Annotated in this window: 57 protein-coding genes and 1 other RNA gene; 4 read left to right on the top strand and 54 right to left on the bottom strand. The window is 27.9% G+C overall.

The window, feature by feature from the left end:
- Positions 1 to 154: 154 nt before the first annotated feature.
- From QX51_RS10755 to QX51_RS10710, 10 genes are all read right to left on the bottom strand, one after another.
- Entirely contained in the window at positions 155 to 1,168 is a 1,014-nt protein-coding gene (locus QX51_RS10755) for a serine/threonine-protein kinase (protein ID WP_039679918.1), read from the bottom strand.
- Complete coding sequence (locus QX51_RS10750) at positions 1,159 to 1,458, bottom strand: hypothetical protein (protein ID WP_039679917.1); 300 nt, start codon at positions 1,456 to 1,458, stop codon at positions 1,159 to 1,161. Before QX51_RS10750 ends, QX51_RS10755 begins: the two co-directional genes overlap by 10 nt.
- Before the next feature lie 179 nt (positions 1,459 to 1,637).
- A complete protein-coding gene (locus tag QX51_RS10745) occupies positions 1,638 to 2,159 on the bottom strand; it encodes a 3'-5' exonuclease (protein WP_039679916.1) in 522 nt (173 codons plus the stop codon).
- Positions 2,160 to 2,184: 25 nt separating this feature from the next.
- Complete coding sequence (locus QX51_RS10740; RefSeq protein ID WP_039679915.1) at positions 2,185 to 3,276, bottom strand: murein hydrolase activator EnvC family protein; 1,092 nt, start codon at positions 3,274 to 3,276, stop codon at positions 2,185 to 2,187.
- 22 nt (positions 3,277 to 3,298) lie between these two features.
- Complete coding sequence (gene ftsX, locus QX51_RS10735; protein ID WP_039679914.1) at positions 3,299 to 4,195, bottom strand: permease-like cell division protein FtsX; 897 nt, start codon at positions 4,193 to 4,195, stop codon at positions 3,299 to 3,301.
- The gene (ftsE, locus tag QX51_RS10730; protein WP_039679913.1) at positions 4,195 to 4,866 is read right to left on the bottom strand and encodes a cell division ATP-binding protein FtsE; all 672 of its coding nucleotides are present in this window, start codon (positions 4,864 to 4,866) and stop codon (positions 4,195 to 4,197) included. The genes ftsX and ftsE overlap by 1 nt, the downstream gene beginning before the upstream one ends.
- Positions 4,867 to 5,042: 176 nt before the next feature.
- Complete coding sequence (locus tag QX51_RS10725) at positions 5,043 to 5,972, bottom strand: S8 family peptidase (protein ID WP_039679912.1); 930 nt, start codon at positions 5,970 to 5,972, stop codon at positions 5,043 to 5,045.
- A gap of 24 nt (positions 5,973 to 5,996) precedes the next feature.
- Positions 5,997 to 6,695: an MORN repeat-containing protein gene (locus QX51_RS19525; RefSeq protein ID WP_052233001.1), complete on the bottom strand. Its 699-nt coding sequence runs from the start codon at positions 6,693 to 6,695 to the stop codon at positions 5,997 to 5,999.
- Between the two features lie 98 nt (positions 6,696 to 6,793).
- Complete coding sequence (locus QX51_RS10715; protein ID WP_039679911.1) at positions 6,794 to 7,804, bottom strand: 3'-5' exonuclease; 1,011 nt, start codon at positions 7,802 to 7,804, stop codon at positions 6,794 to 6,796.
- A 95-nt stretch (positions 7,805 to 7,899) separates the two neighbouring features.
- On the bottom strand, positions 7,900 to 8,769 hold the full coding sequence (locus QX51_RS10710) for a tRNA 2-thiocytidine biosynthesis TtcA family protein (protein WP_039679910.1): 870 nt from the start codon (positions 8,767 to 8,769) through the stop codon (positions 7,900 to 7,902).
- Between the two features lie 153 nt (positions 8,770 to 8,922).
- Between QX51_RS10710 and QX51_RS10705 the strand changes: the two genes are divergently transcribed.
- From QX51_RS10705 to QX51_RS10695, 3 genes are read left to right on the top strand one after another with little or no spacing between them, the layout of a single operon-like run.
- Complete coding sequence (locus QX51_RS10705) at positions 8,923 to 9,132, top strand: spore coat associated protein CotJA (protein ID WP_039679909.1); 210 nt, start codon at positions 8,923 to 8,925, stop codon at positions 9,130 to 9,132.
- On the top strand, positions 9,132 to 9,398 hold the full coding sequence (locus QX51_RS10700) for a spore coat protein CotJB (RefSeq protein ID WP_039679908.1): 267 nt from the start codon (positions 9,132 to 9,134) through the stop codon (positions 9,396 to 9,398). The genes QX51_RS10705 and QX51_RS10700 overlap by 1 nt, the downstream gene beginning before the upstream one ends.
- Before the next feature lie 26 nt (positions 9,399 to 9,424).
- A complete protein-coding gene (locus QX51_RS10695) occupies positions 9,425 to 9,997 on the top strand; it encodes a manganese catalase family protein (RefSeq protein WP_039679907.1) in 573 nt (190 codons plus the stop codon).
- A gap of 88 nt (positions 9,998 to 10,085) precedes the next feature.
- On the opposite strand, the gene QX51_RS10690 is transcribed toward QX51_RS10695, so the two are convergent.
- The 15 genes from QX51_RS10690 to QX51_RS10625 form a co-directional block, all read right to left on the bottom strand.
- Positions 10,086 to 10,487 (bottom strand): hypothetical protein, encoded by a 402-nt coding sequence (locus QX51_RS10690; protein WP_039679906.1) that lies wholly within the window; start codon positions 10,485 to 10,487, stop codon positions 10,086 to 10,088.
- A gap of 116 nt (positions 10,488 to 10,603) precedes the next feature.
- Positions 10,604 to 11,062, bottom strand: coding sequence for a hypothetical protein (locus QX51_RS10685; protein WP_039679905.1), 459 nt, complete (start codon positions 11,060 to 11,062; stop codon positions 10,604 to 10,606).
- 16 nt (positions 11,063 to 11,078) lie between these two features.
- Positions 11,079 to 11,894 (bottom strand): N-acetylmuramoyl-L-alanine amidase family protein, encoded by an 816-nt coding sequence (locus QX51_RS10680; protein WP_052233000.1) that lies wholly within the window; start codon positions 11,892 to 11,894, stop codon positions 11,079 to 11,081.
- Positions 11,895 to 11,980: 86 nt separating this feature from the next.
- Positions 11,981 to 12,493: an amidase domain-containing protein gene (locus QX51_RS10675; protein ID WP_039679904.1), complete on the bottom strand. Its 513-nt coding sequence runs from the start codon at positions 12,491 to 12,493 to the stop codon at positions 11,981 to 11,983.
- A 15-nt stretch (positions 12,494 to 12,508) separates the two neighbouring features.
- Positions 12,509 to 13,189, bottom strand: coding sequence for a DUF3298 domain-containing protein (locus QX51_RS10670; protein ID WP_039679903.1), 681 nt, complete (start codon positions 13,187 to 13,189; stop codon positions 12,509 to 12,511).
- Between the two features lie 176 nt (positions 13,190 to 13,365).
- Positions 13,366 to 14,361, bottom strand: a complete 996-nt coding sequence (locus QX51_RS10665; RefSeq protein WP_052232999.1) for a C40 family peptidase — start codon at positions 14,359 to 14,361, stop codon at positions 13,366 to 13,368.
- A gap of 128 nt (positions 14,362 to 14,489) precedes the next feature.
- A complete protein-coding gene (locus QX51_RS10660) occupies positions 14,490 to 15,251 on the bottom strand; it encodes a glycosyltransferase family 2 protein (RefSeq protein WP_039679902.1) in 762 nt (253 codons plus the stop codon).
- Between the two features lie 162 nt (positions 15,252 to 15,413).
- Positions 15,414 to 16,088, bottom strand: coding sequence for a sugar transferase (locus QX51_RS10655; protein WP_039679901.1), 675 nt, complete (start codon positions 16,086 to 16,088; stop codon positions 15,414 to 15,416).
- 217 nt (positions 16,089 to 16,305) lie between these two features.
- Positions 16,306 to 18,318, bottom strand: a complete 2,013-nt coding sequence (locus QX51_RS10650; RefSeq protein ID WP_039679900.1) for an LTA synthase family protein — start codon at positions 18,316 to 18,318, stop codon at positions 16,306 to 16,308.
- 162 nt (positions 18,319 to 18,480) lie between these two features.
- Positions 18,481 to 19,842, bottom strand: coding sequence for an N-acetylmuramoyl-L-alanine amidase family protein (locus QX51_RS19995; RefSeq protein WP_082007829.1), 1,362 nt, complete (start codon positions 19,840 to 19,842; stop codon positions 18,481 to 18,483).
- Positions 19,843 to 19,938: 96 nt separating this feature from the next.
- Entirely contained in the window at positions 19,939 to 20,376 is a 438-nt protein-coding gene (locus QX51_RS10640; protein ID WP_039679899.1) for a COG2426 family protein, read from the bottom strand.
- Between the two features lie 20 nt (positions 20,377 to 20,396).
- Positions 20,397 to 21,446, bottom strand: a complete 1,050-nt coding sequence (gene galE / locus QX51_RS10635; protein WP_039679898.1) for a UDP-glucose 4-epimerase GalE — start codon at positions 21,444 to 21,446, stop codon at positions 20,397 to 20,399.
- A 144-nt stretch (positions 21,447 to 21,590) separates the two neighbouring features.
- Entirely contained in the window at positions 21,591 to 22,712 is a 1,122-nt protein-coding gene (locus tag QX51_RS10630; RefSeq protein ID WP_039679897.1) for an SH3 domain-containing protein, read from the bottom strand.
- 177 nt (positions 22,713 to 22,889) lie between these two features.
- An RNA gene (gene rnpB / locus QX51_RS19530) (RNase P RNA component class A) lies at positions 22,890 to 23,234 on the bottom strand.
- Between the two features lie 166 nt (positions 23,235 to 23,400).
- The gene (locus QX51_RS10625) at positions 23,401 to 24,609 is read right to left on the bottom strand and encodes a NupC/NupG family nucleoside CNT transporter (RefSeq protein ID WP_039679896.1); all 1,209 of its coding nucleotides are present in this window, start codon (positions 24,607 to 24,609) and stop codon (positions 23,401 to 23,403) included.
- A 505-nt stretch (positions 24,610 to 25,114) separates the two neighbouring features.
- Between QX51_RS10625 and brnQ the strand changes: the two genes are divergently transcribed.
- The gene (brnQ, locus tag QX51_RS10620) at positions 25,115 to 26,407 is read left to right on the top strand and encodes a branched-chain amino acid transport system II carrier protein (protein WP_039679895.1); all 1,293 of its coding nucleotides are present in this window, start codon (positions 25,115 to 25,117) and stop codon (positions 26,405 to 26,407) included.
- Positions 26,408 to 26,559: 152 nt separating this feature from the next.
- On the opposite strand, the gene QX51_RS19520 is transcribed toward brnQ, so the two are convergent.
- The 29 genes from QX51_RS19520 to QX51_RS10480 all read right to left on the bottom strand — a co-directional run bounded on the left by QX51_RS19520 (position 26,560) and on the right by QX51_RS10480 (position 54,930).
- Positions 26,560 to 27,333, bottom strand: a complete 774-nt coding sequence (locus QX51_RS19520) for an SH3 domain-containing protein (RefSeq protein WP_052232998.1) — start codon at positions 27,331 to 27,333, stop codon at positions 26,560 to 26,562.
- A 584-nt stretch (positions 27,334 to 27,917) separates the two neighbouring features.
- Complete coding sequence (locus QX51_RS10610; RefSeq protein ID WP_039679894.1) at positions 27,918 to 28,211, bottom strand: metal-sensing transcriptional repressor; 294 nt, start codon at positions 28,209 to 28,211, stop codon at positions 27,918 to 27,920.
- Between the two features lie 24 nt (positions 28,212 to 28,235).
- Entirely contained in the window at positions 28,236 to 29,564 is a 1,329-nt protein-coding gene (locus tag QX51_RS10605) for an MATE family efflux transporter (protein ID WP_039679893.1), read from the bottom strand.
- Positions 29,565 to 29,740: 176 nt separating this feature from the next.
- Positions 29,741 to 30,244, bottom strand: coding sequence for a 2-amino-4-hydroxy-6-hydroxymethyldihydropteridine diphosphokinase (folK, locus tag QX51_RS10600; protein ID WP_039679892.1), 504 nt, complete (start codon positions 30,242 to 30,244; stop codon positions 29,741 to 29,743).
- Entirely contained in the window at positions 30,237 to 30,602 is a 366-nt protein-coding gene (gene folB, locus QX51_RS10595; protein WP_039679891.1) for a dihydroneopterin aldolase, read from the bottom strand. The genes folK and folB overlap by 8 nt, the downstream gene beginning before the upstream one ends.
- Positions 30,603 to 30,604: 2 nt before the next feature.
- Entirely contained in the window at positions 30,605 to 31,396 is a 792-nt protein-coding gene (gene folP / locus QX51_RS10590; RefSeq protein WP_039679890.1) for a dihydropteroate synthase, read from the bottom strand.
- A gap of 21 nt (positions 31,397 to 31,417) precedes the next feature.
- On the bottom strand, positions 31,418 to 31,999 hold the full coding sequence (gene folE / locus QX51_RS10585; RefSeq protein ID WP_039679889.1) for a GTP cyclohydrolase I FolE: 582 nt from the start codon (positions 31,997 to 31,999) through the stop codon (positions 31,418 to 31,420).
- 15 nt (positions 32,000 to 32,014) lie between these two features.
- Positions 32,015 to 32,683 (bottom strand): hypothetical protein, encoded by a 669-nt coding sequence (locus QX51_RS10580; protein ID WP_039679888.1) that lies wholly within the window; start codon positions 32,681 to 32,683, stop codon positions 32,015 to 32,017.
- A 64-nt stretch (positions 32,684 to 32,747) separates the two neighbouring features.
- Positions 32,748 to 33,518, bottom strand: coding sequence for a TIM barrel protein (locus QX51_RS10575; protein ID WP_242842726.1), 771 nt, complete (start codon positions 33,516 to 33,518; stop codon positions 32,748 to 32,750).
- Between the two features lie 28 nt (positions 33,519 to 33,546).
- On the bottom strand, positions 33,547 to 34,443 hold the full coding sequence (locus QX51_RS10570) for an HD domain-containing protein (RefSeq protein WP_039679887.1): 897 nt from the start codon (positions 34,441 to 34,443) through the stop codon (positions 33,547 to 33,549).
- 369 nt (positions 34,444 to 34,812) lie between these two features.
- Entirely contained in the window at positions 34,813 to 35,022 is a 210-nt protein-coding gene (locus tag QX51_RS10565; RefSeq protein WP_039679886.1) for a hypothetical protein, read from the bottom strand.
- Positions 35,023 to 35,138: 116 nt separating this feature from the next.
- Entirely contained in the window at positions 35,139 to 35,297 is a 159-nt protein-coding gene (locus QX51_RS21200) for a ParA family protein (protein WP_139045017.1), read from the bottom strand.
- A gap of 217 nt (positions 35,298 to 35,514) precedes the next feature.
- Entirely contained in the window at positions 35,515 to 36,336 is an 822-nt protein-coding gene (locus QX51_RS10560; RefSeq protein ID WP_039679885.1) for a purine-nucleoside phosphorylase, read from the bottom strand.
- Between the two features lie 115 nt (positions 36,337 to 36,451).
- On the bottom strand, positions 36,452 to 37,738 hold the full coding sequence (locus QX51_RS10555; protein WP_039679884.1) for a NupC/NupG family nucleoside CNT transporter: 1,287 nt from the start codon (positions 37,736 to 37,738) through the stop codon (positions 36,452 to 36,454).
- Between the two features lie 18 nt (positions 37,739 to 37,756).
- The gene (locus QX51_RS10550) at positions 37,757 to 38,956 is read right to left on the bottom strand and encodes a phosphopentomutase (RefSeq protein ID WP_039679883.1); all 1,200 of its coding nucleotides are present in this window, start codon (positions 38,954 to 38,956) and stop codon (positions 37,757 to 37,759) included.
- 1 nt (position 38,957) lies between these two features.
- Positions 38,958 to 39,623 (bottom strand): deoxyribose-phosphate aldolase, encoded by a 666-nt coding sequence (deoC, locus tag QX51_RS10545; RefSeq protein ID WP_039679882.1) that lies wholly within the window; start codon positions 39,621 to 39,623, stop codon positions 38,958 to 38,960.
- Positions 39,624 to 39,657: 34 nt separating this feature from the next.
- Positions 39,658 to 40,959 carry a pyrimidine-nucleoside phosphorylase gene (locus QX51_RS10540; protein ID WP_039679881.1) on the bottom strand — a complete coding sequence of 434 codons (1,302 nt, stop codon included), beginning with the start codon at positions 40,957 to 40,959 and terminating at the stop codon, positions 39,658 to 39,660.
- A gap of 107 nt (positions 40,960 to 41,066) precedes the next feature.
- Complete coding sequence (locus QX51_RS10535; RefSeq protein WP_039679880.1) at positions 41,067 to 42,116, bottom strand: BMP family ABC transporter substrate-binding protein; 1,050 nt, start codon at positions 42,114 to 42,116, stop codon at positions 41,067 to 41,069.
- 11 nt (positions 42,117 to 42,127) lie between these two features.
- Complete coding sequence (locus QX51_RS10530) at positions 42,128 to 42,880, bottom strand: response regulator transcription factor (protein ID WP_039679879.1); 753 nt, start codon at positions 42,878 to 42,880, stop codon at positions 42,128 to 42,130.
- Complete coding sequence (locus tag QX51_RS10525) at positions 42,874 to 44,631, bottom strand: sensor histidine kinase (protein ID WP_039679878.1); 1,758 nt, start codon at positions 44,629 to 44,631, stop codon at positions 42,874 to 42,876. Before QX51_RS10525 ends, QX51_RS10530 begins: the two co-directional genes overlap by 7 nt.
- Before the next feature lie 125 nt (positions 44,632 to 44,756).
- Complete coding sequence (locus QX51_RS10520; protein WP_079768053.1) at positions 44,757 to 46,061, bottom strand: NAD(P)/FAD-dependent oxidoreductase; 1,305 nt, start codon at positions 46,059 to 46,061, stop codon at positions 44,757 to 44,759.
- Positions 46,051 to 46,506, bottom strand: a complete 456-nt coding sequence (locus tag QX51_RS10515) for a 4Fe-4S dicluster domain-containing protein (RefSeq protein WP_039679877.1) — start codon at positions 46,504 to 46,506, stop codon at positions 46,051 to 46,053. Before QX51_RS10515 ends, QX51_RS10520 begins: the two co-directional genes overlap by 11 nt.
- Entirely contained in the window at positions 46,499 to 48,400 is a 1,902-nt protein-coding gene (cooS, locus tag QX51_RS10510; RefSeq protein WP_039679876.1) for an anaerobic carbon-monoxide dehydrogenase catalytic subunit, read from the bottom strand. The genes QX51_RS10515 and cooS overlap by 8 nt, the downstream gene beginning before the upstream one ends.
- Positions 48,401 to 48,601: 201 nt before the next feature.
- On the bottom strand, positions 48,602 to 49,192 hold the full coding sequence (rbr, locus tag QX51_RS10505) for a rubrerythrin (RefSeq protein ID WP_039679875.1): 591 nt from the start codon (positions 49,190 to 49,192) through the stop codon (positions 48,602 to 48,604).
- 113 nt (positions 49,193 to 49,305) lie between these two features.
- Positions 49,306 to 49,935, bottom strand: a complete 630-nt coding sequence (locus QX51_RS10500; protein WP_039679874.1) for a hypothetical protein — start codon at positions 49,933 to 49,935, stop codon at positions 49,306 to 49,308.
- A 165-nt stretch (positions 49,936 to 50,100) separates the two neighbouring features.
- A complete protein-coding gene (locus QX51_RS10495; RefSeq protein WP_039679873.1) occupies positions 50,101 to 50,922 on the bottom strand; it encodes a MerR family transcriptional regulator in 822 nt (273 codons plus the stop codon).
- A gap of 84 nt (positions 50,923 to 51,006) precedes the next feature.
- A complete protein-coding gene (locus QX51_RS10490; RefSeq protein WP_039679872.1) occupies positions 51,007 to 52,350 on the bottom strand; it encodes an MATE family efflux transporter in 1,344 nt (447 codons plus the stop codon).
- A 156-nt stretch (positions 52,351 to 52,506) separates the two neighbouring features.
- Entirely contained in the window at positions 52,507 to 53,772 is a 1,266-nt protein-coding gene (locus tag QX51_RS10485; RefSeq protein ID WP_330376067.1) for a SulP family inorganic anion transporter, read from the bottom strand.
- 234 nt (positions 53,773 to 54,006) lie between these two features.
- Positions 54,007 to 54,930: an exonuclease domain-containing protein gene (locus QX51_RS10480; RefSeq protein ID WP_039679871.1), complete on the bottom strand. Its 924-nt coding sequence runs from the start codon at positions 54,928 to 54,930 to the stop codon at positions 54,007 to 54,009.
- Between the last annotated feature and the right edge of the window lie 121 nt (positions 54,931 to 55,051).

Raw genomic sequence — 55,051 nt, 5'->3', positions numbered from 1 at the left:
TAATTCTTTAAAATATAGTTGCAAATTTTGTCGAACTTTGTTATTATAAATATACAGTTATTTCCCCAATAACTGATTACTCCCCAAATAAAATATATTCCCTAATAAACCCCTTTTTATAATATATTTTAAAGAAAAACCCTACTTGAACGGATTAAAGTAGGGTTTTTTCATTTTCTTTTATAACTTTCCTTATTATTCTATATCCCTGCGCCTTACTTTCTAACTCTATATTATTTTTTATAATGTTAGATTCTATAAACCATATTTTATATTCTCGTTTTAATACAATATAGTTATCATCGTTTATCCATGTAAAATAATCCTTATTTCTTTTATCATATCTCCAGTCCAGATTTTCCTTAACTTTTGATAAATCATTTAAAATCTCTAATACATTCCCGTACCTTTCTTCTCTATTTACTTTTAAGCATTTTTCTATAACTTGAATTAAAGATTTAGGTATATGAGGTAAATACTTTTTCCTTACAGGAAATTTTCCATTTGATATGGCTAATTTTAAGTCATTTAAGTTTTTATATCTCTTAAGTTGATTATTATACTCTTCATTCCCATTACACATCCTATACAAAGTAGTTCCAACTTGATAAATATCAATACTACTATCTACAGTAGATGTGAAACACTGTTCTGGAGCTATATGCTTATAGTAAACATTTTTTAACTTTCCACATCCATGAATATCAAGTTGTATAGCGGAACCAAAGTCACCAAGTATGGCTTGATTATTATCATCTATAAGGATATTATTAGGTTTTATATCACAGTGAATCATATTATTATCATGTATATAATAAAGAGCAGATAGAAAATCTATGGCATATTTTATAATTTCCCTTACTGTTAAACTTTTAGAGTCTAAAATATAATTTAAAGATCCATTTCTATAATAAGGCATTGTTATATAAATATACTCATCATCATAAGTTGCATAATTTATTTTTATGATATTAGGATGATTTAATGAAGATATTTTCTTAGACTCTTCAAAATATTTATCATATTCTTTTAATTTCTTCTTGTCTATTTGTTTTAATATCATCTCACAATTGAGCTGCCTATCCTCCACTATATACAAAGCTGAATTTACTCCTTCTGAATTAATCTTTTGCAGTATTTTTAAATTTAATTTTGGACTTATTTCCATAGTATTACTCCTTTACTTGAAAATAATTCTTCTAAAACCCCTTCCATCTTAACTGCATCTACTATTTCTACGCCAATATCGTTGTCTACTTCCAAGTTATAGGTTTCTATATTATATTGATCAATAACAGTACTTATTAGTTTTTTTATATAAAATAATTTATCACCTATACTAAAAGAAATAGGCAATATGATTTCATCATCTTTAATCTTTCTTTTTTCATTTTGCTCATAGTAAACTATGTAAAACTTAACTTTATCTATATAAATATTTACATAAATGTGATTCATATTTAATCCCCCTATTATTTCTACTAATATATCATATGAATCTATACATTTCTTGAACACAAAAACTCGATTAAAAAATTAGCTTTACTTGAGAACGTATCCCACAAAACACTTTAAGACACTGCAGGGATCTACAATAAAAAAGAGCTATAGATTTAATCTATAGCCCTTTGGCTTAATTATATAAGTCCTGGGAAAACTTCATCTTTTATTATTAAAAATAACTCTGCTGTAGCCTTCGTGTCACTATCAGCTCTATGAGCATTTTCATTTTTAATATTATAATAATTACATGCAGTCTCCAGTTTTTTATTTTTTCCTTTATAAGATTTACATTTTTTAAGCATTTCCATAGTACATAAATGATTTTCTATAGGTTCTAAATCATATTTTTGCAAATAATAATTTAAAAACTTTAAATCGAATTTAGCATTATGAGCTATCATTACTCTATCACTTAAAAATTTTCTAAATCTAGGTAAAACTGTTTCTATACCTTCTTCATTTTCTACCATTTCATTTGTTATACCAGTTATTTCTGTTATTAAAGAAGGTATCATTCTATCTGGTTTTACTAATCTTGAATAGTTTCTTACTATTTGATTATCTTTTATTTCTGTTATACCTATTTCTATTATTTCACAACCACTATATGGGTCTAGTCCTGTAGTTTCTAAGTCTACTACCACATATTCTTGCATAAATACTACTCCTTATCCAAAAAGATTATAAGTAATTTAATGGGTTTTGAGGAGTTCCATTTACTCTAATTTCAAAATGTAAATGTGGCCCTGTTGATCTTCCTGTTGATCCTATTTTAGTAACAACTTGTCCTTTTTTAACCCTATCTCCTACTTTAACTACTAAAGAACTATTATGAGCGTAAAGCGATACTAATCCATTGTCATGTCTTATCATTACTGTATTTCCATAACTTCCTTGAACTCCCGAATAAATTACGGTTCCACTGGCAACAGCTACAGCTGGAGTTCCTGTAGGAGCTGGTATATCTATTCCTGTATGTAATTTTTTAGTACCTAACACAGGATGTATTCTATATCCAAAAGGAGAAGATATTCTGCTGTATCCAGGTACTGGCCATGATCCATTTGATATTACAGCATTTGAAGTAGATGAACTACCAGAGTTTGAATTATCAGAAATTGAATTATTTGAAACTGCAGACTCCTTTGCTGCTATTTTTTGTAGCTTTTCTTCTAATGCTTCTTCTTCCTTAAGTAATTCTTCCTTTAGAGCTTTCAGTTCTGATTTATCTTCCTCTAAACCTTCTTTATCTTTCACTAACTCATCTTTAATTACTTTTGCTTCTTCTTTATTTTTATCTAGTGTTTCTTTTTTATCTTCTACTTCACTTTTATCAGCTTCTAAGTCTTTTAACATTTGTTTATCTTGTTCTACAACTTCTTGCACTATATAAATATTATTTAAAAAGTCAGAAATAGAATTACTACTTAGTATAACCTTTAAATAACCTAGTGTATAGTTATTATTTATAACTTTTAATCTTTCACCTAAAATCTCCTCATTAGAATTTATATCTTCTTCTAATTTCTTAATTTCTTCTTTTAATCTTTTAGATTCACTATTAATTTTTTCTATTTTTTCATTTGCTTTATTAATTTTTTCTTTTAATTTTTCTGTTTTCTCATTTAAATTGTTTATTTTTACATCTAGTTCATCTTGTTTTTCTTGATTAGTTTTTAATTTACTCTCTGTACTTTCAGCATTAACATCTATTGCACTAGTAGCTGAAAATAACATAGAGCATATTAAAGCTGTTGAAATTATTTTCTTCATATTTCTTCCCCCAAATTATTATTTAAACTTTTAAATATTTTTTTACAGATAGTCCACTTCCTAATATTCCTACCATTATTCCTGTAACAAATAATACTAAAACTAATAAGTAAGATACACTTGAAAGAGGCAACATCATATCTCCCACAATTGAATTTAGAGATATCTGCACATTTTCTAATACATATTTGTACATTCCAGTACATACTCCAAGAGATATTACGGAACCAAATATACCTATTATACACCCTTCCACTATGAATGGTGCTATAACAAATCTATTGCTTCCACCTATGTATTTTATAACTTGTATTTCTTCTTTTTTACTGTATACTCTAGCTTTTATTGTATTAGATATTAATACTAAACAAATTATTAATAAAAATCCTATTACAATTCCTCCAAATTGTTTTACAGTATTTGATGCTTTTAAAAAGTTTTCCATTATTTCTTCATAATATTGAACTTCTACAACACCTTCTATTTTTTCTATACTTCTTGCTAATGATTTAATTTTTTGCGAATCAGCAATAGTTACTATATAATAATCATCTAAAGGATTTTTCACTCCTTCTAGCAACTCTTTATCCTCGCCAAAACTATCTTTCATGCTATCGAAAGCTTCATCTTTAGTTTGATATTTAACACTTTCAACTCCATTTATTTTTGCTAATTCTTCTTTTATATATAAAGTATCATCTTCGCTTAATTTTGAATCTAGCGCTACTCTAATTTCATTTACTTCATTTTGTGTTTTTTCCATAAATGAATTAATATTTAATACTATACATAATACTATTCCAAGTATAGCCAAAACAGATGTTACTGAAACTACAGAAATAAAACTCATGGTTTTATTACTAAATACACCTTTTAATCCTTGCTTTAAACTATATGTTATCTTTGACATTATTTTCATTATTCGCACCTCTTTGTGTCATAAATTATTTTGCCACCTTCAATTTTAACAATTCTTCTAGGAAATTCTCTTACTAACTCTAAGTTATGAGTAGCCATTATTACTGTAATCCCTTTTTTATTTATTTGATCTAGAAGTTTCATTATAGAAATTGAATTATCCATATCAAGGTTTCCTGTACACTCATCAGCTATAATAATTGACGGATTATTTACTAAAGCTCTTGCTATTCCAACTCTTTGACATTCTCCACCTGATAATTCATCTGGATATTTTTTATATTTATGAGCTATTCCAACTCTTTCTAAAGCTTCCATAACCTTAGGTCTTATATTCTTTGGCTTTTCACCTACTACTCTAAGTGCCAATTCCACGTTTTCATATACAGTTTTTTCTTTGATTAACCTGTAATCTTGAAAGACTATGCCTATATTTCTTCTGTATTTATGTAAAGATCTATTTTTTATATTAGTTATGTTTTCATTGTTAACTACAATTCTTCCATCTGTAAGTTTTTCTTCTCTAGTTATTAATTTTAGAAGACTTGATTTTCCAGCTCCTGAATGTCCTACTAGAAAAACAAACTCGCCTTTATCTATATTAAGATTTATATCTTTTAGACATTTATTTCCGTCAGAGTATTGTTTCTCTACTTTTGTAAATTTAATCATTGTCTCAACTCCATATATTTTAATTTTAATCATCTAATTAGTTACAATTTTGTTACTTTCTTATACATTATACCATTTTTTTGTTAAATTTTAAGAGAAAAAATAAAATTTTATATTTTTTCCAGAAAAAAGGCTTGAAACTTATTATAATTAAGTTTCAAGCCTTTAAAAATTATTTATTTTTTATCTTTTAAATAAACTAATCCATTTCCTTGTACGGTTCTGGGATATCCTAAATTTTTTGTGTATTTTATAAGTTGTGCATAAATTTCCTCTTGAGTTAAATCCCTTTGAAATTCTTCGTGTGACCAGTTTTTCAATAATGCTAAACTTCCAGTAACATGAGGTGCTGCCATACTAGTTCCACTTAAGCTAGCAAATTGATTATTAGGATAAGTAGATACTATATCTACTCCCGGCGCCACTAAATCTACTACTAAGTTTGAATTTGTAAAGCTAGCAGGCACTCCTTTTTTATCTACAGCTCCAACAGATATCACATCTACATAAGATGCTGGATATGAATATTCAAAATCATTTGCATTTCCATCTCCTTCATTACCAGCTGCACATACTACTAATATATTATTATTAATAGCATTCTTTATAGCTTTTTCTAACTTTGGGTCATCATTTGACATACCGAGAGACATTGATATAATATCAACTTTTTTTTCTACTGCATAATTTATAGCATTAATTACCCAGCTTACTTTTCCACTTCCAGTTCTATCAATAGCCTTCAAGATATACAAATTTGCCCATGGAGCAACTCCGAAAATTGTATTATTATCTCCATTGGCGGCTATAATTCCTGCCACATGAGTTCCATGACCAACTCTATCCACAACAATATTAGGATTTTTTTTATCTTCATCCGTAAAATTTCTAACAAGCGCTATATTATCCTTTAAACTTTCATGTTCTATATCACAACCAGAATCTATTACAGCAATATTTATTCCCTCTCCCCTGTTAGATTCACTCCACATATTTTTTGCTTGAATCATAGCTACTCCATAAGGTGTCTTTCCTGCATTCTTCACTCCACGATTCATAACAAATGGTACAAGCTTTACTTTATAATCCTCATTTTGATTTTTCATAATATTCACTCCAATATTATTAAATTATATATTAGAAACATCTCTCACAAAATAAGATCTAATATTTTTAATCACTTCTCTTTCATTACTTAAGTCCACATTATAAATATATTCCTCTTCATGTCCTTCTCTTATATATGTGCCCTCCACAATTGTTCCATTTTCAATAATAACCTTTAAATATGAATTTTCTGGTAGGTGAAAAGTTCCTACTCGACCCTTTCTATCTGCATAGTACTGGCCAATATATTTGTAGTCATCACAAGTATAAACTCCTATACCTTCTTTACATCCATTTTTAAAATCACCACTGTAAAAAGATCTATCCGCAAATACATACTTACCTACACACTCCATCTTATCATCTTTCCACATACCTTCATAAACATCTTTGTTTGCAAAGTAGCAAGTTCCAAGTCCTTCTCTTATGCCACTTTTGATTTGCCCTTTGTAAACATCTCCATTTGCATATCTAATTACATCTTCATCACTATTTATGTTGTACACCTTGGCATCTTCATTCCTATTATGTATATTAAACATATTGTATCTATTTTTAAGTAATGATTTGGTGTTTCTTCTCAACAGATAATTAATAGTTTTTTTACTCCCTACAACAGATGCTTTTATATTTTTTATATACCTTATAATTACTACTACAAGGACAATAAAAAATATTACCTTTAAAACTGTGGACATTTTGATAACTGTAGTTATAAACATACAACCTCCTCCTCTTACATAATTTTCTTTCTTATTTATATTTATATTTATAATATTTATTATTTAAAACAAAAAAAATGATTTCTTTTGAAATCATTTTACGTTATATCAGTTGCTACTTCAGTTATATTTTCAACTTCTAAATCTTCATTAAATAAATCTATTATATTATCTATTTCTTCTTCATATTCTTTTTGGTTTAATTTATATAAAAGAGCATCATCTAACAATTCCTTCATATCTAGATACAAATTATCTAGCACATAAAAATATCCCTCTTTTATATCTTTTAGTTTATCTAATGATTCTAGTTTTTTGCTTATATCTCGAACTATATCTATATCATGGACATTTATTTCTTTTATAGATGTTAAATAAGTTTTTATAGTTTTAATTACTTCTAATGATATACAATAAATATCAAACTCCCCACTTTGGTTATATAAATATTGTCTATATTCTTCAAATCTATTTTCTAAATCTTCATTCAAAGTAATAAAAGGTGGTTTTAAAAAGTCATGTATTATTAGTAAATTTCTTATTTTATCATTTTCTTCTAAAACTTTATCTAGTATATATAAATTATAAGCATCGTATAATGGATCATGAGCATCACCACAAAACTTTACATTTGCATATTCTAAAAGATTTTTTAGAGATACATAGTTCATACATTTAATTCCATAATTTATATACTTATCTTTAATATCCACAAATAGTTCTCTTATATTACTTAGAAATCTAGGATGATTATTTTTTTGAGAACTTAGTCTATCAGTATAATTAAAACACGTTAAATCTAAATTTCCAAATGTGTAAATACCTTCAATATCTGTATATATGCCAAGCCATGATTTAAAATCTCTCATCACACTTTCATAAGTTGGCGCAGTTTGTAAATCTTCTGTTGTTATATGTGTAAGTTCCTCAATATGCGGAAAAACCTCTTGACTAGTAACTGGTTTGATTAAAGATTTGAATTTATCTATTTTCCCACTTTTAGTATCATATTTAATGGCTCCAATTGCTATAATTTCTGCTTTAAAGCTCTCCCTCTTACTTTTGGAACTTGGCATATTCATTTCAAAATCCATGTAAATCTTCTTCAAAATAATTCCCCTCTCTTTATAGCTATAATTATATTTTATCATAATTAACATAAAGAAAAACCGTTGAATTATTATTTCAACGGTTATTTTGTATTTTATTCTTCATTTTCAAATTTATCTAAGAAAGAGTGTTTTTTCCCATCTTGTTCCCAGCCTAAAACTGAGTCTAAATATACATTTTGTGCCGATCTAAATATTGATTTTTCAACCTCTTGGAAGTTATCTCCTAGAGATTTAATTAAATCTTTTATTTCATACCTTTTATTTCCTGTCTTTTTAGCTGCAACCATACAAGCACAGTTTAGAGGCCAGATACCACTATTTTGTATGAATTTTATAATACTTTCTTCTCTTATATAATAAAGAGGTCTTATTATTTGTATTCCATCAAAGTTTGTTGAATTAAGTTTTGGAAGCATTGTTTTAAAGTTTCCAGCACACAATAAATTAAGCATAGTTGTTTCTATAACATCATCAAAATGGTGACCTAAAGCTAATTTATTACACCCTAATTCTTCAGCTTTATTATATAAAGCTCCTCTTCTCATTCTTGCACACATATAGCAAGGGTAATCACTTGCTATTTCATCTGCTACTTCAAATATATTTGCATCGAATAATTTTATTGGTATTTCTAAATACTCACAGTTATCTATTAATAATTGTCTTATATCTTTGTGATATCCTGGGTCCATTGCTATAAATTCTAGTTCAAAGTTTACCTGTCCATGTCTTTTTAATTCTTGGAACATTTTCGCCATAAGTAAACTATCTTTTCCACCAGATATTGCTACAGCAATTTTATCTCCTTCTTCAACTAATTTATAATCTTTTATTGCTTTTATAAATTTAGACCAAGTGTATTTTCTATATTTTTTTAATATACTTTTTTCGATTTCTTTTAAAGGTTTACGCTCGTCAAAAGGTACTATTATTTGACAGCCATTTCCTGCTAATTCACTCATCTTTTCACCTCATATTCTCTACATATCTATGCATAAATTTAATTTTATCATATTTCATAGGTTTTATACAAGCAAGCACTCACGATTTCGAATAATTTGAATAGTATAGAATTAAGATAGAAATATCTAATTCAACAAGGAGGTTTTGACAATATGGAAAATACATCTCGAGGAGTGTCACAAAACTGTGGCTGCTGTTTAGTAAGACCATATGTGAATGATCAAGTGCTAACAAAAATATATAATCTTGAATGTGCATTAAAATATGGAACAATTTTTCCAGAATTAAACTTATATGATTCTGAAATGTACAACCCAGCATTATATTCATCACCTAGAAAAAGAGTAGGAGGTAGAAAATAATGGCTAGTATGAGCAGAGGAGAACAAATAGTAAAAATTCAAGAACTATGCTTTGCATGCGTAGATTTAAATTTGTATTTAGATAATCATCCAGAAGATAAAAATGCTGTATGTTTATATAACTCTCTTGGGCAACAGTTTGAGCAAGCAGTTAAAGCTTATGAAAAAAAATACGGACCTTTGATGAACTTTGGTCATAGTAGCAGCGCTTGTCCTTTCCAATGGGTTGACGACCCTTGGCCATGGCAAAAAGAATATTATGAATAGATAAAAAAATAGGGGGATTTAAATATATGTGGATATATGAAAAAACATTACAATTTCCAGTTGTTTTAAGATGTAAAGATTTAAGAATGGCTAAACTTATAATGACTCAACTTGGTGGCCCAAATGGAGAGATGGCTGCTGCACTTAGATATTTACAACAAAGATATACAATGCCTACTGGAAAAACAAAAGGGCTATTAACAGATATTGGTACAGAAGAATTAGCTCATGTTGAGGTAATATCCTCTATGCTTTATCAATTAACTGAGGATGCAACACCAGAAGAAATGAAAGCATGTGGATTAGGGCCAAACTTTGCCCAATTTGGACATGGCTTGCAACCAAGCGATGCAAATGGTTCTCCTTTTACAACTTCTTATATTAATGTATTTGGAGATTCTATAACTAACTTGCACGAAGATATGGCAGCTGAGCAAAAAGCACTTGCTACTTATTATCAATTAATCAATCTTACTGATGATGTTGATATAATTGCTGTTTTAAGATTTTTAGCAGAAAGAGAAATCGTTCATTATCAAAGATTTGGGGAGGCTTTGATGGATGTTTATGATTATACCGATTGTAAGAAAATATTTTAATATTTAAAAATATATTTAAAAAGGTTGCAGGTAAATAGAGTGTTAAATTTTTTACCTGCAACCTTTTATATTTTATTTAGATCAAAATTTACATTTTTGATAGTGCTTTTATTTTTGTATTTTCTATCAAATCGTAAAAATTAATTATATTATCTCCATCTTCGTTAATAAAATATTGTAAATGACATATTACTTCTTTAATGTATACACTTTCTTCTCTGTCATAAAAATCATAATATAAATCCTTCAAATATTGTAAATAGCATTTATTTATTCTAAGTTTTACATAAATACTTTCTTTCATGTTTTCATTTATTTTATCCTTTAATATAGTATAAACACATCTATATTCTTTACTTAATTTTTTTTCTTTTAACTTTTCTATTAATAGTGACTTTATTCCCTCTGCTGACTCTTTATTAATAAATACATTTATAAAGTAATTCCCTCTACAGTATTTAAATTGATAAAAATCAGTTATTTTACACATAATTAATCCTTTCTTTTAAAATTTCTTATTTGAAATTATTACCATTATGTGTAATTTTTTATACGTATTTATTATAAACATAGAAAATCCTTAAGCAAATGCTTAAGGATTTTCTATTAATTATTTTTAAAGTCCATCATCATACTATCTCCAAGTATGTCTTGAAACTTAATATATTCTTTTTTTACTAATATTATTAACAACTCACGAAGTAAATCAATCACTATTTCTCCATTGAAATCATCCACCAATGATATATAAGGAACTTGAAGTATAAGTTCATTACTTTGACTAAGTACAAATTTATTTGCTGTATATGATATATTTAAATCATTGATTAACTTTAATACTTCTTCTCGTTTATCTTCTAACGTTAGTTTTCCAAAGAAAATATTTATCATTGTATAAGCAGATTCGCTTAAAATAATAGCTGTTAAACAATTATTAGCATAAATATCTTGAAATGATCTAAATAAAACTAGGTTATCTTTTTCTACAATAGTAAACATATTTTCCATAGATTTCTTCCTTAGGGCTTCCTCTAATAAAACTTTTTTTACTTGTAGATTTTCCATTCTTCTTCCTCCTGTTTTATCCTTGAGCATCTAAAAAAGATAATATTCCTTGAGATATTCCTTCTGCCAAATCTTTCTGGAACTCAGGATTTGTTAATTTTTTTTCTTCCTTAGGATTACTTAAAAAACCACATTGTAATAATATAGCTGGCATATTATTATTTTTTAATATATCGAATGTAAAAGGTGTAACTCCTCTATCCTTTAAATCCACATAGGCTGCCACAGACTTTTGTACTAGTGTAGCAAGTTCATCCGAAGCATCATTCGCTCCTACTCTATAAAATGTTTGAACTCCCTCTGCAGTAGGGTCCTCATTTCCCGCCATACGAATAGATACAAAAACATCAGCATTTTGTTTATTTCCATCTTCTACTCTTTCACTATTAGATAATGCTATGTCTGTATTTCTAGATACAACCACACTAATGTCTCCTTGAGAAGATAATCTTGATGATACCAATTTACTTATTTGTAAATTCACATCTTTTTCTAAAATACCATTTTTAGTTTTATATCCTGCATCAGCACCTCCACGACCTACATCAATATATACTACATATTTCTTCTTTTCGGTAGTATTCTCCTCTTCCAAATCAAATTGTTTATCTTTATTTACTTTACTTGTATCTTCACCTTCTCCAAATACCGCTGTAATAAGAGAGCCTACATTCTCTTTTGCCACAGATACACCTGATGCTACAGCTTGGAAGGCCTTAAATAAACCAAATGTCAATATTAATAAACATACAACTACAAGAACCAATTTTCTTTTATCTATTCTAGTTGTTTTTTTTCTTCTATGTTTTCCTTTTTTACTTTTTCTTGCCATAATTTCACCCTTCTTAGCATATTATCCCTTATAATGAAAATAATTCTGATAAATTTATTTTAACACCAAGAAAGATTCTTTTCAACTTACTTATAATATCCAAATATTTTTAAATATCGCCTTTCACCCACTTTTAAACTTAAAGGATAATCTAATAAATCATAAGTATTTTGACTTATTAGATAGTCATACACTTCATCCCCATCTAACAAAATCCTAGTGATTATCATTGTATGATATGCCTTGCCATCTTTAATAAGTTGAACAACATCACCAAGCTCCAATTCATCATAATCAGCTTCTGCCGCATATACACCAAAATTATCAGTATCATCATTATTATTCCCAGTAAAATACTCAAAAAAAGGCTGCGCTCCAGTCCAACTAGGTGTTCTATTTTTATCGCTATACCAATACCATTTTTTCATCACATTGCCGCCATAAGGATCCATTGGTACTCCACCAGCATTAACACACTGAGAAATATAGTTAGTACAATTTCCTCCCCACTCTTCATAATCTTGAAATCTAGGATTCCTATCCAGTGCCCACCGTCTTGCATACTGAACAGCCCCCATTCTATCATATTCATAAAACATAGATTCACCCCAATACTAAAGTATTATTTTCTTTACAATATTTTTTATGGCGTATTCACTAAGGTAATGATAAATTTTATTAAAAGGTATTTTAAACTCAAGTAGATTTAAGATATTTTCATCTATTTCACAAGACGAAAAAGGTAATATTAAATATTCATGAGTAAAATAAAATATATTTTCTTCATCTAAACAAATACTATCTTCACATATATAATGTAAATAATCTTCTACATATCCTTCAAATTCCATAAACAAAGTTTTAATTTGAATTATTATATATTTTTTAAGTACTTTTATATAGTCTACATTTTCCTTGAACAAATCTTTTAAAACAATCTCTTTTTTCAACTTAAAATCATAATTATAACCTTTTAAGTAACTTATATCATAGAATCCTGCTAATTGTGAAAATTCAATAGCTAAGCTAATTATGTCTTTTGATACATATCCAACTTGAAATTCAGTAAGACTATTTATATGAATATGTTCTTCATTACTTACGTTATAGCTATCTTCTACCACATCCATAAAAGCCATTATATCTTCAAAAATAACTTGGTTAATACTTTCTATCATTTCATTTTTTAAATAATCTTTGTCATTCTTTTCTTTATAGTATATCTTAGGAATGTTTATATAGTATTTAATATAATCTTTCTCATATTGTAAAAGTTCTTTTGCAATTACTATCATAATCGCTCCCCTCTCTTTTATACACAAGATACAATCTTTATACTTTTATATTTAATAATATGAGAATTAATTTATTTTTATTATTTATAAAAAATTTGATTAGCTTCATATATATGGGTTTTCTATTAAAAAAGGGCTATAATGAAAATAAAATTTTCATCATAACCCTTTTTTAATTAATCAATTATTCTTCTTGCTGTTACATATCCTTTTACATAGTATGAAGTTGATAAACTTTCATATCTCACTGTTTTTCCTGGACTAGGCGAGTGAACAAACTTATTGTTTCCTACATACATTCCTACGTGACGTATAGTATTCGTACCACTATTGAAGAATATTAAATCTCCTGGTTTCAAATTGCTCTTGCTAACATATTTTCCATTTGATGCCTGATCCCTAGAGCTTCTGTTTAAGTATATCCCTGCTTTTTTATAACAGTAATATGTAAGTCCTGAACAATCAAAAGAATTTGGTCCTGCTGCACCATATACATAAGGCTTACCTACTTGAGCTTTAACAGCAGATACTACTGTATCAATTTTTTTGTTTGTTGTAGATGATGTTGATTTTTTTGTATATGAAACTTTTATATCACTAGAATCTCCTGAATATGTTTTCATATAATCAGAAGATACATATCCTGTTAAGGAATTGGATAATTTAACCTTAGACCATCCATTACTATATGATTTTATTACCCCTACAACACTACCTTTTTTAATAGTTTTTTTAACACTATAATTTGTTCCAGGTCCTTTTCTAACATTTAGTTTTGTAGATGTCACTTTTCCAACTCTCGTTATAGTATCATTATTTTCATTCGATGTTCCTGAAATAGTTTTTAATTTAGAATAATCATTACTAATATATCTAGTACTACCTTTATATTCAACTTTATACCAACCATTGCTGCATGTAGAAATATATTTAAGTTGTGTTCCTTCTGTTACTGTTCCTGCTATAGAATCGTCCGTACTTGGACCTTTTCTAACATTAAGAGCATAACATCTTACTTCTACAACTTTAGTCGCTTTCTCTCTTTGAGTACTAGATGTAACTTGTTTAGCTTCCACATTTTCATTTAAAGCAACTACTGGCAACATGCTTGTAGTAAGCATCCCCACTGCCATAGCCTTCGATATTACTTTCTTATTTTTATTAAAAATCATACTCCACACATCCCCCCTTTTGTAACTTATTTCTCTCCATTATATCATAGTTCAGATTTAAATTTCCATATTTTAACAAAAATAAAAATTATATAGCAAATTTTTACTAAAAAACAGGATTATTTAGTTTACTTCTTATAACTATTTTTTATAAATCCATTTATCATATATTTATAAAAGCAGTATAAAGCTTTTTTTAATGGTAATTTTTCAATTTTAATATATATATTCCAAGTCCACATAGCTGCCTTTATTTTATTATGACTTATAGATGTTTTAGATTTTCTATAAGAAGATAAAACCTCATTTAATCCATAAGCTGTTACACCATTTTTTAATATTTTAAGCCATAAAATAAAATCTTCATGATGATAGTTTTCAAACTTTATTGGAGTATCTATTTTTAGTCTATCTATCATTACAGTCAAACAACCTATGTCATTTCCTTTTAATAACCTGTTATAATCTTCATATTCCTTTGCTTCAATAATTTTATTTAAACTTTCATTACTTTCATCTATCAAATCATAAGCAGTGTATGTAAATGCATAGTTATTTTTCAACATAAAATTTATTTGATTTTTAATTTTATTCTTTTTATACAAATCATCTGTGTCTAAAAATGAAATAAATCTACCATTCGCATTTTCAACTCCTATATTACGAGCTGCCCAAACTCCCTTATTTTCATTACATTTTATATATTTAACAAAGGGAAAAGTATTGGTATATTTTTTTATTATATTTTCACTATTATCCGTTGAACCATCATCAATAATTATCATCTCTATATTTTTATAACTTTGATTTAACACACTTTTTATACATTCTTCAATATATGTTTCTCCATTATATATAGGTGTAATTATAGATACTAAATTATCTTCCACATAGATTCCCCCTCTTTATTTACAATTAAAATAGGGAGAGATTGTCATTAATCTCTCCCTATTTTTCGTTATGTTATACTTTTGTTATATTTTTATTACCCTATTATATATATTTTACGAAAATATTTCAAGAAAAGTTATGATGAATAATAAATTTTTTCTTTATCTAGCACCTTCTCCAGTAAAAATTACCTTAACAGTTCTAAATAATATGGAAAAATCTAAAAAAACACTTCTATTTTTAATATAATATAAATCTTCTTTTATTTTATCTTCTGGAGATATGTCATATCCTCCATGTACTTGAGCATATCCTGTAAGACCTGGTTTAATCACCAGTCGATTAATAAAACCTGGTATCTGATCATTAAATTCCATAGTTAAAGTAGGTCTTTCTGGCCTAGGACCAATTATACTCATTTCACCTTTTAAAATATTTAAAAACTGTGGTATTTCATCTATTCTTGTTTTTCTTATGAATTTTCCCACCTTTGTAATTCTTGGATCATTTTTCTCAGCCCATATGGCTCCGTTAGTTTCTGAATTAACCCTCATGGATCTTAATTTATATATAAAGATTATCCTACCATCCTTACCCAATCTATCTTGTTTATAAAAAACAGGACCTCCGTCTTCTTTTTTTATTAAGAAACCAAAAACTATTATTATAGGTATAGAAATTACCAACCCAATTATCGCAACTATTATGTCTAGTATTCTATGATATATTTTAAATAAGAAAGAGTCATTTACTATGGAATAGTCTATGCTTGATGTTATTTCATCACTAAAATCACAAACATTGCCCTCAAATTTTTCAATATACTGACCCATCATTGTGCTATACCTCCCTATGCACAAATATACTTACAACTTACCATATTATTCCATTTAACATTATATTAACATTATAGTTTATAAATTTCTTTATATCAATATTTTTAATTTGTTTTCAAAGTTTTTCATATTAAATTCACACAACTATTAAAATAGTTTTACATTTACATTAATTCTCTTTAACAAAAAACAGATGCTTAAAAACATCTGTTTTAGTTTATTTTTTATTCATTGCAATTTTATCTTGTGATAAAGAAATGCTATTTGATTCACTTAGAAGTCCATCATTACGACCTAGTTGTTTTACAACCAGTGTATCACCATTATCTACCGATTTTATTTTTAAAGTCTTATCATCCACAAATATAGTATCTATTTTCTTATTATTTATATAAGCAGAGCTATTTTTTGTAAAATTTAATCCTTTTATTAAAATAGACTCTTTTTCCTGTTCAAAAGAAGAAATAGTAACATCGTCTATTCCCATTTTCATATTATTTTTTTTAGGTTTTTCTTCATTTTTTAAATAATAATTTTTACCAAATAATATATCATACTCTAATAATTCTTCATATTTTACATAATCTTTATCATCTTTTAAATAAGTACGGAATTTTTCCATCGGTCCATATTTAAGCCCTGCTAATTGCATAGCCATACTGCTAATATTATAGGCTTCTGTATTATTAAAATCAGAATTATTCACTTTAAAATTACTATAAAAAGCAAAAGGAGCTTTATATGCATCTAAATAAATTTTTTCATTTTGAAATAAATTTAATGCAGGCATATGATCTGAATAAAATACAACCATAGTATCTTCATCACTATTATCTACCATTTCCATAACATCGCCTATAAAATCATCTGTCTCTTTTATTTGATTGGCATAATAATATAATTGATTTTTATCTACATCTGATAAATTTCCACTTATTTTTATAGGAAAATCATATGTTTTTAAAGCATCTCTTGGATATGAGCTATGACCTTGTACTGATATAGTATAAACTAAGTCACTTTCTGGTGTACTATCAAGTGCTTTTTTTATATATTTAGTTAATATGGTATCTTTAACCCAACCTTTTTCATTCTTCTCGTAACCATTCATATATTCTAATGAAGTAAATGTATCAAACCCAAGTTTCTCATACGCATTGTTTCTTGTATAGAAATTTCCTTGGAAATTATGAATAGCATGCGCACTGTATCCTTCAGATTTAAGAGTAGTCGCAAGAGAATTATAGTACTTTCCTTTTAATATAGTATTATAAGGGATTTCTCCTGGAGTTAAGTAATCTATATTATTTCCTGTCATTACTTCATATTCAGTTCTTACAGTTCCTCCACCTGTTGTCGGAACATTTGCCATATAACCTTTACTTTTATCACATATTTTTCTGTAGTTTGGAATAGGATCTTCACTAAAATTAGCTTCCTTTATCTTTGTTGGATCCATAAAGGCCTCTAGTTGTATAAAAATCATATTAGGCTTATTTGAATTCAATTTTCTATTATCTTCTTTTTCTTTTTTATCTACCTTTGCTCTAATTTCTTCAATTGCGGATTTACTATATCCTTCGGGCTTTACTCTTACATACTTTACTGCTGATTCTATTGTAGAAAATACATATCCATTTTTCTTATAAGATGATGTTATGTCCCATCTCATATATCCCATCTTTCCACTAGCATACTCTGCATTAGTTACTATAGGAAAAGCAATAAATATAATTAATGCTAATATTATATTTGTTGCACTTGTTATTCTTTTATTACTGTTTTCTTTTTTAAACAAATAGACTGTTATACATATTACTGCTATTACAGATAACAATACACCAATAATCATTGGTAAGGTAACATAATTTCCAGCTATCTCTAACCCTTCTCCAATAGAGTAAACATCTGAAAAAGTAAGAGGCACTCCTCTTACACTAAATAAATATTTACTAATTCCTGAAATAGTTAGGATTATAAAAGAAATTAAAAAATAAAAAGTTTTCTTTCTTTTTAATACAAATATTAAAGATGTGATCAATAATATTAACATATAGTTAACAAAAAACACACCAGGTTTATTTAATAACAATAATTTAACATACCTTAATTTTCCTCTTAATAAATATTCAGTTATGATTAATAGAAAAAGTCCTCCTATTAACCAAAGCATAACTTCTTTAATTGACTCCTTATTAATCTTAAAGAGTGCTTTCAAATCATTCTTCATTTATGGTTCCCCCATTACATTCTTTTTCTCTATTTGAAAATTATATACTATTTAAGAGCAAAATACAAAAGATATAACCTTAAGTTTTTCTTACATTTTTGTCATAAATTTGTAAGAAAAAAGCCTCCTCATTATTTAATTAATGAGGAGGCTTTTATATATTTATATTGCTTCTTCTAAAGAGGTACCTTCACTATCTTCTTGCATTTCATCTAGTTGTAAATCGTGTATTTGTTTAGAATCATCTGTTTTTTTAGATTCATCTATTGGGTTTGTTTCATCTGTATTCTCTTCTAATTTCACTTTGTTTATTATCTTTCCTGTTTCATTAAAGGTATAAGTATAGCCCTTTATCTCTACTTTACAAGATTTATAAGCTTTGCCTTTACTACCAAAATAGTAAGAATCATTATTTATCTTAATCTCTTTATCTGTAATCATTTTTCCGTTACTGCCAAAGTAATAATAGTCAGCTCCTATTTGAACTTTTTTATTAGCAACCATTACATAATTCTTATCAAAGTAATAATATGAATCACCTATATATCTCTTATCTTTTAATGCTTGCCCCTTGTTATCTCCAGACTTTTTAAAGTAATATTTTTTACCAGATATTGTTTGCCATCCAGTTTTCATTTTTCCATCTTTACCAAAGTAGTAATAGTTATCTCCTATTTTAACCTTTTTATTAGTAACCATCACATAATTTTTATCAAAGTAGTAGTATGAACCACTTATATATACCTTACCTTTTAGCGCTTGGCCATTACTATCTCCTGATTTCTTGAAGTAATATTTCTTACCAGATATTGTTTGCCATCCAGTTCTTCTTACTCCATCTTTTCCTAAATAGTATTTCTTACCAGATATTATTTTTAAACCAGTTTGCATTCTTCCCTTACTATCAAAGTAATAAGTTTTATTATTAATAGTGTACCATCCTGTTGCATATTTACCATTTGATTTACAATAATACTTATATCCATTTATTGTATGCCATGCTTTTCTAAGTTTTATGTTGTATTGTCTAGCTATCCAAGCGTCACTATTAGATGTATTTTTTATTATTACTGTAGCTCCTACTCTTATTTTATTATATAGCCACTCTACATCCTTGTTATGCATTCTGATACATCCGCCACTTATGTGTTTACCAATAGAACGTTCATTATTATTTCCATGAATTCCATATGTAGTTCCATAACCATACATATTTAGACCCATCCATCTTTTCCCTAAAGGATTTCTTGGATCCCCCCCAGGAATTCCGCCTTTATAGTAAGGTCTGTTTTTAATTTTATTTACTATAGTTGTCTTTCTCTGTGGTGTCGGTGTACTTGCTTTTCCTGTTGCACATTTAAATTTTCTTACTAAAGTATAATTTTCGTAAAAATTTAAAGTATTATTTTTTGAATTAACTATAATTAACTGATGAGTTGCTGCGTTTGATACTGGTATGCTTGAAGCTAATATCATAACTGTTGCTAATAATATTGTACAAAAGGATTTAAATCTTTTTTTCATAATTTATCCCCCTTTCATAATTAAGATAAAATATTATACAATAACATTTTAACATATTTTCCCATGTGAAAGGAGTATAATTTGGTTACATATCTATTAAATTATATGATATGATAAAAAACTTACAATTAATCCAGATAATACATTACCGATAAAAATACCACTTAGTGCATCTTTAAGTCTCATTTTTAAAATTGATGCAATAGCTGCTGCTGTCCAAGTTCCCGTTGTTGGAAAAGGTACACCTACAAATAAGATAATACCTATCATCGATACGGCCTTCATTTTCTTCATGCTTACTTCTATTTTGTTGTCAATTTTGTTTAATAAATAGATAAATATCTTTTTTTCTCTTAAGAATTTCACTACATGTCTATATGCTAAAACAAGAGGTATGCCAACCAGTGTAGATCCTAACACACTGGCAATATATACTCCTATAGGATTTAAATCTAAAGCTATGCCTATAGGTATAGCTCCTCTCAACTCTGTAACAGGAACCATTGATAAAATCATTATTCTTAAATACTCCAATTCATACCTCCTTTTAAGAATTATATTTCAGATGTAATCATATCTAATAATTCACTATTTTCTTCATAGCCTTTCGGATTGTTAATTTGCCATCTCCATGAATCTTCACACATTCTTTCAATACCAAATTCCGCCTTCCATCCCAACTCTTTATATGCTTTAGTTGGATCTGCATAACACATATCTATATCTCCTGGTCTTCTATCAGTAACCTTGTATGGTATTTCTATGTGATTTACCTTCTCAAATGAATCAACTAAATCTAAAACACTGTAACCTTGACCTGTTCCTAGATTATAAATTACCAAGCCTGGCTTTTCTTCAAGTTTTTTAAGTGCAGCCAAATGACCTTTTGCTAAATCAACTACATGTATGTAGTCTCTAACACCTGTTCCGTCTGGCGTATTATAATCATTTCCAAACACACTAAGTTCTTTTAACTGACCAACAGCTACCTTTGTTATGTAAGGCATTAAATTGTTTGGTATACCATTTGGCTCCTCTCCTATTATACCACTAATATGTGCCCCGATTGGATTAAAATATCTGAGAATAGCTAAATTCAAATTGTTATTTGCCTTACTTAAATCTCTCATTATATCCTCTATCATAAGCTTAGTAGCACCATAAGGGTTTGTTGTTGATAAAGGAAAATCTTCTCTTATTGGACAAGTTTTTGGTTTTCCATATACTGTAGCTGATGATGAAAACACAAAGTTATTTACATTAAACTCTTTCATTAGCTCAAATACAACTAGTGTGCCCACTAGATTATTTTTATAATATTCTAAAGGTTTTTTTACAGATTCTCCAACTGCTTTAAACGCTGCAAAATGTATTATTGAATCAATATTATTTTCTTCAAAAACCTTTTTAAATGAATCCTTCTTTGTCACATCTATATTATAGAATTTAAACTCCTTATTTGTTATTTTTCTTATTCTATCTAACACTAATATGCTGCTATTAGACAAATTATCTACTATTACTACCTCATAATTTTCATTTAACAACTCCACAACTGTATGACTACCTATATATCCTGCCCCTCCAGTAACTAGTATCATAATTATCCCCCCAAAATTAATAATTATATTTTTTAATCACAAGTTAAATTTACCATATTTTTGCATATGCTTCAATTTATATCCTTTTTACTTATATACAAAAAACATCTTATATTATTGCATAAGATGTTTTTTCATAAAAAATATTTATTTTATATATACGGATGCACAATATCCTACTGTATTATTATAACTTACTTTTAGCCATCCGTTTGTTTCTTCATATATCTTAATGCTTGCCCCACTTGGCATTGTCAGCAACTTATTTCCATCTAAACTTGGTAAATCTCTAAGATTTACCCTAGCTATTGTATTGCCCCATTTATAATCTTGTGTTATTTTTGATGTTAAATAATTTGTACTCACCCATCCCAATTTGTTATTATATTTTACTTGTGCCCAAGTTTTACTACTATTGTATGATAAAACGCTCAATTTAGAGTTTTTAGGTATAGTACATATTTTAGAGCTGTTAATACTTGGACTTGTTCTAAAATTCACGTTTGCGCTTGTATATAATATATTATCATTATTTGAATTATCAATATCACTTACCTTTTTTAAATAAGATTTACAAACCCAGCCTTCATTTCCATTAAAATTAAATTTTATCCAATCACCATATTTATCAAAAGCTATAGGTTTTAATATTATACATTTAGATAAAACTCCTATTTTTTTATAATTAGATGAAGGCCCAGTTCTAACATTAACTGGAGAAGTAGTTATATAATCTTCATACTTATAATTATTATCTTCTTCTTGAGAAGTCATTTTTTCTATATAAGTTGCATTAACCCAACCAATTTCATTCTTATAACTAACTTTTGCCCATTTATTATCATTGGAAGTATCAATAACTTCAACTTGACTACCCTTTGGCATAGTTAAAATTATTACATTATCTGTAGAAGGCCCTTTTCTTAGATTTAACCTCTCTTTTGTTTTATAACTTCCAGGTTTGATATCTACATCATTATTATCTTCAACTATTTTAACATATTTTGCACAAACCCATACATATTGATTGTTATACTTAATTTTAACCCATAATTTATCTTGTGAATACTCTAATGGTGTCACTAAGGTTCCTTGTTTTAAAGTTCCTGTAGATATGTAGTCTATTCCTGGCCCTTTTCTCATATTTAAATTATTCATTAAATAATACTGATTTTCCCCTAATTTCTCAGCTTGAGCAAGAACCAAACCAGATGATATGGTTGTACCTACTACTAAAGAACCTAGTAATACTTTTTCAAAGCTTTTCATTCATTTACCCCCCATTTTTACAAAAATATTCTTTTTTATTAAAACTTTAGCATATATTAAGTTAGAAATCCAATTTTTTCTAATAATTATTTTGCTAACTTACTAATTAGTAGTAATTTCATCTAATTTTGACTTCTAATTTATAGGCATAAAAAAAGAACCCTATTAGGATTCTTATAATCAAGCAAATCTATAAGCGGAGTTCTGTATTTGATAATCATCTATCTAGGCATATTGTCACCAATATGCTCAAGCGACCTACCTACCGGAGAGTGCGAGCAACACTCTTTTAGCCCTATTTTGGTCTTGCTCCAGGTGGGGTTTACACGGCTTTCTCAGTCACCTGAGAAACGGTGAGCTCTTACCTCGCCTTTTCATCCTTACCAAGAAAATTCTTGGCGGTAATTTTCTGTTGCACTTTCCTTAGGATCACTCCCACTAGGCGTTACCTAGCACCCTGCTCTATGGAGCTCCGACTTTCCTCACGTAGCTAATGCTACCTGCGATTATCTGACTTACTTAATCTTTAAATATCTTACCATATAAAAATATTTTTGTCAAAACCATTATATTCCAATAAGTGATGTGATAGAAAATAACTTCATTTAAGAAGCATATAAATTAAACATTCATTCAAAGAATTTATTATAACAAAAAAGGAGCTTCGAAAGCTCCTTTTTAATATAAACTATATAGCCGCTATTAAACCAACAACTAGTGCACTTAGTAAACTTACTAAGAAACCACCAACCATTCCTCTAAATGCTAGTTTGGCTAATTGGCCTCTTTTTTCTGGACAAAATACAGATATTCCAGATATACATACACCGATAGAGCTTATATTTGCAAATCCACATAGTGAAATAGAAAGCATTAAAGCTGTTCTTGGATCAAGAGTTTTTATAACTTCTCCTAATTGTCCAAATGCAACAAATTCATTTAAAACTAACTTGCTTCCTAGCAATTGACCTGCAAGCTGAGCACTATTTGTATCAAGACCCATTAAATATCCTATTGGTGCAAATAATACTGAAAATATTTGCTCTAAAGATAATCCAAATACTCCAAGAACACCATTAACTAGAGCAACTAAAGATAGAACTGCTATAAGTGAAGCACCTATACCAAGTGCCATATTAAGCCCATCATTTGCTCCTTGAGATATTGCTGATATTAAATTTGGATTATCACCTTTATTGTCAATCTTAACTTCTTCAGCTTCATCTATTTTTAATTCTTTATTTTCTGGTAATATAAGTTTTGAGACTACTATACTACCAAGAGGAACTAAAGCTCCACCTATTAATAAGTATTTCATTGGTATACCCATACCTGCATATCCCATAAGTACTGTAGCAGACATACTACCCATTCCCGAAACTAAAACAAGCATTATTTCACTTTCACTCATTTTTTTTAAGTATTTACTTACTAATATTGGTGATTCAGTTTGTCCAAGGAACATATTTGCTGTAGCAACAAAACTTTCTACTTTTGAAGTTCCAAGTATTTTACCTATAATTCCTCCTATAACTGAAACAACTGCTCCTATAACTCCTAAGTAGTATAGAGCCGCAACTAGAGCAGATATAAATATGATGTTTCCTAAAACCTGTATTCCAAATACAAACCCTGTTGGTGCTCCACCATCAGCTAATGGTCCAAATACAAATGCTAAACCTTCACTTCCGTAACCTAGTATATTAGTTACAACATCAGATACCTTCTCAATTACCACTTGCCCTAAAGGGAATTTAACTAGCAAGAATGCTAATATAAATTGTAATACTAATGCTTTTAATATCATCTTCTTATCTATTAACTTTTTATTTGAAGAGAATAAGTATAATGCACCTAGTAAAACAACGATACCTATTATGTTTAATAATATTGTCATTTTATCAACCCATCTTCCATATTTTTTATATTAATTTTTTTATATATATTAATACATTAATCATTATATACTGTATCCACAAATCATTTCAATATTTTTATACAAATTTCTACATTTTTCTACATATGCTTCTATTAATTCCATAAAAAATAATAAAAAATATATATTGACAATTTTCTGTAAATTTTGTATCATTATAAAAAAGAAATAAAAATAATACTATAAATTTTGGAGAATGATAATGAAAAATATAAGTCTAACTAATAAAGCACAACTTAATATATATTATTTTAGCTACTTTAGATAGGTTTGTATTTATGAGATATATAAAATCATCATAGATACAAATCTTTAAAATTTGTATCTATGATGGCTAAAATTAATTTGTTATGCGAAGCCACATAGATAATCACTATGTGGCTTTTATCAATCCTAGGCAAAAAAGCCACATAGTGAATGCTATGTGGCTTTTTATATATTAAAATATAAATTTGAGGTGTGAAAAATGAAAAAAAATAAAGATATTATAATAATTGGTTTTGCCCTTTTTTCTATGTTCTTTGGAGCAGGAAACTTAATATTCCCTCCTTTTATAGGGATGACATCAGGTAGTGATTGGCTAACAAGTTTTTTAGGCTTTGTTTTAGCTGATGTAGGAATAATTTTATTGTCAATAAATGCAGTAGCTAAGTCTAGTTCTTTCCAAAATGTTGTTGGAAAAGCTGGCAAAAATTTTGGAATTACTTTAGAGGTTATAATGATGCTTTGTCTTGGTCCTATTTTAGTTATACCAAGGACAGCAGCTACAACATTTGAAATGAGTATAACTCCACTTACTTCTTCTGTTAATTCAATAATATTTTCTATCTTATTCTTTGGTTTAACATTTATATTAACTATAAGACCAACAAAAGTTATGGATATAATCGGAAAATTCTTAACACCTATACTTTTACTTGCTTTAGGGATTTTAATTACTAAAGGGGTTGTATCTCCTATTGGAAAATTAAGTAATAATTATAGCGACGGTCTATTTGTAAACGGACTTACTCAAGGGTACCAAACTATGGATGCCTTAGGAATTGGTGGAGTTACAGCTTTAATAATGACTTCTTTTATAAGCAAAGGATATACTGATAAAAAAGAAAATATCTCTATGACTTTAAAATCTGCACTTATTGCTGGAAGTGGTCTAGTTATTGTATATGGTGGTTTAGCATACTTAGGTGCTACAGTTTCAACAATGTACGATACATCTATTTCTCAAACTGCACTACTTGTAAATATAACTAATAGTTTATTAGGTAAAAGTGGGATTATATTATTAGGAATAATAGTTGCCTTTGCGTGTCTTACTACATCAATAGGTTTAACTTCAGTTACTGCAAAATATTTTGAAGATGTAACTAATAAAAAATTAAAATACACACATTTAGTTGCTTTTATTTGTATATTTAGTTCTATAGCTTCTAATTTAGGTGTAGATAGAATAATAGCTATTGCAGCTCCAATTTTAACTATTATATACCCTGTCTCAATTTTATTAGTTCTTATGAGTACTTTTAATAAATATTTTACTAAACCTGCTGTATTTAAGTGCTCTGCTTATGCAACTTTATTAATAAGTCTATTGAATGTTGTTGATAGCTTAGGTTTAAACATAAACTTTGTACATAAATTACCTTTAGATTCTATAGGATTCAACTGGGTTATACCAGCTATAATCGGAGGATTTATTGGTAAATTCATGATAAAAGATAAAAATAAACAAGAAAATTTAAATAAAATTAGTGCATAAAAATTCGCTTCAGATACATCCGTTGATTGAGCGACGTGTCTGTGAAGCATTTTCATTTAAAATAAGTTGAAATTTATAATTTATACACAAATCAGATAAATTACAAATTCCTTTAATGTAAAAAATGGCCAACAATTAGTTGGCCATTTTTCTTATTTTAAAATTTCTATTGTTATATTTCTTATACCCCAGTCATTACAATTTTTTTCTGTTGGCATAAATATATCTATTGTATTACCTTTTATTGCTCCACCAGTATCTTCTGCCGTGAATACTTTATCTAATTCTTTTATATAAACCTTAGTTCCATATGGTATTACGCTTGGATCTACTGCTATTGTTCCGTATTTAGGCACTGTTCCTGTAGCTGTTATTCCATCACCAGTATATGCATAAGCTTTAACATTTAAAGTCTTTACTACACTTGATGAAGAATTTGATGAAGAACTTGCTGAAGATGTGCTTACATAATCATCACATACCCATCCGGTATTATCTTGAGAGTATTGAATCTTATGCCATCCATTATTTGATAATAGTATTTCTACTTTTTCACCTTTACTTAGTTTTCCTACTATTGAATATGATGTTGATGCTCCACTTCTTACATTTAATACATTTGCTGTTACTGTTCCTGTAACAGTATTCTTTGTTATATAGTCGTCACATGACCATCCAGTCTGATTGTTATCATATTCTATTTTATACCACCCATCATTTGATGATAATATTTCTACTTTTTCACCTTTACTAACTTTTCCTACTACTGAGTATGATGTTGATGCTCCACTTCTTACATTTAATACATTTGCTGTTACCGTTCCTGTAACATTAGCTGCATCGACTTTATTTATTGGCGCGAAAGCTGATACAGTTAACATCATAGCTGCTGTTAATGTCATTGTTCTTATTGTCTTTTTTATCATACGTCTTCCCCCATTGTTGTTTTTATTTTAATTTAATATTTTTCGTTATTGTCGAATTTTGTAATTCCTTAAATCTATTTTATTACATTTTTGTAACTTTTAAAAGGTTTTTTTATGAAAAAGTTACAAATCAGTAACATATTTTTTATTTTTTCATTTATTTAAAGTAGCCAAACTTAAGTATTTTCAACATCTTAACTCTTATACTTGCTTTAATATTACTTAGAAAAATTATTTTATTTTTTTTAACTTTTTTTCGTTTTTATGCATAAAAAAAGAGGATAAAAATCCTCTCTTTTTCCTATATATTACATTAATCAAATTTACACATGACTATTTTGGTGCTATAAATCAAAACTTTTACAATGGAGCTTTTACTTTAAAAGCATTATTAAATAGTACGTTATTAATATATATACCACCTTTTTTGCCTTTAAAACATTTTAATATGTATTATTTTTTTAATATAATATACTTAATTACCAATTATTTATAGGAAGTCTGCAATACATTTATATAATTTACACTATTTTTAAATGATTATAGAAAAAATAATAAAATAAGGACGAGAATTTTTCTCGTCCTTATTTTATAAATTTATCTATTGCGCTATTTAAATCTTGAAGTACCTTATCATCACCAGTTTCTACAGCATCTACAATACAATGTTCTATGTGGTCTTGCAAAATTATTTTTCCTATATTATTAATAGAAGATTTTACAGCTGAAACCTGTATTAAAACTTCACTACAATCTCTTCCCTCTTCCACCATTCTTTTAACAGACTCCAAATGTCCAATTGCTCTAGATAGTCTATTAATTACTGCTTTTGTATTTTTATGAGAATGATTGTGGTTATGTTCTTTATTATTTTCCATATTAGTCATCTCCCTTCATATTAATTATATAGTTATACTTTTCCATTTTCCATGATTAAATCTTATCATAAGTAAAAATGCTCTAACAGTAATGTCAAGTGCATATGCTATCCACACCCCAAATAATCCCATATTCATTATTACACCTAGAAAATATCCTATCCCTACTCTAACACCCCAAATTCCAATTAATGTGGCATACATAGGAAATTTAGTATCTCCAGCTCCTTGTAAAGCACTTGTAAAAATTTGTGTTATCGCTATAAAACATTGAAATAATGCTATTAATCTCAATACATTAACAACCATAATTTGAACTTCTTTAGTATTTGTAAATATTGTTACTATTTGTGGAGCAAATATAAATAAAAGTATTCCTATTACTACCATACAAATAGTAGTAATTACATCGGCTAAATATACTATTTCTTTAGACTTTTCACTATCTCCCTCTCCAAGTGTAATGCCAACAAGTGTTGCCGTCGCGACACCAAATCCAAGTGCTGGAATATAAGTGTAACTTTCAATATTACCTGCAATATTATGAGCCACATAAGCTGATACTCCAATAGAAATAATCATACTATTATAAACCAGTTGACCTAATCTCATAATTAATTTTTCCATTCCTGCAGGTGCTCCAATTTTAATTATTGATTTTAAAGTCTCTCTTCCATCTTTTAATACTTCTTTGTTCAATTTTATATTAATATTATTCATTTTTAACTTAATTAATAATATTACAACATTCATACATCTAGAAATTGTTGTTGCCAAAGCTAAACCTACAATTCCCATATTCATATTTATAAAAAGTATGTTTAATATTATATTTAATATATTTGCAAAAGCCGTAGCAATCATTGGTGTTTTTGTATCCTTGGTAGCTCTTAAGCAACTGGATAAAATTAAAGATAAACACAAAAAAATAATTGGAACTACAACAACTAAATAATAAGGTGTGGCAAGATTTAAAATTTCATGTCTTGCACCACATATTTTTAAAATCGGTTCATAAAATAATATATTAATTATTCCTACAATTAAACTTATTATAATTCCTAAAAAGATTGACTGAGTAGTTGCTTCTTTAACCTTATTCATTTCTTCTCTTCCAAAATTTCTTGCAACAACTGCACTTGTTCCTACACTAATAGCAGTAAAAAACACAATAAATACATTCATAATCAAATTAGTCACACCTATAGCTGCAATAGCTTTATCACTGATTTGTCCCGCAAAATAAGTATCAACAGTTCCAAGTAAAGTTTGAAGTATATTCTCTATAATTACAGGAATAGCCAATGTAGTAATAGTAATTATGTTATTTTTATTTTTAACTAAATACGCCATAATACTCCTCCTCATATCCCCCCTAGGAGGTTATAAGAATTGTAGCACTACCTTCCCCGAACTTCAATAACAAAATTAAAAATACCCTTCACATAAAAAAAGCCTAATTCACACAAAATATGTAAACTAGACCTTTATTTTTATATAGCTTTTGATTTTTATTCTTTAAACCTATACTATAAAACTTCTATATTAATACTAACTTCTTTAACCTCATCTCTTTCTTCTTTACTTAATTTTGAAAGATAATAAGATATATGTTTATTATCAATATTTAATTCTTCATTTAAATCCATAAGTGGAATTAGCACAAAAGCTCTTTCTTTTATTCTTGGATGTGGTAGTGTTAAACTTTCATCATCACTTATCATATTATTAAAAAATAAAATATCCACATCTATAGTTCTAGGTCCCCACCTTATCACTCTCACCCTATTTAGCTCTTCCTCTATAAGATGACAGACTTTTAATAATTCTCCTGGAGATAGTTCCGTTTCTATTTCAACACATATATTAAGAAAATCAGCTTGCTCTGTATATCCCCATGCTTTTGTTTCATATACATTTGATATTTTTAATATATTAATTTGAGTATGGTTTTGAAGTATTTCACAAGCTTGTCTTAAATACCCTTCTCTATCTCCAATATTAGTTCCCAGACCTAAGTAAGCTTTATTCATTTCTACCTCTCCTAATTTCAACTGCAAAATAATCAAAATTTCCACTTACAGGTGCTTCTGGTTTTTTAACTCTAACCATGATAGATTGAATCATACTGTAACTATCTAAAACTTCCTTTGCAATTGTCTCTGCCAAAGCTTCTATTAAATCAAATCTTTTATTTTCTGTTATGTCTTTTATTATTTCATATACATCTGCATAACTAACAGATTTAGTCAAATCATCACTTTTTCCTGCTTCTTTTGTATCAAGGAGAAGTTCTGCATCTATAAAAAACTTTTGTCCTAGAACTTTTTCTGCTTCCAAAACTCCGTGATATGCATAAAATCCTAAATTACTTAAAATTATCTTATCCATAATTAACCCCTATATAGTTTATCTGCAATTTTTGCAGCTTGTAAATTTTCTGCTACATCATGAACCCTTACTATCTCTACTCCATCTCTTATTCCAGAAACTGTAGTTGCAACTGTAGCCTCTATTCTTTCTCTCGGCTCTCCGCCAACTATATTTCCTAGAACTGATTTCCTTGAAGTTCCAAGTAAAACTGGATATCCTAAAGTTTTAAGTTCATTCAATCTTTTTAATACTTCTAAATTTTGTTCAAAAGTTTTTCCAAATCCTATACCCGGATCTAAAACTATATTCTCTTTTTTAACTCCTGCTTTTAAAGCTTTATCTATACTATTTTGTAAAAATTCTTTTATACTCTCCATTATATCTTTTTCATAATTCGTTCCTTCTTGATTATGCATTATACAAACAGATGCATCGTATTTACTAATAACAGTTGCCATGTCTTCGTCATAAGTTAATCCCCAAACATCATTAACCATATCAGCTCCAAGCTTCAAAGCTTCTTCGGCTACTTGAGATTTGTAAGTATCTATAGATATAGGTACATCTATATTATTTTTAAGTACTTTTATAACAGGAGCTATTCTTTTTATTTCTTCTTCAGCAGAAACAAATTTGTGACCTGGTCTAGTGGATTCGCCTCCTACATCTATTATGTCTGCCCCTTCTTCAACCATTTCTTTAGCATGTTTAACTGCTATTTCTACATTTGTATAGTTACCTCCATCAGAAAAACTATCTGGAGTTACATTTAAAATTCCCATTATGTAAGTTTTTTTGCCATATTCAAACATAAATCTTCTCCCTATATATTATTAATCAAATTTTATTAAACTCATTGCTTCACTTCTAGCTAGGGCGTCTGTTTCAAAAATTCCTCTAACTGCAGAAGTTATCGTCTTACTTCCTGGTTTTTTTACACCACGCATGGTCATGCACATATGCTCAGCTTCTACCACAACCATTACTCCGTAAGGTTCTAATTCTTCCATTATAATATTTGCAGTTTCCTTTGTAATTCTTTCCTGTAATTGAGGTCTTCTAGCAAAAGTTTCAATTACTCTTGCTAATTTAGATAACCCTGTAAGTCTTCCATCCTTTGGTACATACACAACATGCGCCTTTCCGAAAAATGGTACTAAATGATGTTCACAACTTGAATAAAAAGGTATGTCTTTTACTACTACCATTTCCTCATGGTTTTCGTTTTTGAATAAAACTTTTAGATGTTGTCTTGGATCTTCATGAAGTCCACTAAATATTTCTTCATACATTCTTGCCACTCTATCTGGTGTACCTATCAACCCTTCTCTATCAGGATCTTCCCCTATAGCTATCAATATGTCTCTAACTGCCTTTTCTATGGCAGGCTTATCAACTGTTCTTTTTTCCCCCATTTTTCTCCTCCCAATTTACAAGTTTCTAAAAACATAATCTGTTACTTTTATTATTTTTTTATATTTATTAAATCCACTAACATTACATATTAATTTATATAATGTAGGATCTTGCATTTTTAAAGATTTTAATAACTTTTTATCTTTTGGTAACCAAATATCATTAATTAGATAATACATTTTTATTATTTTTTCTAAATACATATAAATTAAAAAATCATATTCAAAGTCTTCATATTCCTCTTTATTTTTTAATCTTGAAATATCTGAAAGTAATTGTTCCACTTGAAATCGTTTTTCACTTGAAGATATTTTAGTAGGCCCCTCTTTATATTTTTCTCCACATAATGACAAAATTCCTTTTCCTAAATCATTTTCATCATATAATAATTTTCCATCTTTTATATTCAGAAAAAAATATGTTTTATTTTCAAGAAAACTATAACATCCTTCTACAGAAATATAATTAAAATCAAACTCTATTCCATTAATCTTTTCAATTTTTCTAATTTGATTTTCTTCTTGATTCTCTACAATAATAAATAAGTCTATATCATTTATTTTACAATTCTCTTCATATATGTTATCTTTACTTGATCCCACGTGAATAATAGACTTTACATTTTTATTTTTCTTTAGATTTTCTATTACTTCAAAAAAGGTATTGTAAGCATTATTATTCATATTATTCCTCCTAGAAGTAAGAGTATCTATTTGTTATGTTTTTGTCAATAATATGAAATATTTTTTATTCAAAATAGTTACTTTTTAAAATATCTAAGGACTCTTCCACATCATTTAGGTTCATCTCAAGTACTAAAAACTCTGGTTTTAAAGATAATATAATTTTTAATTCTTGTGATGTTAAATTTCCTTTTAATATGCCTGAGTGTTCATCTTCAACTCCATTGTTATCACTAAGATGAATTACTTTTATTTTATTTTTTAATAAGTAATAATTACTTTTACAAATCAAATTATGACCGCTATCAAAACAAAATCTTATATCCTTATTACACTTAAAAATATATTCAAAATCTTCTACATCACTTCCCACATTGGAAAAGTCTCCCCCTTTAGTGTAGGTATTTTCTATTGTAATAAGTAGATTATTATTTTTTAATAACAATTGATTGAAAAAATCTACTATATTATTTAAGTATTTTACTTTATTTCTTGTTAATCTATTTGTCATAACATATCCTAAATGCATATTAAAATATGATATATTTAAAAATTTTAACTCTTCATTTAATATGTTAATATAGTTTATCCACTTATCTTTAATAAATATAATGTCTTCACATGGATTTAACTCCATAGGTAGATGAATACCAACACTTAAATTAAGTTTTTTTATAGTTTCTGCATATTTCTTCAGTAGTTCACAATCCGAAATATTATCAATCCCTATTTCTATATGATTTATTTCTTTATTTTTATTACATATCTCTAAAGCTTCATTTATATTAAATATTAATGAAGATATTCCAATTCTTATATTTTTATAATCCATCATTTTAATTCCCCTTGTTTTATATTTTCAACTAAAGATAAAGCTTCGTTTCCATTTTCTTATCATATACGGACCAAGTATCTTCTTTTGTTTCTCCTTTTATTTGGTTTACCTTATTCAAAGTAGCATCAACACTGTCAGCAAAATTTAATATTATGGATTCTTCCATATTTGCCTTTTTAGGAGATCCATATTCTAATTTGCCGTGATGTTGAGTAATACATCCTTTTATTCGTCTAATAAAATCTTCACTAAAAGGTATTTCCAGATTAATAATTGCTCTATCAATCATTTGAACACCTATAACTATATGTCCTTCAAGCTCCCCTTCTAAAGTATATTTAAAAGGGCCACTATAATCCATTTCATAAATTTTACCTATATCATGAAGTTTGGCACTTAAAACTGCAATTTCTCTTCTTCTACAATCATATATATCACATAATACTTTTGTCAAATGCATCACACCTAAAGTGTGTTCCGCCAAACCTCCAATGTAATTGTGGTGCATACTTACTCCTCCAATTCCTCGCTTGAATTTTTCTAAAAACTCTTTATTCTTAAAAAAGTAGTCATCTAGCATTTTGCCTTGTGGTGAAGTTATGCACTCTTTGCTTATCTCTTCAATGTCTTCCATGATTTCATCTATATCTCTATTAACAGTTACAAGATAATCATCAATATTATAATTTTCAATTTTTTTAACTTGAAAAACATCTAATACATAATCTTTAACACCTTCAACTTCAATAACTTGTCCTGGCTCTAATTTTACTTTTACAGGTACTTTTGCGTTTATATATCCACTTTTATCACTTAATAAATAAAGCATCTTATTTCCATCTTTATATAATTTCTTATTTACCATAAGAGAAACTTTTACACTACCATCTTTCAAGTCTTTAAGATAAGATTTTTTATCTGTCATAATTTTTCTCCTTGATTATAAAATTAGTCATAAAAAAGCTCTAGATTGAAATATAAACTATCAAATCTAGAGCTTTTCGCAAAAGACATAGGTGATAGCCTAAGCTTTTGACTTATATTTCTCAAACTTTATAATACTATCAAAAGGTTAGACAATTCTAGCTTTTACCTAGTTAGTTTGAGATTTAGTTGGTCTTTAATCAACTATTACTATTATAATAACCACTAAACAATTTTTTATTTAAATTTTTATACTATTAATTAAATTTTGATCCTCTTTTTATCCTACTGCCACATCTACTATCATATATATTATTCTATCTTTTCTATAACCTTTAGTGATTTTTATTTGAAATAACTCACCTAGTATTCATAATTTATTTTTTGTAAATCCTGACTTTTCTATAATCATTTTAGCTTCTTTTCTACTCAATACTTTATTTATCTCCATAAATAAAGTATCAATATCACTGATACAAAGTGCTACATAATATCCATTTAACTGCTTTATTCCTTTTTTTAAAATATCATGTATCTTAATATATTTATCTTTTTCACCCCAACTTATTAAAGAATTCATATTTTATACTAATTTAAAATCTGTATCTATTAATCCTATATGAGACCATATTAAATTTAATTTTTTATCTTTTATATCTTCACAATCTACAATTAGTTGACCTAAGTTTGCTATTTCTATTTCTCTAAACCAATTTCTAATAGTCTTTTTTCTTCATAGTTATTTCGAAACTTATCTAATTCCATAAATGAAAATGTAATATTTGACTGTGGGTCTAGGTCTATAGCTAGTACTTTATAACCTCTATCAACTAAACCTGCTTCTAAATTAGATATATATAGTTGTTTTTACTACTCCACCTTTATAATTTATTATAGATATAACTTTCATACTTTTTCCCTATAAATAAGTACTTTCTATATTTTATGAACAGATTATAAAATATATCGCTTCACTTTAGTTATCTTACAAATACTTTATTTAAAAACGTACACCATAGCCAAGAATTATAAATAAAAAATAGGTATACATAACTGTATACCTATTTTTTATTTATAATTCTTTAACAATAGTTTTAACTAATGATAAAAATTCTTCTTTTACTTTTTGAGTAGTTTCTATAACTTCTTCATGATTTAAAGGTTGGTCAAGTATTCCTGCTGCCATATTAGTTATACAAGAAATTCCCACAACTTTAAGTTTGCTATGTGATGCAACTATAACTTCTGGAACAGTTGACATACCAACAGCATCTGCACCTAATATTCTTGCCATTCTTACTTCTGCAGGAGTTTCATAAGTTGGACCTGAGAAGAATGCATAAACACCTTCTTGAACTTTTATATTTAATTTCTCTGCACATTTTTTTGCAAGTTCTATGTACTCTTTAGTATATGCTGATGACATATCAGGGAATCTAGTTCCTATTCTATTATCATTAGCACCTATTAAAGGATTATTTCCAGATAAATTAATATGATCTGTTATTATCATTAAATCTCCTGGTTTAAAGTCAACATTTGCTCCACCTGCTGCATTTGTTACGAATATAGTTTCTACACCTAATGCTTTCATAACTCTAACTGGGAAAGTTATCATTTCCATTGAGTATCCCTCATAGTAATGGAATCTTCCCTGCATTGCTACAACTGTTTTTCCTTGTAAGTTACCTATAACTAATTGTCCTTCATGACCTTCCACTGTTGATACAGGAAAGTTTGGTATATGGTCATATTTGATTTTTATAGGATTTTCTATTTCATCTGCTAATATACCAAGGCCTGATCCTAATATCAATCCTATTGACGGAGTAAGATCTGTTTTTGATTTTATATAATCTGCGGATTCTTGTATTCTCTCGTATAAATTTTTCATGATTTCACCTCATATGTCTACATTAATTAATAATTATTTTATTTTATAAATCTATTTTACCAATTTTTATATTATGTTTCAATTTACTTAATATTGAAAATTTATTTCTATTAAATTATATAGCAACTATTAAACCTACTATTAATGCACTTAATAAACTTACTATAAACCCCCCCATCATTCCTCTGAATGCAAGTTTTGCAAGTTGATTTCTTTTTTCTGGGCAAAATACTGATATACCTGATATGCATATACCCATTGAAGATATATTAGCAAATCCACATAATGATATAGCCATCATAAGTCCTGTTCTATAATCTAATCCTTGTATTATTTCTCCCAGTTGTCCAAAAGCAACAAATTCATTTAATACTAATTTGCTTCCAAGTAATTGAGATGCAGTTAAAATATCTCCTTTATCTAATCCCATTAAAAATCCCATAGGTGAAAATACATAAGATAATATTTTTTCTAAAGAAAGTCCTACAACTCCTAATACACCATTAACTAAAGCAACTAAAGATATTATAGCAATAAGCGATGCTCCTATTCCAAGAGCCATGTTAAGACCATCGTTTGCACCTTGAGCTATGGCTGATATTAAGTTTGCATTGTCACCTTTATTATCTATTTTCACTTCATCACAAGCTATTTCAGTAGCTATTGGTTCTGCTATTTCAACTTCAATAAAATCTCCATTACTATATGTAACTTCTTCTTTAGTTTTTGATACTTCTTTAGTTTTTACCTCTGGTAAAATTATTTTAGAAACTATTATACTTCCTAAAGGTACTAGAGCACCTCCTATTAATAAGTATTCCATCGGTATACCCATTCCAGCATACCCCATAAGAACAGTTGCTGACATACTTCCCATACCAGATATTAAAACAAGCATTATTTCACTTTCAGTCATACCTGGTAAGTATTTAGAGACAAGTATTGGTGACTCAGTCTGTCCAAGAAACATATTGGCAACAGCAACGAAACTTTCTACTTTGCTAGTCCCAAGCACTTTTCCTATTACTCCACCTATACCTTTTACAACAAATCCTATAACACCTAAGTAGTATAGAGCTGCCACTAATGCAGATATAAATACAATATTGCCAAGAACTGATATTGCAAATATCATTCCCGTAGATGCAGTAGAATCAGATAATGATCCAAATACAAAGCTTAAACCTTCTGCTCCATAACTTAACACATTAGTAACCACATCAGATACTTTTTGTAGAGCTATTCTTCCCAAAGGAAATTTCACAAGTAAAAATGTTAATATAAACTGTAATACCAAAGCTTTTAATATCATTTTTTTATCTATATCTTTCTTATTAGAAGAAAATAAGTATAGTCCTGATATTACTATTATTATTCCTAAAATATTTATTAATATTTTCATATTATTCTCCCATTATTTTTATTTTATTAATTCTAAGAATGATTTCCCTATTTCAAAATCATACTCTTTGTTATCATTATCAAAATTATCCAGGATTGTTATCCCAATATCTGACATAGACTTTAATTCATTAAGTTTGCTAGGATTTTCTAAATTTTTATTATAAATTATAACTGGTACGTATTCTCTTGTATGATCAGTGCCTTTAAATGTAGGATCATTTCCATGGTCTGCTGTAATAATTAATAGATCATCATCATTCATGTGTTGTATTAATTCTTCCAGTTTATTATCAAAAGATTCCAATGCATTTCTATAACCTACAACATCTCTTCTATGACCGAACAGTGCATCAAAATCTACTAAGTTTAAAAATACTAATCCCTTGTATAAATTTTCTTTTGATATATTTATAAGTGCATCCATTCCATCTTCATTGCTTTTACTTTTTATACTTTTAGTTATACCTTGATATGAATAAATATCACCTATTTTCCCTATTCCAACCACATCTAGATTCTTTTCTTTAAGAGCATCTAATACTGTATGTTTAGGTGGTTTTAGTGCATAATCTTTTCTATTTGAAGTACGTTTAAAGTTTTCTTTATTTGTTCCTACAAAAGGTCTAGCTATAATTCTTCCAACTTTATATTCTTCTTTTAAAGTAATTTTTCTTGCTATTTCACAAACCCTGTAAAGTTCTTCTAATGGTATTGTTTCCTCATTAGCTGCAATTTGTAATACACTATCTGCTGAAGTATATAAAATTAATGCTTTACTTTTTATATGTTCTTCACCTAAATTTTTTATTATTTCTGTTCCTGATGCAGAAATATTCCCTATAAACTTATGACCACTTTTTTCTTCTAGTTCATTTATTAACTCCTTAGGAAATCCTGTATCTGTAAATACTTTAAATGGTTCTTTTATAAGTATTCCTGCCATTTCCCAATGTCCTGTTATTGTATCTTTTCCTTTTGATAACTCACCACATTTTGTACTATATGCTATTTGATTTAATACAGGTTTTACACCTTCTATATTTTCTATATTTCCAAGACCCATTTTTTGTAGGTTAGGAAGATTTAATCCTCCTGTAGCTTTAGCTATGTTGCAAAGAGTATTGGCTCCTTCGTCCCCATACTCTTTTGCATCATTCAAAGCACCTATACCCACAGAGTCTAACACTATTAAAAATACTCTGTTAAATTTTTTCATATTAATACCCCGAACACTCTTCATTATTTATTAGTTTTATTATTCTACTTGTTCCTAGTCTTGTAGCACCTATTTCTATAAACTGAGAAGCCGTTTCTAAATCAGAAATTCCTCCGGCAGCTTTTATAAGTATATCTTCACCTATATTTTGTGAAAATAATTTTAAATCCTCTACTGTTGCTCCACCACTACTAAATCCTGTTGAAGTTTTTATATAATCTGCTTTTGCATTTGTCACACATTTGCACATAGCTATTTTTTCTTCTTCAGTTAAAAGACAAGTTTCTATTATTACTTTTAATATTTTTTCTCCACAAGCTTCTTTTATTGCTTTTATTTCTTCTTCTATTTCAACCAATCTATTTTCTTTAAGCATCCCAAGGTTTATTACCATGTCGATTTCATCTGCACCATTAGATATGGCATCTTTTGTTTCATATACTTTTACTGCAGTTGTATTGTATCCGTTTGGGAAACCTATCACTGTGCAAACTTGCATTTTATCACCAACATATTCCTTTGCTTTTTTTACAAAAGAAGGTGGTATACATACTGATGCTACTTCGTATTTCATAGCATCATCACATATTATTTTTATATCTTCCCAAGTTGATGTTTGTTTTAATAAAGTGTGATCTACTGTTTTTAAAATAGTTTTATTATCCATTCTCTCTCTCCTATTAATTATTATAAAATTAAAGTTATATCATTTTGTGAATTATCGGAGCTTTTTCTGCCTTTTGCTCAGCTATTACGTATGCACTTAATAACTCTTCTTCAGCTTTTTCAAACTTAGCTTCATCTGATGAGTAAAGAGTTGCTAATACATCTCCCACTTTAACGTAGTCTCCCATTTTCTTTTCTAATATTATTCCTGCACCATAATCTAAATCATCCTCTTTAGTATGTCTTCCAGCTCCTGTTAATAAAGAAGATATTCCTACTTTCTCAGCATTTAATGCGTATACATATCCTTCTTTAGTCGCTTTAACTTCATGAGTTAAAGGCGCTATTGTAAATAATTCAGGATTGTCTATTACTGATGCATCTCCACCTTGAAGTACTGCTAATTCTCTTAATTTAGCTAATGCACTTCCATCTTGTAAGCATTTTTCTAATTTTTCTCTTCCTTCTTCCATAGTTTCAACTATTTTACCAAGCATTAACATTCTTGATCCTAATTGAAGAACTAACTCTCTTAAATCCTCTGGTCCTTTTCCTTTTAATATTTCTATAACTTCTTTTAATTCAAGAGCATTTCCTATTGCATATCCTAAAGGCTCTCCATTTAAAGTTATTGCAGCAGAAGTATTTCTACCTAAGCTTTTTCCTATATTAACCATAGCTTTTGCTAACTCTTCAGCTTTTTCAGCAGTTTTCATAAATGCGCCTTCACCATACTTAACATCTAGTAATATGGCATCAGATCCTGAAGCTATTTTTTTACTCATAATACTTGCAGCTATTAAAGGTATACTGTCAACTGTTGCAGTTACATCTCTAAGTGCATATATTTTTTTATCTGCTGGTACTAGATTTTGTGTTTGACCTGCTATAACAAGTCCTGCATTTTGTACCATTTCTTTAAATTTATCTTCTTCAACAGATATATCAAAACCTGGTATTGATTCTAATTTATCTAATGTTCCACCAGTATGTCCAAGACCTCTTCCTGATAGTTTTGCAACTTTCCCTCCTGCTGCTGCAACCATAGGTACTAAAATTAAAGATGTTTTATCTCCAACTCCACCAGTACTATGTTTATCAAGTTTTATTCCATCTATCATACTTAAATCAACTACATCTCCTGAATTAACCATTGCCATAGTTAAATTTGCTGTTTCTTCTTTTGTAAATCCATTTATATATATTGCCATTAATAATGCAGATGTTTGATAATCTGGTATTTCACCATTTGTATACTTTTCTATAAAAAACTCTATTTCTTCTTTACTTAATTCTTCTTTGTCTCTTTTTTTAGATATAATATCATAAATTCTCAATATTTTTAACAAAATATAATAAATTTGACATTTGATAAAAATATTGATATTTGATAAAAATATTGATATTTGACAAAAAAATAACCCACCATAAAGGTGAGTTATTTTTAATTATTTGAAAATTTATCTAACTCATTTTGAGTAGATGGTATTATAATTTCTTCCTCAATCATTAATTTTTTTATTTCTTCTACTTTTTTAATTATATTTGAAGATACCTCAACATTAGAGCCTTCTCTTTCATATCCAATTACATCATCTTTAATACCTAATTCTTTTATTCCAGAAGTCCAGTTACCCTTAACTAAAGATTCAATCTCATTAAATATAATTTTATTGGCATATCTTGTTGCTGTTGAAACTATATAATCTGGTTCATACATATTTTGATTAGCATCTACACCAAAAACATATTTATTCATTTCTTTTGCTGCAGCAAATACACCAAATCCAGATTGTCCCGCCAATTGTTGAATATAATTTACGCCCTTTTTATACATTAAAATTCCCATTTCTTTGGCTTTAGTTGGATTTGAAAAATCTCCCACAGTAGCCTTTATAACATTTATATTAGGATTAATATATTTTACTCCAGCTTCAAATCCAATAGCCCCTTCTTCCAAATAACTTAAGTTTTTACCCAAAATTATACCTACACTATTATCTTTAGTGTTTGTATGCGAAATACATAATCCTGCCAATACTCCATTTAAAAATGTTTGCTCATTCCACTTCGTATAAATAGCACTTACATTAGGTAAACTCAATTTTGAATCTATAATTGTAAACTTTTGATTGGGATATTTTTGTGATATTTGTTTTATAGACTCTTCTTGCTCTTCTCCCAGTCCTATTATTAAATCATATTCTCTATCCTTTGCATAATTTAAATATATATCTTCATATTCATTCTTATTTTTCACATAAGTATAATCAAACTCAATACCTAGTTTTTCTTGAGATTCTAACATTCCTTCATAACATAAGTCGTTAAATGACTTATCTCCCAGTCCTGTTTCATTAAATATTATAGCTACATTAAATATTTTCTCATCTTCATTTTTAATTAAATTTGTTTTCTTGTTATTTAATAAAGTAACAAGAAACACCATAATTATCAATAAAATTACAAATACTATATTTTTACTTTTCTTCATTTTTATTTACCTTAAAATCTATCATCATCAGGAGATATACCTTTATATTTTTTGTAAGTTTTAGAAAAGTAACTAGGATTTTGATAACCAACCTCTAATGCTATTTCTCCTACTTTCATATCACTATTTTTTAGTAATTGCTCAGCCTTGTTCAATCTATAATTTGTAAGGTATGTTGAAAAATTCTCTCCAACTTCCTCTTTAAACAAACGTGAAAAATATTCCTGTGATAAAAATACATTTTTTGATATATCAGCTAAACAAATAGTATCCTTATAATTTAAATCAATATATTTTAGTGCCATTAGTATTGATTTTGAATATTTATTTTCATCATACTTAATTTCATTATTTTTATTTTCTTTATTAATAAACAATTCTTTTTTACTAATAATATCTTTTTCAATTTTAGAAAACACATCTTTTAATTCCTTTGGTCTTATATCTGATTTAATTAAATATTCGAAAACTCCACAACTAATAGCTTGTTTTGCATAGTTAAATTCTGCATAGTTACTTAATAAAACTACATAGACATTAGGCATTATTTCTTTTACTTTTTTTGTTAATTCAATACCATCCATTATTGGCATTTTTATATCACTTATTATTACTTCTGGTTTTAAATCTTTAATTAATTCAAATCCTTCTTTTCCGTTATTAGCACTACTAAGTACTTTATAATCATCAGAAATTTTAGAAATATTATATACTATCCAATCTCTTATTGGTGCTTCATCCTCAACTACTATAATATTTAGCATATACCCTCCCTTAAATTTGGTAAAATAAATATAACTTTTGTGCCCTTCCCTTCTTCACTTTCTATTCTTAAACCATATTTCATACCATAGTTTAATTGAATTCTTTCATGTACATTAGTAACACCTACAGAATTTATACTTACACCTTTATTCAATACTGTTATTAACTTATCTTTTGACATACCTATTCCGTTATCTTCAATTATAATTTTAATATGTTCATTTTCTTCAGATGCTGTCACTTTTATATAACCAAAGTTATTTTCTTTTTCCATACTATATAATATTGCATTTTCTAATATTGGCTGTAATATGAATGAAGGAATTTTAAAATCCAGTACTCTTTCTTCAATATGGTATTCTATTTCAAATGAATTTGGATACCTCATTTGCTGTAATTCACCATAATTTTTTATATTTTCTATTTCGTCTCCTAATGTAATCATCTCACTTGCTTTTGGTAATATAGCCCTTAACAACTTTGTAAATCTATATAACATTTCTTCCGCTTCTTCATTTTTTCCCATAGATATTAAAAATCTTATTCCACTTAAAGTATTATACAAAAAGTGAGGATTTATCTGAGCTTGTAAAAAACTTAATTCCGCCACACGCTTTTGTTTTTCTGATTCTTTAATATTTTCTATAGATGTGTTAAGTTGGTTTACCATGCTGTTAAATGATTCTTGTAAGTCTCCAATTTCATCTTCTCTATTAACAATAATCTGTGACTTTAAATTACCACCAGTTACTTCTTGCATTTTATTTTTTATCTGTATAATTGGTTTTGTAATCCACTTTGAAAGCTTATACGTTATTATTAAAGCTATAAAACTTACAAACATAATTATAAGAGTTGTTATAGATATAATTTTATTTGATATTTTCATGCTAATATTACTTGGTATTTCTTGTATTATATTCCATTCATATTCTTCAATTTGAGAAATAATTTTTGTACTATTTACACTGCCCTCAATATTTCTGTCATCATTATTAAATATATCTTTATAGTTTTTTCCAATATCTCTTTTATCTTTACTGGATATAATTTTTCCACTTGAATCCGTTATATAAATAAATGAACCATTATCTATCATTTTTGAATATCTATCATATAACATCGTTTCACTTATATCCATTATTAAAATTCCCAAGGTTTCATTAGTTATAATATCCTTAATCAATCTACCCATTTTAAAAATGTTTTTATAAGGTCCAATTCCATTTTCATCTTTGTATGTATTAATTAAAACTGTATCTCCATCTGATTTTACAATTTCCTCATACCAAAGTTCCTCTTTTATGTTATTTAAATAATATTTATTTTTTGAATAAGTACTATATGTATATCCATTATTGCCAACTATATAAAGTTCTGGTTTCATGTTATATCTTCCATATTCCCATACAACGTCATTTAGTAATCCTTCTACATAAGAATTCATATTTTTTTCTAACTCTTTATTAGAAAAAATTGTTTTATGAGATGTAGCTAGTATTTCCATTAAATGGCTATCAACTACTATAGTATCCCCCATGGTTTCCACATTTGATAGCAAAATAGATATATTATTTGCCACTTCATCTAAAACTTGTTCCCTCATTACTTCCATTTCTTTATTTACTATTTTATTAGTATTTTTTACTTGTTCAACTGAAATTGACAATGATATTAATACTATAAGAATAAATAAAAGCAAAAATAACTTTAATGTAATACTCTTCCTCATTTTAAAAATATTTCCCATTTACTTTAGCATCCTTAAACATTTCTTTTTATAATAATTAAGTTTAAACTATATTTTTTTTTTAATCAATAGCATAAAAAAACAACTGATTCTAAAATCGAAGCAGTTGTTTTAATATTTTTTAATTATATATTAATGTTATATTCAAATTCTCCATTTTCCTTCATAGAAAAGAAATCAGCATATCCAATATCAAATACTCTTTCTTTCAAATTTGGTATCTGAATTTTATGTTTTATAAGATAAGTAATCGGCCCAGTATAAGAAATATCTCCTTGAGCTATAAATCCTGTTATTACATTATCTTTTATAACAAATTTTTTATATCCTTCTTTGTCACATCTAGTTATTACCTCGTAAGTATCATCTGGTGGTATAGCTATTCCTAAAGAAATTGTTGGGATTCCTACAAAATTCATACTGTTTTTAAATGTAAATTCATCATCTAGAATTTTTTCAACCCCAACCATATTGTAAGCTGCAACAATTCCTTGTTTTACAGCAAGTGGCCATATGGCATTTTTACCAACTACATCTCCCGCTGCATATACATCTTTTACTGTAGTTTCGCATTTGTCATTTATTACTATACCTCTATTGTCTTCTATTTTTGTATTTGCTACAAATTCTGTATTGGGTTTAACTCCTGTAGAAACTATAATCATATCACATTCAACTACGGTCTTATCTCCAAGCTCTATCCCTTTAACATTTTGGATTTCATCTAGTATTATTTGATTTACAGGACGAGAAGGATATAGTTTTGCTCCAAGTTCAATAAACTTATCTTCATAAACTTTAGCTGAATATTTATCTAATTGTCTATCTAATATAAATTCATTTGGATAAATTAAAGACACCTCTATATTTCCCATATCCAATAAAGAAGTAAGAACATCTATTCCTATAAGTCCTGCTCCTATTACAGCAACTTTTTTACTAGTTTTAATTTTTTCTTTTATATCAATCACATCTTCTATGTTTCTAAGTGGATATATATGTTTTCCTTCTTTTATATTTTTAATTGGAGGTATAAACGCTGAAGCTCCAGTTGCTATTAGTAATTTATCATATGATATATCTTCTTTTTCTAATTTAACAATTTTCTTATCAGTATCAATATTTTGTACACTTTCATATTTTTTCCAAGTTATATTGTTTTTTTCCATAAAGTCTATATCCACAAAATTAATACCATCCACAGTTCTATGTTCTGAAATAACATGATGTAACATACAACGTGAATATATTTTATCATCCTTAGAAACTACTATAATACTTCCCTTTGGATCTAATTTTCTTAAAACTTTTGCTGCATTTATTCCCGCTGCACTTGCACCTAAGATAAGGTACTTTGTTGGATTATTATTTATTTCAACACATTTTTTTTCTTTTTTAGATGATAATTTATTAAGTAATTTATCTAGCATAAGCTTCCTCCTTTTGTAGCTTAATTGCTCCTGTAGGACACATGGCTACACATTTAGGAATTTCTTCATCTTTACATAAATCACATTTTAATATTTTTTGCTTACTTCTGTCATCCACTTTCAATAAGCCATAAGGGCATGACATTACACACATATAGCAAGAGCCACATTTTTTTTCATCATAAGAAACTATTCCACTTTTATCATCTTTGCTCATAGCCCCGCTCATACAAGTCATTACGCATTCTGGTTCATCACAATGTCTACAAAATATAGGTACTGGGTGATTGTTTTTATCCATTTCAATATGATTTCTACTTTCAGTATCAATACTATTTAAGTCTAATGTATACATATTATCATTGTCACTATCTCTAATCATACAAGCAAGGACACAACTTTTACACCCTTTGCATAAATCTTTATCAATTAAAATTCTATGCATAAACTTCCACATCCTTTAACCCTAGTTTTACTCTTCTATCAATTATTATTTCTTCTAATTGATCTGCAGTTGATTTAGGGTCTGGGTTTACTATTACATGGCCTCCTGTTATATCTTTTAATCCCTCTGTTAAAACTTCTGTTACTAACTTACTTCCTGTTATAAATGGAGGAAGTGCTAAATGTAGAGGAAGGCCTAAGGCTAAACCAAAAGCTCCATCAGCTAACGCTTGTTCTTCTAACCATTGTGGTGCAGAAAGTACTAGTGGTAATTGTGGTAAATCTATTCCTAGGTATGCTGCTAGTTCTGTTGCTACTATTTCAAGTCTACCTATTGCTAAACATGGACCAAAGTTTAATACTGGTGGTATACCTAATTTCTTACATACTGCTTTTAAATTTTCTCCAGCTAATTCTTCCGCTCCTGGTGACATTAATCCTACATTTTCTAGACCTCCAGTTGAACATCCTGCTGATAAAACTATTATGTCTCTCTTAATTAATTCCTTAGTTAATTCAACAGTATTAATGTCGTGTCCTCCAGCTGTCATGTTTGAACATCCAACTATTGCAGCCACACCTTTTATTGTTCCATCAGCTATTAAATCTACTAATGGCTTCCATGAATCTCCTAAAAATTCTTTTAAGTTCTTTTCACTAACACCTGTTAAAGATTGTTCAAATCCATGATCTTTTGGTATATCTATTTTAACTTCACTTCTTCTATTTTTATAAGGTTCTAAAGCTTCATTTATTAATTTTGTATCTATTTCATCGTATTTATTTCTATCTAAATAAACATATTCTGCATTTTTCTTTTTAGCCACATCATCAAGACATATCATTTTAACTTTTAATTCATCTGCTATTGGTTCAAGTCCTGGTATTGTACAATTAAATTCTGAAACTATCATATCTATTGCACCTGTTGATAATACTGCCTCACTTGTAAAGTTATTTCCAGCATGACCAGCAAATATTTCTTGATAATGCTCTCCTCTAAGTTGTAAGTCTTGACCTACACATGTACATCCTACTAATCTAAATCCTTTTGCTCCCACAGATTTTGCTAGTTCTACAACTTCTGGCTGTTTTAATTTTTCTTGGAATGATGTAAATGTTGAGTGTTGGTGTCCTGTAATCATTATGTTTATATAATCTTCATCTATTACTCTAAATCCTACTGGTGCCATTCTTATAACTGGATCACCTAGCATTATGTCATTAATAAGGTTTGTAAGAGTTAATCCATAAAGACCTGTTGAAATTCCAAGGCTTAAGCAACTCATTAGCATATCTACTGGGTCTGAGTTTAAGTTAGTTGATGATTTTACTACCCCATCAAATACTTCTGATTTAGCACCACCAGGCATTATTCCTAACTCTTTCCATTTTTCAACTCTTGGTCCATATCCTATTTTTTCAACAAGTTCCATTTTATTAAATCTAGGTTTATATAAATCATTTAGAACAGCGTCTGCAACTTTAACACATTTTTCGTATTTATCATCAACCTCTATTCCCAATTTTTCTGCTAAATGATTTAGTGCTTTTTCACTTTTAATTATTCCCTTTGTTTCTCCTACATGTTTTAAATTTAAAGCTGTATTTTCCACTACGTGAATATAACATGCTGATCCTGATGCAACCGCTCTTAAAAAGTTTCTACCAACTATTGTATCTGCATCTGCTCCACAAATTCCTTTTGGTGATTTAGGCGTTATTCTACATGGCCCATTTGAACAGAGTCTACAACAAACGCCTTGTAAACCAAATCCACATTTTTGTTTTTGAGTTTCAGTTCTATGAAATGCTGTGTCAAACTCCTTACTTGCTACGAAACTTTCTAATCTTTCATCTGCACTTTTACACATTCTACAACTATTACAATCCATTTTAACTCCCCCTAAAAATAATATTTAATTAAATTTTCATATTCTGAGAAATGTCTAGTGATTCGAGTAATGTTCTGATAATTTATTATTTAACAATTTCTTATTATTATATATACCTGGAAAAATTTTCATCAAACATTTTTAGTAATTTTTTCCACAAAAAAATAGATAAGCTAAAAGTTTATCTATTTTTTATTAATACTATTGATTAAAAGGAGACATTCCTAATCGAATGAAAAATCCTTGAGGATGATTACATACTGGACAAGATTTTGGAGCTTCTATTGAATTATGTATATGACCACAGTTTAAGCATAGCCACTCTGTTTTCTCATCATTTAAAAATAATTTTCCTTCTTCAATATAGTCAGCAAATTTCCCAAATCTATCTCCATGAGTTTTTTCTATCTCCGCTATTTTTTTGAAAGAGTAAGCAACTGCTTTAAATCCTTCTTGTTCTGCTATTTCTGCAAATTTTGTATAAACATCATCATGCTCTTCATATTCATTATGTTGTGCTGCACGGAGAAGCTGTACTATATTATCATAAATATCTACTGGATAACTTCCATCTACACTAATATTACTTCCAGCTAATTCTTTAAGATGATCATAATATACCTTTGCATGAGCTCTTTCTTGGTCAGCAGTATATTCAAATACAGCTTGTATTACATGTAGTTTTTCTTTCTTTGCCTGTGACGCTGCAAATAAATATCTGTTTCTTGCTTGTGATTCACCTGCAAATGCACGCATAAGATTATCCTTTGTTTTACTATTTTTAAAATCCATTATATAACCTCCTAAATCTTTTTTATTACATTATCCTAATTTTAGAAGTTTATACATAAATTATTTAATTTTATATTCTACTAAAAATCAATCTTATTATCTAATATTATGTTTTAGTTTTGAGAATAAAAATAACCATAAACTAATTTATTTTTATTTTTATTCTCAAAAAAACCTTTATCTATTATAATATCTCCCTTGTCCACAGTAACATTATCCATATCAGAAAACCAGCTATCTACAATAGCATCAATAATATCATTGTTCAAGCTTAGATTTAACAACCTTATATCTTTTAAATTAAGTCTTAAATCATTATCTTCAGTTAATGTAGGTAATACATCTATATCAATAGGTGTTTTAAGATATGCAAGAAGTTTATATTGACCTCCAATAGTTAAGCCATTTTTATTAATTGTAACTTGTACATTTTCAATATCTTTATTATTTGAATTTTTTAAATAATGATTAATATAACTTAATATAGTATCTTCAGGTATATAAAAACTTCCCTCTACTCTTAAAGGATTGTCTAATATTTTCATATTTTTGGATTCTAAACCTACTAAAGACTGTAGATATTCTATTTGATTTTGAGGTAAATTTAAATTTGTATCCACATCTATATCTATCTTAGAATTTTTATTATTTATACTTTTCCATTCAAAACTGCCTAGGAAAAATAAACTTATTAATAAAAAAATTATTGATATTATAAATATATACTTTCTTTTATTTCCCAAGAAAACACCTCCCTACTAACGCTTTACTTTAATATATAGTTTGTACTATATAAATAGATGCTTATATGTATTATATACACTACTAGTAAGTATCATAATCATTTAAGTATAATATTTAATAAGTTATCTTTTTATTTCTAGTTTTCGACTTATTTGTTAGATTAATTAATTTTGTATTAAAATTTCTATTTGCCCAAGAGATTTCTCTCTTCCGTCATTTCCTACCCTTGTCATTATATATATTTCGTTGAAATCTCCAACAGTTTTTATATTATTACTTTCTATGTATTCCATAATCACATCATAGTATTTTCCTGAGTCTCTATAAGTATCATCAAAATACATTGTCAAATAATCTCCTTTTTCCATAGATATTATTTTATCATCTTCATAAGACACTTTTTCTCCAAGATTAATCATTACATTTTTGCACTCTGCCTTACCTTCTCTTTTCACATCTTCATAAGATATGGTAAAAGCTATTTCTGCATTAACATTTTCATAATCTCTTTCTACTTCTAAAAGAATTTTTCTCAAATTAATTTCAAATTCATCAGAAAAACGATCAGTAAAGTTATACTGAATAAATTTTCTTTCCTCATTATATTTTATGAAAACTTTATTTATACCTTTATTCAAAGATACTTTTATTTTATCTTCCAAAGATTCTACCTTATTTTTTATATTTTCTAATTCTTTTATTTTTTCTGATATTATTTTCTTTTGTTTTCCCAGTATATCAACAATTGATTCTAGAGATGTATAGTTATTAGTAACTTCTTTTATTTCTTCTAAAGATAATCCCATAGCCTTGCATTGTTTTATTAAATCTATAGTATTAAAATCTTTCATAGAATAATATCTATATCCTGTATCTTCATTTATATAAGAAGGTTTGAGTATTCCTACTTTTTCATAATGTCTTAATGTTTGTACTGATAAATTGTTTAATCTTCCCATTTGTCCAATAGATAAGTACTTACCCATATTTTCACCTCCAAAATTACTTTTGTAGAAATTAATGACCTATGTTAAAAAGGACATTAATATATATTAATGTCCTCATTATAACTACATAGTAGCCACTTCTTCAAGCGGTTCTAGTTTTTTATCTTTATTTATAACAATATCTGTATATTTCTTAACATTAGCTATTATAAACATAAGTATAAATGTTAATGACTCTGATACTAAAACACTTGCCCATATACCATTTAATCCAAATATTTTAGGTAATACATATAAGCATATTGGTAAAAATACCATAGACCTTAATATGCCTATTAAGTTTGAAAACTTAGGCATTTCTAATGCTTGATAATAAACTACTGTATCCAGATTTATACTTCCTATTATATAGGCTAAACAAGCTATTTTTAAACCATTATATGCCATCTCTGCAATTTTAGGATCAGTTGTAAATATTCCTACTATTTGTGGTCCAAAAACATAACATATAACAGCAGCCCCTATACTAACTACTAAAGATGACTTACAATTTATTTTATAAAAGCCTAACATCTTTTCTTTATCTTTTCTACCAAAATTGTAACTTATAAGTGGTTGTGCACCAAAAGTCAATCCAAGTAGAACCATGTATATATTTGTTGTTATATAATTGATTATACTATAAGTTGATATTCCTATTTCTCCCATATAATTAGTAAAGGCCATATTGTGTAAAAATACTATTATAGAAAAACTTGCTTGACCTAAGAATGATGGGAATCCTATGTTTGATACATTTTTTATACTTTCCATAATTAATGGTGCATTACCAAAACTTAAGATACCTCTTTTTCTTATAAAGTGAGGAAGAAGTATTGAAACTGTAACTATTTGTCCTAGACCTGTAGCTATAGCCGCTCCTTTTATGCCCATATGTAATGGGAAAATAAATACATAGTCAAGTACAATGTTAGTAATTGCCCCTGCTATAGTAGAAACCATGGCAAGCTTTGGTCTGTTATCATTTCTAACAAATGAATTTAATACTATACCTACTAAGTTTGGTGTGCAGAAAATTGCATAAAATCTTAAATAATCTGTTGCCATAGGAGCTAAATTATCTGTTGCTCCTAACATCCTAACAATTTGCTCTGGAAATGCAACACAAATCACAGTTGTAACTATACATATAATTAATAATAATTTCATTACCTGCCTAAATATATTTACTGCTTTATCTATATTATTAGCACCAACATTTTTCGATACTAATGCTCCTCCACCTACTGCTAACATATTTGCTATACCAAATAATACGACAGTAAAAGGAAGTACTATATTTACGGCAGCTAGCGCCGTATCACCAACACCTTGACCTACAAATATCCCATCTATTACTGTATATAATGACGAAATAAAGTTGGCCAAAGAAGATGGTATTGCATAACTTAAAAATTCTGTAACCATATTAATACCTCCTGTTAAAATACTAAGGTATATTATAAAGTCTATTGTAAGTATAGAGTCAATACATATTTAAAAAAAGCATTTATCATATGAAAATCAATTATTAAATAATCTTATTTTATAATAAATGCTTTTAATTTCATATAATTTTATATATTAAGCAACATCTTCAATAGTTTTATCTTTTCTATTATTTATAATTAAAACAGAAATTAAATGTATACTCATACCAACTAGTATGGCTACAACTAAATCAAATACTATTGTTAGTATAAATGTAGCTAAAAGAACGATTACTTCTATTTTAGGTAAGTTCATCATTTCCTTCATTTCTTTCCACTCACCCATGTTATAAGAAACTATTATTAATATGGCAGATAAAACTGTCATTGGAATCATTTTTGCTAGTGGCATTAATAGTATCATAATTAAAAGAAGTGTTATGGCATGTACCATTCCTGATATGGGACTTCTTCCTCCATTTCTCACATTTGCAGCTGTTCTTGCTATAGCACCTGTTGCTGGTATACCTCCAAACAAAGCTGATACAATATTTCCAATTCCTTGTGCCACAAGTTCACTATTTGAGTCATGTTTATCACCTATCATTTTATCCGCAACAACACAAGATAGTAGTGATTCAATTGAGGCCAAAACTGCTATGGTTATGGCTGGCTGAATAAGTAAAATTATTTTATCCATACTAATTTTCGGTATGATTGGCATTGGTATAGTTGATGATATATCAGAATATAAACTTCCAATTGTATCAACATTTAAACGAAATGTTTTTACAACTAATGTTGCAAATACTAAAGCAACTATAGATGCTGGTACACTTTTATTTACTTTTGGCCAATAAATCATTATCAATATACATACAATTCCTATTAAAAATGTAATTATATGAAAACTATTTATATTTTCTATATAAGCTACTATTTTATGTAAAGCTTCTGCAGGAACGTCATTTATATCTAAACCTAATAAATCCTTTATTTGTGTTATAAGCAAAGTAACTGCTATACCGCTTGTAAACCCTACTGTTACTGTATGAGGCACGTATTTTATCAGATTCCCTAGTTTCAACATACCCATAATAACCAATATTATTCCTGACATTATTGTTGCAATAATAAGCCCATCAATACCGTGATTTTTTACAATACCATAGACTATTACTACAAAAGCCCCTGTAGGACCTCCTATTTGTACCTTACTACCACCTAAAAAAGATATAATAAATCCAGCAAATATAGCAGTAATAAGACCTTTTTCTGGTGATACTCCTGATGATATAGCTAGAGCTATGGATAGTGGCAGCGCTATTATTGCTACTATAAATCCAGCTATTATATCTTTTTTTATTTTTTCACTACTTATTTCATCATTTCTAAACATTGTTAATAACTTTGGCGACATTTTATTATATTTCCTCCCCCTAAAACTTTGTCCTTTTGTATAATACTCTTAGAAAATAATAAAATCAAAAAAATATTGTTAACAATAAAATTTTTTTTTCATTTATATTGTCAACAATATATATTTATTATAACTATATAGATATCTACTAACAAAGAATTTACGAGCCTTATACCACTTATATAGGAAATATTCATAAATAGTTTTGCTCAAAGTCTCTCTTTTATATGATTTTTATGTTCTTAGTAATTCTTCAAATTTTTCTTCATCTATAATTATTAAATCTTGACCTTGATTCATATAATTAACTGCCGTTCTTAGCTTATTACTCATTTGATTTGGACTTAAATTTTCTATATCCTTAGCATTTGTAATTAAAATATTAGTTCTTTTGGTTACAGAATTCCTTGTTATACCTCCCAAATCATTAATAAGCTTAGTTGCTTCAGCCCTACTCATAGAATGGAGTGCTCCTGTAAATACAACTACTTTATCTTTGAAATAATCAGTTTCTAATGAAATTTCATTATTATCGCATTCATAATCCTTGTATCTTTTTGAAACAATGCCTTCTCTTATTTTTTTACATGGTGAATAAGTATTGTCAGCTATATATCCCAGCTTAAATCCTACAATATCAGCTATATCTTCCATACTATTCAATTTTAATTCTTCAGAAATATTTATAAAAATATTAGCTGCAGCAGTAGCATCTGCACTGGCATGATGGTGATTAAATTTATATCCTAAATGTCTATTAACGGTATTTAACTTATGATTATTTAAATATTTATAAAATAATTTCGAGGCTACTAAGGTACATGCATAATCTAATTTGGGATACTCTAAATTATAAAGATCTAGTGTATTTCTAAGCACAGAAAAGTCAAAAGATGCATTATGGGCTATGACCAAATTATTTTCTAAGTAAGGTTTTATTTCTTCCCATAACTCATCAAATTCTTTTTCATTAATTACATCTTCTTCTCTAATTCCATGAATAATTATATTTCTTGATTCAAACCTAAATGGCCTTGGCTTAATTAGCCAGTATTTTTCTTCTATTATTTTGTTATCTTTTACAACAGTAATACCTAAAGAACATGCAGAAGCTCTTTTTTCATTTGCTGTTTCAAAATCTATGGCAATAAAATTCATATAGCCCTCCATAAAAATTTTTCTGATACTCATTATATCATATTAAACTTATTATTATAATTTATCACTTTATAAAAGGACACTTCTTGATTTTGTCGAATTAAGTAATAACTATAAAAAT

This window comes from Terrisporobacter othiniensis, assembly GCF_000808015.1.
Taxonomy (GTDB): domain Bacteria; phylum Bacillota; class Clostridia; order Peptostreptococcales; family Peptostreptococcaceae; genus Terrisporobacter; species Terrisporobacter muris.
This window is presented reverse-complemented; position numbering and strand designations above follow the sequence as displayed.

Coding starts and splice junctions, on each gene's coding strand:
- QX51_RS10755 (WP_039679918.1), bottom strand. CDS start 1,168: ATGGAAATAAGTCCAAAATTAAATTTAAAAATACTGCAAAAGATTAAT.
- QX51_RS10750 (WP_039679917.1), bottom strand. CDS start 1,458: ATGAATCACATTTATGTAAATATTTATATAGATAAAGTTAAGTTTTAC.
- QX51_RS10745 (WP_039679916.1), bottom strand. CDS start 2,159: ATGCAAGAATATGTGGTAGTAGACTTAGAAACTACAGGACTAGACCCA.
- QX51_RS10740 (WP_039679915.1), bottom strand. CDS start 3,276: ATGAAGAAAATAATTTCAACAGCTTTAATATGCTCTATGTTATTTTCA.
- ftsX (WP_039679914.1), bottom strand. CDS start 4,195: ATGAAAATAATGTCAAAGATAACATATAGTTTAAAGCAAGGATTAAAA.
- ftsE (WP_039679913.1), bottom strand. CDS start 4,866: ATGATTAAATTTACAAAAGTAGAGAAACAATACTCTGACGGAAATAAA.
- QX51_RS10725 (WP_039679912.1), bottom strand. CDS start 5,972: ATGAAAAATCAAAATGAGGATTATAAAGTAAAGCTTGTACCATTTGTT.
- QX51_RS19525 (WP_052233001.1), bottom strand. CDS start 6,695: ATGTTTATAACTACAGTTATCAAAATGTCCACAGTTTTAAAGGTAATA.
- QX51_RS10710 (WP_039679910.1), bottom strand. CDS start 8,769: ATGAGTGAATTAGCAGGAAATGGCTGTCAAATAATAGTACCTTTTGAC.
- QX51_RS10705 (WP_039679909.1), top strand. CDS start 8,923: ATGGAAAATACATCTCGAGGAGTGTCACAAAACTGTGGCTGCTGTTTA.
- QX51_RS10700 (WP_039679908.1), top strand. CDS start 9,132: ATGGCTAGTATGAGCAGAGGAGAACAAATAGTAAAAATTCAAGAACTA.
- QX51_RS10695 (WP_039679907.1), top strand. CDS start 9,425: ATGTGGATATATGAAAAAACATTACAATTTCCAGTTGTTTTAAGATGT.
- QX51_RS10690 (WP_039679906.1), bottom strand. CDS start 10,487: ATGTGTAAAATAACTGATTTTTATCAATTTAAATACTGTAGAGGGAAT.
- QX51_RS10685 (WP_039679905.1), bottom strand. CDS start 11,062: ATGGAAAATCTACAAGTAAAAAAAGTTTTATTAGAGGAAGCCCTAAGG.
- QX51_RS10680 (WP_052233000.1), bottom strand. CDS start 11,894: ATGGCAAGAAAAAGTAAAAAAGGAAAACATAGAAGAAAAAAAACAACT.
- QX51_RS10675 (WP_039679904.1), bottom strand. CDS start 12,493: ATGTTTTATGAATATGATAGAATGGGGGCTGTTCAGTATGCAAGACGG.
- QX51_RS10670 (WP_039679903.1), bottom strand. CDS start 13,189: ATGATAGTAATTGCAAAAGAACTTTTACAATATGAGAAAGATTATATT.
- QX51_RS10665 (WP_052232999.1), bottom strand. CDS start 14,361: ATGATTTTTAATAAAAATAAGAAAGTAATATCGAAGGCTATGGCAGTG.
- QX51_RS10655 (WP_039679901.1), bottom strand. CDS start 16,088: ATGATGGGTCAGTATATTGAAAAATTTGAGGGCAATGTTTGTGATTTT.
- QX51_RS10650 (WP_039679900.1), bottom strand. CDS start 18,318: ATGAAGAATGATTTGAAAGCACTCTTTAAGATTAATAAGGAGTCAATT.
- QX51_RS19995 (WP_082007829.1), bottom strand. CDS start 19,842: ATGAAAAAAAGATTTAAATCCTTTTGTACAATATTATTAGCAACAGTT.
- QX51_RS10630 (WP_039679897.1), bottom strand. CDS start 22,712: ATGAAAAGCTTTGAAAAAGTATTACTAGGTTCTTTAGTAGTAGGTACA.
- QX51_RS10625 (WP_039679896.1), bottom strand. CDS start 24,609: ATGACAATATTATTAAACATAATAGGTATCGTTGTTTTACTAGGTGCA.
- brnQ (WP_039679895.1), top strand. CDS start 25,115: ATGAAAAAAAATAAAGATATTATAATAATTGGTTTTGCCCTTTTTTCT.
- QX51_RS19520 (WP_052232998.1), bottom strand. CDS start 27,333: ATGATAAAAAAGACAATAAGAACAATGACATTAACAGCAGCTATGATG.
- QX51_RS10610 (WP_039679894.1), bottom strand. CDS start 28,211: ATGGAAAATAATAAAGAACATAACCACAATCATTCTCATAAAAATACA.
- QX51_RS10605 (WP_039679893.1), bottom strand. CDS start 29,564: ATGGCGTATTTAGTTAAAAATAAAAATAACATAATTACTATTACTACA.
- folK (WP_039679892.1), bottom strand. CDS start 30,244: ATGAATAAAGCTTACTTAGGTCTGGGAACTAATATTGGAGATAGAGAA.
- folB (WP_039679891.1), bottom strand. CDS start 30,602: ATGGATAAGATAATTTTAAGTAATTTAGGATTTTATGCATATCACGGA.
- folP (WP_039679890.1), bottom strand. CDS start 31,396: ATGTTTGAATATGGCAAAAAAACTTACATAATGGGAATTTTAAATGTA.
- folE (WP_039679889.1), bottom strand. CDS start 31,999: ATGGGGGAAAAAAGAACAGTTGATAAGCCTGCCATAGAAAAGGCAGTT.
- QX51_RS10580 (WP_039679888.1), bottom strand. CDS start 32,683: ATGAATAATAATGCTTACAATACCTTTTTTGAAGTAATAGAAAATCTA.
- QX51_RS10575 (WP_242842726.1), bottom strand. CDS start 33,518: ATGATGGATTATAAAAATATAAGAATTGGAATATCTTCATTAATATTT.
- QX51_RS10570 (WP_039679887.1), bottom strand. CDS start 34,443: ATGACAGATAAAAAATCTTATCTTAAAGACTTGAAAGATGGTAGTGTA.
- QX51_RS10565 (WP_039679886.1), bottom strand. CDS start 35,022: ATGAATTCTTTAATAAGTTGGGGTGAAAAAGATAAATATATTAAGATA.
- QX51_RS10560 (WP_039679885.1), bottom strand. CDS start 36,336: ATGAAAAATTTATACGAGAGAATACAAGAATCCGCAGATTATATAAAA.
- QX51_RS10555 (WP_039679884.1), bottom strand. CDS start 37,738: ATGAAAATATTAATAAATATTTTAGGAATAATAATAGTAATATCAGGA.
- QX51_RS10550 (WP_039679883.1), bottom strand. CDS start 38,956: ATGAAAAAATTTAACAGAGTATTTTTAATAGTGTTAGACTCTGTGGGT.
- deoC (WP_039679882.1), bottom strand. CDS start 39,623: ATGGATAATAAAACTATTTTAAAAACAGTAGATCACACTTTATTAAAA.
- QX51_RS10535 (WP_039679880.1), bottom strand. CDS start 42,116: ATGAAGAAAAGTAAAAATATAGTATTTGTAATTTTATTGATAATTATG.
- QX51_RS10530 (WP_039679879.1), bottom strand. CDS start 42,880: ATGCTAAATATTATAGTAGTTGAGGATGAAGCACCAATAAGAGATTGG.
- QX51_RS10525 (WP_039679878.1), bottom strand. CDS start 44,631: ATGGGAAATATTTTTAAAATGAGGAAGAGTATTACATTAAAGTTATTT.
- QX51_RS10520 (WP_079768053.1), bottom strand. CDS start 46,061: ATGCTAGATAAATTACTTAATAAATTATCATCTAAAAAAGAAAAAAAA.
- QX51_RS10515 (WP_039679877.1), bottom strand. CDS start 46,506: ATGCATAGAATTTTAATTGATAAAGATTTATGCAAAGGGTGTAAAAGT.
- cooS (WP_039679876.1), bottom strand. CDS start 48,400: ATGGATTGTAATAGTTGTAGAATGTGTAAAAGTGCAGATGAAAGATTA.
- rbr (WP_039679875.1), bottom strand. CDS start 49,192: ATGGATTTTAAAAATAGTAAAACAAAGGATAATCTTATGCGTGCATTT.
- QX51_RS10495 (WP_039679873.1), bottom strand. CDS start 50,922: ATGGGTAAGTACTTATCTATTGGACAAATGGGAAGATTAAACAATTTA.
- QX51_RS10490 (WP_039679872.1), bottom strand. CDS start 52,350: ATGGTTACAGAATTTTTAAGTTATGCAATACCATCTTCTTTGGCCAAC.
- QX51_RS10485 (WP_330376067.1), bottom strand. CDS start 53,772: ATGTCGCCAAAGTTATTAACAATGTTTAGAAATGATGAAATAAGTAGT.
- QX51_RS10480 (WP_039679871.1), bottom strand. CDS start 54,930: ATGAATTTTATTGCCATAGATTTTGAAACAGCAAATGAAAAAAGAGCT.